The organism is Acrocarpospora sp. B8E8, assembly GCF_039871605.1.
GTDB lineage: Bacteria > Actinomycetota > Actinomycetes > Streptosporangiales > Streptosporangiaceae > Acrocarpospora > Acrocarpospora macrocephala.
Map to the genome: position 1 here is coordinate 1 of NZ_JBDPLV010000078.1, position 48,155 is coordinate 48,155.

The 48,155-nt window shown below is 65.7% G+C and carries 49 protein-coding genes and 4 tRNA genes; 25 read left to right on the forward strand and 28 right to left on the reverse strand.

Annotation, left to right across the window (positions count from 1 at the left end; genetic code table 11):
- Positions 1-166 precede the first annotated feature (166 nt).
- The 9 genes from ABGB08_RS45170 to ABGB08_RS45210 all read left to right on the forward strand — a co-directional run bounded on the left by ABGB08_RS45170 (position 167) and on the right by ABGB08_RS45210 (position 6,711).
- The gene (locus ABGB08_RS45170; protein WP_347603863.1) at positions 167-376 is read left to right on the forward strand and encodes a hypothetical protein; all 210 of its coding nucleotides are present in this window, start codon (positions 167-169) and stop codon (positions 374-376) included.
- A gap of 406 nt (positions 377-782) precedes the next feature.
- On the forward strand, positions 783-998 hold the full coding sequence (locus ABGB08_RS45175; RefSeq protein ID WP_347603865.1) for a hypothetical protein: 216 nt from the start codon (positions 783-785) through the stop codon (positions 996-998).
- Between the two features lie 174 nt (positions 999-1,172).
- Entirely contained in the window at positions 1,173-2,012 is an 840-nt protein-coding gene (locus tag ABGB08_RS45180) for a hypothetical protein (RefSeq protein WP_347603867.1), read from the forward strand.
- Positions 2,013-2,322: 310 nt separating this feature from the next.
- Entirely contained in the window at positions 2,323-3,066 is a 744-nt protein-coding gene (locus tag ABGB08_RS45185; RefSeq protein WP_347603869.1) for an HAD family hydrolase, read from the forward strand.
- A 46-nt stretch (positions 3,067-3,112) separates the two neighbouring features.
- Positions 3,113-3,286 (forward strand): hypothetical protein, encoded by a 174-nt coding sequence (locus ABGB08_RS45190; RefSeq protein ID WP_347603871.1) that lies wholly within the window; start codon positions 3,113-3,115, stop codon positions 3,284-3,286.
- 333 nt (positions 3,287-3,619) lie between these two features.
- Positions 3,620-4,180: a winged helix-turn-helix domain-containing protein gene (locus ABGB08_RS45195; RefSeq protein ID WP_347603873.1), complete on the forward strand. Its 561-nt coding sequence runs from the start codon at positions 3,620-3,622 to the stop codon at positions 4,178-4,180.
- Between the two features lie 19 nt (positions 4,181-4,199).
- Positions 4,200-5,303 carry a radical SAM protein gene (locus ABGB08_RS45200; protein WP_347603875.1) on the forward strand — a complete coding sequence of 368 codons (1,104 nt, stop codon included), beginning with the start codon at positions 4,200-4,202 and terminating at the stop codon, positions 5,301-5,303.
- Entirely contained in the window at positions 5,300-5,902 is a 603-nt protein-coding gene (gene tmk, locus ABGB08_RS45205) for a dTMP kinase (protein ID WP_347603877.1), read from the forward strand. The genes ABGB08_RS45200 and tmk overlap by 4 nt, the downstream gene beginning before the upstream one ends.
- 20 nt (positions 5,903-5,922) lie before the next feature.
- Positions 5,923-6,711: an endonuclease/exonuclease/phosphatase family protein gene (locus tag ABGB08_RS45210; RefSeq protein ID WP_347603879.1), complete on the forward strand. Its 789-nt coding sequence runs from the start codon at positions 5,923-5,925 to the stop codon at positions 6,709-6,711.
- Here the strand turns inward: ABGB08_RS45210 and cyaB are convergent.
- The 4 genes from cyaB to ABGB08_RS45230 form a co-directional block, all read right to left on the reverse strand.
- The gene (gene cyaB, locus ABGB08_RS45215) at positions 6,708-7,250 is read right to left on the reverse strand and encodes a class IV adenylate cyclase (protein ID WP_347603881.1); all 543 of its coding nucleotides are present in this window, start codon (positions 7,248-7,250) and stop codon (positions 6,708-6,710) included. The two genes, ABGB08_RS45210 and cyaB, sit on opposite strands and share 4 nt — an antisense overlap.
- A 573-nt stretch (positions 7,251-7,823) precedes the next feature.
- Positions 7,824-8,225: a DUF6527 family protein gene (locus ABGB08_RS45220; RefSeq protein WP_347603883.1), complete on the reverse strand. Its 402-nt coding sequence runs from the start codon at positions 8,223-8,225 to the stop codon at positions 7,824-7,826.
- Positions 8,222-9,391, reverse strand: coding sequence for a ThiF family adenylyltransferase (locus ABGB08_RS45225; protein WP_347603885.1), 1,170 nt, complete (start codon positions 9,389-9,391; stop codon positions 8,222-8,224). The genes ABGB08_RS45220 and ABGB08_RS45225 overlap by 4 nt, the downstream gene beginning before the upstream one ends.
- Positions 9,366-9,626 (reverse strand): multiubiquitin domain-containing protein, encoded by a 261-nt coding sequence (locus ABGB08_RS45230; protein ID WP_347603887.1) that lies wholly within the window; start codon positions 9,624-9,626, stop codon positions 9,366-9,368. Before ABGB08_RS45230 ends, ABGB08_RS45225 begins: the two co-directional genes overlap by 26 nt.
- A 135-nt stretch (positions 9,627-9,761) precedes the next feature.
- Between ABGB08_RS45230 and ABGB08_RS45235 the strand changes: the two genes are divergently transcribed.
- Both ABGB08_RS45235 and ABGB08_RS45240 read left to right on the forward strand, forming a co-directional pair.
- Positions 9,762-10,142, forward strand: a complete 381-nt coding sequence (locus ABGB08_RS45235; RefSeq protein ID WP_347603889.1) for a helix-turn-helix transcriptional regulator — start codon at positions 9,762-9,764, stop codon at positions 10,140-10,142.
- Position 10,143: 1 nt separating this feature from the next.
- Entirely contained in the window at positions 10,144-10,734 is a 591-nt protein-coding gene (locus ABGB08_RS45240) for an ImmA/IrrE family metallo-endopeptidase (protein ID WP_347603891.1), read from the forward strand.
- A 420-nt stretch (positions 10,735-11,154) separates the two neighbouring features.
- On the opposite strand, the gene tcmP is transcribed toward ABGB08_RS45240, so the two are convergent.
- Both tcmP and ABGB08_RS45250 read right to left on the reverse strand, forming a co-directional pair.
- Positions 11,155-12,141 (reverse strand): three-Cys-motif partner protein TcmP, encoded by a 987-nt coding sequence (gene tcmP, locus ABGB08_RS45245; protein WP_347603893.1) that lies wholly within the window; start codon positions 12,139-12,141, stop codon positions 11,155-11,157.
- A gap of 87 nt (positions 12,142-12,228) precedes the next feature.
- Positions 12,229-12,984 (reverse strand): phage Gp37/Gp68 family protein, encoded by a 756-nt coding sequence (locus ABGB08_RS45250; RefSeq protein ID WP_347603895.1) that lies wholly within the window; start codon positions 12,982-12,984, stop codon positions 12,229-12,231.
- A gap of 87 nt (positions 12,985-13,071) precedes the next feature.
- Here ABGB08_RS45250 and ABGB08_RS45255 point away from each other — a divergent pair, with 87 nt between their 5' ends.
- Positions 13,072-13,326, forward strand: a complete 255-nt coding sequence (locus tag ABGB08_RS45255) for a helix-turn-helix transcriptional regulator (protein WP_347603897.1) — start codon at positions 13,072-13,074, stop codon at positions 13,324-13,326.
- A 416-nt stretch (positions 13,327-13,742) separates the two neighbouring features.
- Here the strand turns inward: ABGB08_RS45255 and ABGB08_RS45260 are convergent, their stop codons facing one another.
- The 3 genes from ABGB08_RS45260 to ABGB08_RS45270 form a co-directional block, all read right to left on the reverse strand.
- Positions 13,743-15,677 carry a hypothetical protein gene (locus ABGB08_RS45260; RefSeq protein ID WP_347603899.1) on the reverse strand — a complete coding sequence of 645 codons (1,935 nt, stop codon included), beginning with the start codon at positions 15,675-15,677 and terminating at the stop codon, positions 13,743-13,745.
- A 456-nt stretch (positions 15,678-16,133) separates the two neighbouring features.
- A tRNA-Lys gene (locus tag ABGB08_RS45265) sits at positions 16,134-16,208 on the reverse strand.
- 74 nt (positions 16,209-16,282) lie between these two features.
- On the reverse strand, positions 16,283-17,437 hold the full coding sequence (locus ABGB08_RS45270; RefSeq protein ID WP_347603901.1) for an acyl-CoA dehydrogenase family protein: 1,155 nt from the start codon (positions 17,435-17,437) through the stop codon (positions 16,283-16,285).
- 86 nt (positions 17,438-17,523) lie between these two features.
- On the opposite strand from ABGB08_RS45270, the gene ABGB08_RS45275 reads away from it, so the two are divergent.
- Entirely contained in the window at positions 17,524-17,919 is a 396-nt protein-coding gene (locus ABGB08_RS45275) for a PspC domain-containing protein (protein WP_155357428.1), read from the forward strand.
- On the opposite strand, the gene ABGB08_RS45280 is transcribed toward ABGB08_RS45275, so the two are convergent.
- Positions 17,916-19,202 (reverse strand): MFS transporter, encoded by a 1,287-nt coding sequence (locus ABGB08_RS45280; protein ID WP_347603903.1) that lies wholly within the window; start codon positions 19,200-19,202, stop codon positions 17,916-17,918. The genes ABGB08_RS45275 and ABGB08_RS45280 overlap by 4 nt on opposite strands.
- Positions 19,203-19,296: 94 nt before the next feature.
- A complete protein-coding gene (locus tag ABGB08_RS45285) occupies positions 19,297-19,638 on the reverse strand; it encodes a metallopeptidase family protein (RefSeq protein WP_347603905.1) in 342 nt (113 codons plus the stop codon).
- 38 nt (positions 19,639-19,676) lie between these two features.
- Here ABGB08_RS45285 and ABGB08_RS45290 point away from each other — a divergent pair, with 38 nt between their 5' ends.
- The 4 genes from ABGB08_RS45290 to ABGB08_RS45305 all read left to right on the forward strand — a co-directional run bounded on the left by ABGB08_RS45290 (position 19,677) and on the right by ABGB08_RS45305 (position 21,643).
- Positions 19,677-21,308: a metallophosphoesterase gene (locus ABGB08_RS45290; protein WP_347603907.1), complete on the forward strand. Its 1,632-nt coding sequence runs from the start codon at positions 19,677-19,679 to the stop codon at positions 21,306-21,308.
- Positions 21,309-21,381: transfer RNA gene (locus tag ABGB08_RS45295), tRNA-Glu, on the forward strand. It begins immediately after the preceding gene.
- A gap of 93 nt (positions 21,382-21,474) precedes the next feature.
- Positions 21,475-21,549, forward strand: a tRNA-Asp gene (locus ABGB08_RS45300).
- Positions 21,550-21,569: 20 nt separating this feature from the next.
- Positions 21,570-21,643 (forward strand) — tRNA-Phe (locus ABGB08_RS45305).
- Between the two features lie 183 nt (positions 21,644-21,826).
- Here the strand turns inward: ABGB08_RS45305 and ABGB08_RS45310 are convergent.
- Entirely contained in the window at positions 21,827-22,333 is a 507-nt protein-coding gene (locus tag ABGB08_RS45310; protein ID WP_347603909.1) for a DUF4188 domain-containing protein, read from the reverse strand.
- A gap of 454 nt (positions 22,334-22,787) precedes the next feature.
- Between ABGB08_RS45310 and ABGB08_RS45315 the strand changes: the two genes are divergently transcribed.
- Positions 22,788-25,967 (forward strand): AAA family ATPase, encoded by a 3,180-nt coding sequence (locus ABGB08_RS45315; RefSeq protein ID WP_347603911.1) that lies wholly within the window; start codon positions 22,788-22,790, stop codon positions 25,965-25,967.
- 9 nt (positions 25,968-25,976) lie between these two features.
- On the opposite strand, the gene ABGB08_RS45320 is transcribed toward ABGB08_RS45315, so the two are convergent.
- Together ABGB08_RS45320 and ABGB08_RS45325 are read right to left on the reverse strand one after the other, a co-directional pair.
- A complete protein-coding gene (locus tag ABGB08_RS45320; protein ID WP_347603913.1) occupies positions 25,977-26,861 on the reverse strand; it encodes a bile acid:sodium symporter family protein in 885 nt (294 codons plus the stop codon).
- Positions 26,862-27,099: 238 nt separating this feature from the next.
- On the reverse strand, positions 27,100-27,315 hold the full coding sequence (locus tag ABGB08_RS45325) for a 2TM domain-containing protein (RefSeq protein ID WP_347603915.1): 216 nt from the start codon (positions 27,313-27,315) through the stop codon (positions 27,100-27,102).
- Between the two features lie 111 nt (positions 27,316-27,426).
- Between ABGB08_RS45325 and ABGB08_RS45330 the strand changes: the two genes are divergently transcribed.
- Positions 27,427-28,215 (forward strand): alpha/beta hydrolase, encoded by a 789-nt coding sequence (locus ABGB08_RS45330; protein WP_347603916.1) that lies wholly within the window; start codon positions 27,427-27,429, stop codon positions 28,213-28,215.
- Between the two features lie 254 nt (positions 28,216-28,469).
- Here ABGB08_RS45330 and ABGB08_RS45335 read toward each other — a convergent pair whose 3' ends face one another.
- A complete protein-coding gene (locus ABGB08_RS45335) occupies positions 28,470-28,910 on the reverse strand; it encodes a hypothetical protein (protein ID WP_347603918.1) in 441 nt (146 codons plus the stop codon).
- Between ABGB08_RS45335 and ABGB08_RS45340 the strand changes: the two genes are divergently transcribed.
- Positions 28,909-29,766, forward strand: a complete 858-nt coding sequence (locus ABGB08_RS45340) for an isocitrate lyase/phosphoenolpyruvate mutase family protein (RefSeq protein WP_347603920.1) — start codon at positions 28,909-28,911, stop codon at positions 29,764-29,766. The genes ABGB08_RS45335 and ABGB08_RS45340 overlap by 2 nt on opposite strands.
- A gap of 41 nt (positions 29,767-29,807) precedes the next feature.
- Here ABGB08_RS45340 and ABGB08_RS45345 read toward each other — a convergent pair whose 3' ends face one another.
- The 4 genes from ABGB08_RS45345 to ABGB08_RS45360 all read right to left on the reverse strand — a co-directional run bounded on the left by ABGB08_RS45345 (position 29,808) and on the right by ABGB08_RS45360 (position 33,930).
- The gene (locus ABGB08_RS45345) at positions 29,808-30,266 is read right to left on the reverse strand and encodes an amidase family protein (RefSeq protein ID WP_347603922.1); all 459 of its coding nucleotides are present in this window, start codon (positions 30,264-30,266) and stop codon (positions 29,808-29,810) included.
- The gene (locus ABGB08_RS45350; protein WP_347603924.1) at positions 30,241-31,098 is read right to left on the reverse strand and encodes an amidase; all 858 of its coding nucleotides are present in this window, start codon (positions 31,096-31,098) and stop codon (positions 30,241-30,243) included. Before ABGB08_RS45350 ends, ABGB08_RS45345 begins: the two co-directional genes overlap by 26 nt.
- Before the next feature lie 87 nt (positions 31,099-31,185).
- Positions 31,186-31,557, reverse strand: a complete 372-nt coding sequence (locus tag ABGB08_RS45355) for a PH domain-containing protein (RefSeq protein ID WP_347603926.1) — start codon at positions 31,555-31,557, stop codon at positions 31,186-31,188.
- Between the two features lie 312 nt (positions 31,558-31,869).
- Positions 31,870-33,930 (reverse strand): WD40 repeat domain-containing protein, encoded by a 2,061-nt coding sequence (locus tag ABGB08_RS45360; protein ID WP_347603928.1) that lies wholly within the window; start codon positions 33,928-33,930, stop codon positions 31,870-31,872.
- A gap of 458 nt (positions 33,931-34,388) precedes the next feature.
- Between ABGB08_RS45360 and ABGB08_RS45365 the strand changes: the two genes are divergently transcribed.
- Entirely contained in the window at positions 34,389-34,946 is a 558-nt protein-coding gene (locus tag ABGB08_RS45365; RefSeq protein WP_347603930.1) for a hypothetical protein, read from the forward strand.
- 66 nt (positions 34,947-35,012) lie between these two features.
- Here ABGB08_RS45365 and ABGB08_RS45370 read toward each other — a convergent pair whose 3' ends face one another.
- From ABGB08_RS45370 to ABGB08_RS45390, 5 genes are all read right to left on the reverse strand, one after another.
- Complete coding sequence (locus tag ABGB08_RS45370; RefSeq protein ID WP_347603932.1) at positions 35,013-35,579, reverse strand: GrpB family protein; 567 nt, start codon at positions 35,577-35,579, stop codon at positions 35,013-35,015.
- Between the two features lie 15 nt (positions 35,580-35,594).
- Positions 35,595-35,789 carry a hypothetical protein gene (locus ABGB08_RS45375; protein WP_347603934.1) on the reverse strand — a complete coding sequence of 65 codons (195 nt, stop codon included), beginning with the start codon at positions 35,787-35,789 and terminating at the stop codon, positions 35,595-35,597.
- 17 nt (positions 35,790-35,806) lie between these two features.
- Positions 35,807-36,475, reverse strand: coding sequence for an adenylate/guanylate cyclase domain-containing protein (locus ABGB08_RS45380; protein ID WP_347603936.1), 669 nt, complete (start codon positions 36,473-36,475; stop codon positions 35,807-35,809).
- Positions 36,476-36,543: 68 nt separating this feature from the next.
- Entirely contained in the window at positions 36,544-37,311 is a 768-nt protein-coding gene (locus ABGB08_RS45385; RefSeq protein ID WP_347603938.1) for a Crp/Fnr family transcriptional regulator, read from the reverse strand.
- 33 nt (positions 37,312-37,344) lie between these two features.
- Positions 37,345-38,013, reverse strand: a complete 669-nt coding sequence (locus tag ABGB08_RS45390; RefSeq protein ID WP_347603940.1) for a helix-turn-helix domain-containing protein — start codon at positions 38,011-38,013, stop codon at positions 37,345-37,347.
- A 934-nt stretch (positions 38,014-38,947) separates the two neighbouring features.
- Between ABGB08_RS45390 and ABGB08_RS45395 the strand changes: the two genes are divergently transcribed.
- From ABGB08_RS45395 to ABGB08_RS45405, 3 genes are all read left to right on the forward strand, one after another.
- Positions 38,948-39,295, forward strand: a complete 348-nt coding sequence (locus tag ABGB08_RS45395; RefSeq protein ID WP_347603942.1) for a hypothetical protein — start codon at positions 38,948-38,950, stop codon at positions 39,293-39,295.
- 227 nt (positions 39,296-39,522) lie between these two features.
- Positions 39,523-40,143 carry a pentapeptide repeat-containing protein gene (locus ABGB08_RS45400; RefSeq protein ID WP_347603944.1) on the forward strand — a complete coding sequence of 207 codons (621 nt, stop codon included), beginning with the start codon at positions 39,523-39,525 and terminating at the stop codon, positions 40,141-40,143.
- A gap of 51 nt (positions 40,144-40,194) precedes the next feature.
- Positions 40,195-41,247, forward strand: a complete 1,053-nt coding sequence (locus ABGB08_RS45405) for a quinone-dependent dihydroorotate dehydrogenase (RefSeq protein ID WP_347603946.1) — start codon at positions 40,195-40,197, stop codon at positions 41,245-41,247.
- On the opposite strand, the gene ABGB08_RS45410 is transcribed toward ABGB08_RS45405, so the two are convergent.
- The 4 genes from ABGB08_RS45410 to ABGB08_RS45425 form a co-directional block, all read right to left on the reverse strand.
- A complete protein-coding gene (locus ABGB08_RS45410) occupies positions 41,244-42,095 on the reverse strand; it encodes a carbohydrate ABC transporter permease (RefSeq protein ID WP_347603948.1) in 852 nt (283 codons plus the stop codon). The two genes, ABGB08_RS45405 and ABGB08_RS45410, sit on opposite strands and share 4 nt — an antisense overlap.
- Position 42,096: 1 nt before the next feature.
- Positions 42,097-43,143, reverse strand: a complete 1,047-nt coding sequence (locus tag ABGB08_RS45415) for a sugar ABC transporter permease (protein WP_347603950.1) — start codon at positions 43,141-43,143, stop codon at positions 42,097-42,099.
- 72 nt (positions 43,144-43,215) lie between these two features.
- Positions 43,216-44,472: an extracellular solute-binding protein gene (locus tag ABGB08_RS45420; RefSeq protein WP_347603952.1), complete on the reverse strand. Its 1,257-nt coding sequence runs from the start codon at positions 44,470-44,472 to the stop codon at positions 43,216-43,218.
- Between the two features lie 44 nt (positions 44,473-44,516).
- On the reverse strand, positions 44,517-45,533 hold the full coding sequence (locus ABGB08_RS45425) for a LacI family DNA-binding transcriptional regulator (protein ID WP_347603954.1): 1,017 nt from the start codon (positions 45,531-45,533) through the stop codon (positions 44,517-44,519).
- Positions 45,534-45,794: 261 nt separating this feature from the next.
- Here ABGB08_RS45425 and ABGB08_RS45430 point away from each other — a divergent pair, with 261 nt between their 5' ends.
- The gene (locus ABGB08_RS45430; protein ID WP_347603956.1) at positions 45,795-47,864 is read left to right on the forward strand and encodes a glycogen debranching N-terminal domain-containing protein; all 2,070 of its coding nucleotides are present in this window, start codon (positions 45,795-45,797) and stop codon (positions 47,862-47,864) included.
- The last annotated feature ends 291 nt before the right edge of the window (positions 47,865-48,155 follow it).

Sequence of the window (48,155 nt, forward strand, 5' to 3'; positions counted from 1 at the left end):
TGGGGTACGGCTTGCGCTCGGTCACCCGGCCATCCCAGCACATCCGAGCCCACCGACCGGCGGTAACGCTACAAATCCATACGATCACACTGCGACATCACAGGCATATGCTCGCGGAACGCACTCTGAGAAACGCCTGGCCGAGGCTGGAGTCTCCGCGCGGATCGTGGAGGGGGAGGAGATCCGGCTGGAGGTGGAGGGCCCGGAGACGGCGGTGGTGCCGGTGAGGGTGGCCGTGGGCGGCCGGGGTGGGGCTTATCTGGTGTACATCGGATCGGGTGAGGACGTGCGGACGCTGATGGCCAGAGAACCCGGTGGGGCGGCCGTGTTCGTGATGCGTGGCCTGAATCGGGGGCATGATGCGCCCTCTGATTGAAGTGCATCCGGTCTTCGGGCGGATGGTCCCCTACGTGGTCGCGGGTAGCGCGGAATCCCTTCGTCAGCTTCACGATCTACAGCCTGCACCGGACCCGGTGGTCTAAAAGCTCACGGCTGGCCGGTGGTCTGGCTTCCTGTCGAAAACCGCCGGCCAGCTGTGATCCCACTCGGCAACCCGAATCCCCCAAGTGGTCTGGGCGGTGATGCAGTGATGAACGGCCTCGAAAACCGATCGAGGGGAAAGGTGGCGGAATATGTGCCGATCGGCTATCACTGCCATGTCGGCGACTGCATCAAATGTAATGGCTGTGGCCATTCATGCCATTCGTCAAATACTTCTTCACTGATTCCGTACTCATCATCTCGGCGGATCGCAGCGAGAAACGAAAAGAAAAGAGGATTTCATGATTGTTCGCGGGCTGGCCCTGGCGGCGTGTCTGGCCGTGCTGCTGGCGGTGGTGGCCGCTCCTGCGGGTGACCTCGGGGCGGCGCTGTATGAGTTCGCTTATGCGGTGCGGACGCTGGTGGGGATGGCGGCGCTGCTGCTGGCCGTGCTGTACGGGGATCGGCTGATGGGCCGAGCGTGGCGGCGAGTGACCCGCCGAGGAACGACGGCCTAGCGCCACGAAAGCTCGCAGCTGGCCGGTTTGCCTTCCTCGTTACCACACCCACCCCGGCCAGCTGCGATCCCCCCAACCCCCAATCCGCTGCTCCCAGCTTTGCTTTCATCCTTAGGCGGGACCATGGATCTCGGATCGAACGTCACAGGCGGTAACACGCTGACGGTTCTCATCGTGAATCTGGAAGACGGCGGCTGGGACGGCTACCACGGGCAGCACCAGCGACTGGACTTTCTTCCGGAGTTGGTCGGCGACGCCGACTTGGTTCTTTTCCAGGAAGGCAAGGAGTACGGCTTCCACGGGCAGGAGCTTCGATACCTGGCCGAAGGCATGCTGGCCGAGTTCGGGTTGCGCAGCTTTATGACCCGCAGCGTCATTGGAGAACTGCACGAGCTGGTGTTCGCCCGCTGGCCCAGGTTGCGGCTGGTCCGCCATTACACGCCGGACCTGCCCGGCGTCTTCCATGATCAGATCGGGTGGTTGGGTTTCGAGGTCACGGGCTTGGACCGGCTCTTGTGGGTCCGATCCGTTCAGTGGGCGAGCTGGAACGGCGACGTCCGCCTTGATCTCGCGCAGAAGCTCACCCGATACGCGGCTCCGGACAAGGCGGCGATCATCGGCGGGGATCTCAACACGATATGGCCGGATTGCCCCGGCCATGTCGAGTTCGAGCCGGACTGGTTGGCGATGCCGCCGCACAAACGCACCCACAAGACGCTTCCGCCGGGCCTGCGGCCGGACGGGAAGCTGGTCTCCGACCGGCGCGCAACCCAGATCCTGCACGAGGTCGGGTTCGTCAACGCCGGCTGCCTGGCGGGCGATATGACGCCCACCGTCAACCCCGGAATCGACTCCGGGCAAGGCGCCCGGATCGACCATCTGGTGTTCAGCCCGTTGCTCGCCCCGGCGATCATCCCGGAGTCGTATCAGGTCCGGTGTGATGCGGTGAGTGAGAAGGCCAGCGACCACCGCGGGGTGTCGGTGCGTCTGGATTTGGGGCGTTTGCGGCTGTGACCATGACGAATCAGCCGACGTGGGAATGGGAGGTAGAGGGGAATATAGCGACCCGGACGCATAACGGGCGCCAAGTCGTCGTGACAGCCGAGAGTCCGAAAGGGATCGGGACGGGGATCGGCGAGTGGAGACCGCGGAGAAGCAGCGGGTCGAAGAATCGCTGAAGAATCTGGGCGCTCTTGTGGATACAGTTATGGATCGCCGCATCGCTGCGCCTGAAATCGCCAATTCAAACAAGGAGTGAGACGTCTACGTGCTTGTGGGAATAACGAACCCGAACCGGAGATTACCCAGCCCGAAGGCAGTCGCCTTGGATTTTGGCGGCATCGTCGCCGATATCACGCGCCTGCCCACCGCTTCCTGGGCCCCCCTGCTGGCGGCCGAGCTGCACCCGATGCTGGCCCGGGTCGGCGTACAGATGCCGCTCATCGATATCGCGGCTGACATCCTGGCCGGTGCGGGCGGCGAGAAAGCCTGGAAACACACGGCCAATCTCCAGGACGATCCTGCGGAGCTGAGCCCGCGGGAGCTGTGGCGGATGACCTCGGTGCACTGGCCGGACGCGGCCCGCGCTTTGGTGGAGGCCGAGGCCATCCCGTTGTGCACGCGAATAGACAGCCTGCGATTCCAGCGCACCCTCAGGCCGGGGATCTCGGAGTTCCTGCTCTACTGCCAGGAGAACGGACTCCCTGTGGCGGTGGTCAGCAATGTGATCGACGGCATGGCCCACCGCACCTTTCTGGACCACCATGGCCTGGCCCCCCTGGTCGCCGCGCAGCTCTACAGCGGTGAACTCGGTATCAGGAAACCCAACCCGGAAATGGGCCGCCTGGCGTGCCGGGCGCTGAACCGCGCCCCCCGGCAGGTGTGGTACGTGGGCGACCGATATGACACCGACGTCGTCTTCGGCAAGCGCGCGGAATTCGCCGCCACGATCTTGATGCGGTCCGGGAGTACCGAAGACGCCAACAAGGTACGCCGGACCCAAGGCGACCCTGCCGCCACTGTCGAGGACCCGAATGGTCTGCTCAAGCTGCTGGAACAGGTGCGGTAATACGCGCCCGGTTGTTCGGTGAGGTGCTGGTGGGGGAGGGCGGGATATGAGCGCGGCTGATGGGAAGACGCTGGCCCGCATGTACCAGGAGGAGGGCCTTTCCATCCGGGACGTGGCACGCGCCCTTCAGGTTTCGTACGGGACGGCGCGGAATCGCCTGCTGGGGGCGGGGGTGAAGCTTCGCGAACCAGGCGCGCCAGTTCGCAAACCCGTTAAGTAGCCGGGTGCCAAAGCTTGGCACTGCGGGTCGCACCATCCACTACACATGAGGAGCCGAATGTCCGTGTCCCGCATCATGTGCGCCAACGCCGCCGCTCAGGTTCCCCCTCACCGGATCGTGTGGGTGGGCGACAACATGCAGACCGACGCTCTGGGGCCTGTCCGGCGTGGCATGCAGGCTGTGCTCCTTCGGCCGGCCGGTCTCGGAGTCGGCGAATTTCAGCCGTTCGGGGTCCACCTCGCCAGGGATATGGCGTCAGCTGCCCAATTAATCGTTTCCAGCCCGAGTGTATTTATGGAGCAAGCAAACGATGGAAGGAGGTGAGCGCCTGCCATGGATTGGCATGAAGCAAAAATAGATCCGACGAGCAAGACCCGGGTTCATATCCAGATCGCTGACATTTTTGAAAAATCCATCGCTAACGGCTTCTTGGCACCGGGTGCAGCGATACCGAGCGAGAACGAATTAATGGACGTGTTCGCTGTCTCGCGGACGACCGCCCGCCGCGTCGCCGCCGTACTGCGCGAGCGTGAAGTGATCCACACGGTGCCTGGTAAGGGCTCGTTCGCCGGTCGCGAGGGCGGCCCGAATCCCCCCGATGTGCGACCGCTTCCACGCAGGGTTGCTGATCAGATCGGAGTGGCGATCCTGTCGGGCAAGTACCCGGCAGGCTCACGCCTGCCAGCGGAACGCGACCTGACCTGTGAGCATGGCGTTGCCCGGCCGACTCTGCGGAAAGCCCTGGTAATTCTTCGTACGGAAGGCTGGGCGTTCACTGTCCCCTTTGCGGGGACCTTCATCGCCTCTCCCAGGTGCTGGCCTAAGAAGGAGGCGGGTGTGAATACCCAATGCGGCGAAGCGGCCTTCGAGGCCGCGGAAATCACCGATCCGTGAATCCTCTGGGAGGTTAATCGTGCGGAAGTCCCTGATCGTCGAAACCTCAGCTAACTCGTGCTATTTCAGGACCTCGGTCGGCGGCCAGGGCCGCAAGGCCCTCATACAGATCAGCGAGCGTTGCAATCTTCACTGCGCGCACTGCTTCGTGTCCTCCGTCAAAGAGGGCCGCGACATCTCCTACACCGACCTGGTCGAAAAGGTCATCCCTCGTCTGCGGCGTGCCCGAGTCGAGCGGATCACCCTCACCGGCGGCGAGCCGTTCGTACATCCCGACATCATGGAAATCTGCCGCCACATCGCCGCCCTCGGGATACCGGTAGGGATCTGCACCAACGCCACCCGCACCTCTGATGAGCAGATCGCCGAGCTGGCGGCCATGGGCAACGTTCACGTCAACGTGAGCCTGGACGGATTCCGGCCGCAAAGCCACGGCAAGTTCCGGGGTGACGTCGCCTCCTTCGACCTCACGGTGGCAACCGTCCGCAAGTTCGCCGAGGCCGGACTGCTGCAAGGGCTGCTGTCCACCCCGAATGTGCTCACCGACGTCGAGGAGTTCACGGTGCTGTGCGAGTTCGCCGTCGAAGTGGGCGCCGCCTACGTGCTGATGAACCCGCTGTCGTCGATGGGCCGGGGAGTGAAGAGTCAAGGCCGGATGGCCGCGGCCGACGGCAAGATGCGGGCCATCCGTGAGACCACCGAGCAGTTCCGGGAACGCGGCGTGGACCTGGTCCACATCCGTTTCCCCAACGACGACCGTCCCCTCGCCGGGTGCGACGCGGGCAAACTCGTGTACGTCTTCGCCGATGGTGCCACGGCGGTGTGCCCCTACTTGGTCTTCGCCGCTCGAACCCCGCAATCGCGCTACTCCGATGATGACTTCCTGGTGGGCAACATCCTGGACGGTGATGTCTGCGGGCCGCTGGACGACTACGACCTGGCCGGGACACTCCAGATGGGCACCAACGCCACCTGTGGGTCGTGCTCCCTCAACGGCTCCTGCGGTAAGGGCTGCCCTGCTGCGGTGATCTCGCGGGGGTTGGCGATCGGGGACGTGGATGCCGAGCAGTGCCCCATGCCTGATGACCGGCCGCTGCTCCAGATCGGCCGGCGATCGGCATGAGCGCCCCGCTGTTCATCGCCGTGGAAGGCCCGAACGGGGTCGGTAAATCAACCTCGGCGGCGCTGCTGGCCAAACGGCTCACCGAACGGGGAGCAGCCGTCCATCTGACCACCGAACCGTCCGACACCCCCCTGGGGCGGCTCGTGCGCTCCAGCGAATCGGGGTTGGCCGGGCGGGCGCTGGCCCTGGCCATCGCGGCTGACCGGGCCGCCCACCTCGATGCCGAAATTCTGCCCGCCTTGCAGAGCGGCCGAGTGGTGATCAGCGATCGCTACGTCCAGTCCTCCCTGGTCCTGCAACGGCTCGACGGGGTGGAAGTGGCCGAGATCTGGCGCTACAACGCCTTCGCCCGGCCACCGGACATGTCGTTCTACCTCCAACACGACCCGGCGATCATTCGGACCCGGTTGAATGAACGCCACGTCAACTCCCGGCTTGAACGTGTCGGGACGCCGGAGCGGGAGCTGGAACTGTACGAGGCGGCGTTCCGATCCCTCGGACGGCGCGGATGGCGGCAGTTCCGCATCGACTGCCGCGACCTGGACCCTGACGGCGTCGTCACCGCGATGATCAACCGGCTCGACCTGCTGGCCACCTGAAAGGGCGAACCATGTTCTCCATGCTCACGGTCAACATCGGCGCGGCATCACGTGACCGCGCTGAGCGTATGCTCGGCTGGCTCGCATCCCGGCCCGAACACGTCTTCCTGCTGACCGAAACCAGCGCGGGAACCGGCACCACCTACCTGCTCGACCAGTTCCGGCAGGCCGGATGGGCAGTGATCAACACTCCCGATGTCGGCGACCGAGGCGCCGCCCTGGTCAGCCGGATACCGGTCGTAGACCAGGCACCGCCACTGCGCGAGGTGGCCATTCCCGGCCGAGTCGCCGCCGCCCTGCTGGACACCCAGCCCGCCACCTATGTCGTCGCGCTGTATGTGCCATCCCGGGATCGCAGCCAAGCCAAAACCGAACGCAAACAGAGATTCATCGGCTCTGTGGTGGACGCCCTCGCCGAACTACCCGCCGACTACCGCGACCATCTGGTGCTCGGTGGCGACTACAACGTGATCACCCGCACCCACCGGCCCCTTCACCCGGGCTTCCTGCCGTTCGAGTTCGCGTTCCTGGACACCCTCCAGGAGCACGGGCTGGCCGACGCCCACGCCCAATGCCAGCCCGACTCCCAGCCCTACAGCTGGATCGGCCGGACCGGAGACGGCTACCGCTACGACTACCTCCACGTAGGCAAGGCCCTGGCCGACCGCATCAGCTCCTGCGCCTACCTACACGAAACACGCGACCAGTCCTTGACCGACCACGCGGCCCAAACCCTGACACTGCACATCGACGCCACCATCCTGGACACCGGGGAGATAGCCGAGCCCAGGGATATCCCGTTGTTCTAGGCCGGGGCCAGCGCCGCGCGCACCAGCGAATCGTAGGTATCGGCGGTCCGTTCCAGCTCCACGCCAAGAGATCGGGCAAAGGCGTCCAACCGCTCTTGAGCAACGGCGCCGGACTCGCCCGCGTCGAGAACCTTTTCGATCTCCAAGAACAATCCGGCGTGCTCGACCTCGTCCACGCACAACTCCATCCCGGCCATCTGGACGGTCCGCCGGGTCTTCACGATCCGTACGGTCGGACGAAAACCCATCTGAATGATCGCCTGGTGCATCTGGTCGCGATCAGCGACCTCCGATTCATGCTCCAGACAGGCCAGCTCGTTGGCCAGCGGCGTCTTCACCGTGAACAGATGCCGGCCGTCCTGGGTACGGAGACGAGCGAACGGCACACCGATCTTGGATTGGCCGTAAGACCAATCCGCGCGCGCGTACGCTTGATCGTCCTGGGTTATCGGAGCGGAGAGAACCAGTCCGCGTTCAGCGAGGGATTGTTCCAAGGCGGGCAGGTCACGCAACCGGTACTTGACCTCGATCTCCTGCACTCCCGGCCACCCCTTCATCACCACCCACTCCTGTCACGGGAGCTTAGCGGGGCTGGACTCTCGACACGGAAGAATCCCTGGCACGAGCCGGAGGATATTGCTGTTGCTGCCCGTGGGGTTAAGGAATGTCCCCAATTGGGGAGAAGATCTCATCTCCACCGATCTCAAACGATCGATGCCAGGAAACCGTTCACGTCTGCCAGCAACGCCGTGATCACCGCATCCCGCTCCACAAGCGAGGCCCGAAGCTCGTCAACGGCAGCCAGCAGCTCCTCACGGCTGAGCTACTGGGGGCCGGACACAAGCTCAAACTACGAGCCTTGCCACACCATCCACGATCCCTGCGAAACCGGCGCGTCTACCCCAAACCCGACACGATCAGTAATGGGCGTGAATGGATGCAAGTATTTCCTTGGGACTCGAAGTGATGGGCTTATCTCGTCGGAGTTGGTCTCCGCTCGCTCATCAACCCCGAGGGTCTCCGGGCAACTCGGCAGCTGATCACATCAGTGAGTAGTTCGGTGCCTTGCGACAGGATCTGGTCCAAGTTGCGAGTGTGGACGTCCCGGTAACTCATCGCCACAAGGCCCTCAAACCGCGACGTGCCCTGGCCAGCGGGCCGAGGTTGGTTCCGCCGGAATACCGTTCGATCCGCTGTTGGTCGCGTTCACGGTTGTCGGCGATCTCGCCTGGCGAGTAGCGGCGGCTCCAGTGCACCTTGCTCTTGTGGATCCAGTAGTGCGATTGACAGGACAACCCCCAATTGCCGATCGAGGGGGCCAACGACGCCTTCTCGCCGTCGTAGGTCAGCGACCACTGCGCCGGTGACAGCGGGGTGATGACCTCCTGCCCGCAACCGCAGCAGCACAGGTGGCCGCAGGTGCGGTAGGGGATCGAGATGTACAGCACCCCTTGGCTCATCGCCGCAGGGAAGCTCTCGGTGAATTCCGGACGAAGAGACTCGACTACAGTCACGGCAGGTCCTCGCTGGCGATTTCGTTGGTGATCACCGAGTAGGTGGCGAAGCCCTCATCGGTCACGTCCGCGTAGATTCCGATGTGGCGCTTCCAGCGGCTGACCGCGAGGACCGCGTTGAGCGCGTTCAGGTCGGCGGTCTGGATGTTGCGGCCGTAGTCGTCGCGTTCGGGTGCCGGGGCAGGGATCCGCTGGCGCGCTTGTGTGCGGCGCCCCGGCAGGCTAGTCGAGACTCGCAGGAGTCCCGTGAGTCGGCCGTCGATCTCCTCGATGCCCATGCCGACATCGATGAATGGCACGTCACGGTCCTCCAGCCAGTCCATAACGGCCGGCTTGCCCGCGGCGTCGTCCGATGCGAGGAACACGAAGGTCGCTCCGGACAGGACAGCAAGGTTGTCCTCGTCGAGGTACTGCTCGCAGGCGGTGATACCACGGTGCATGTTCGAGTAGATCGAGGCGAAGTAGGCGGCCTTGTTCGGGCGGCCGCGCAACGTGTCAAGAGTCGCCGCACCCGGTGCCCGGAATGCGTTGTGGTTGTCGAAGGTGTCGCCATCGATAAGGAGAATCGCGTCGACCTCGGTCTTGGCGACCTGGTCGAGGATGTAGCTCCCGGTCCCTCCGAGGCCGACGATTACGATGCGGTGGCCGCGGTATCGCCGGTTGACGGCGGCGAGCCCGGCACGCGAGGTGGCGGTGTCCCGGTAGACGAACGGAGTGTCGTCGTCGACATCCTGCCAGGCCGCACCCGGGGTGGGCGTGACCGAACGGTCGATCGCCTGTGCCTGGTCGGCGATGATGCGCGAGTAGGCCGTGACCTTTGAGTACTCGTCGGGGTACCCGGCCGGCCCAGGCTTGCTGGAGAGCATGAAGTCCGCCTGGAGTCCATCGGCGATCGCGCGAACCTCGGGGTTGGCCATCGGGAGCTTGCGGCCATGCTCGTCGCACGGCACCGACCCTCCGAACCAGATGCGGTGGTCGGTGCCGGAGACGACGCGGTCTCCGCTGACGGTCACCGGATAGGCGAGGAACCCGTACTCGATGGTCCGCGTCTCGCTGATGTACGGGATGTGTCGGACGATCAGATGCCCCGCCTGCTCGACGACGTCGTAGCCGTCGTCGAGCAGGCGGGACAGGTCGGGATCACGACTGAGAGGTGCGGATGACATCGAAGACCATTCCGTTTTTCACGTTCACGCTGCGACCTGCCGTCAGGCTGCCCGACCCGTGGCCGTCGTGGCCCCGGCTGTACCGGACCGTGTAGGTGTTCTGCTCGGTCGGCGGCTGGCCGGGGTAGGCGAGCTCGACGACCTGCTCGAAGGTGATGGCCTTCGACTCCCAGGGGCGCGAGCGGGTGTTGACGATGATCGTGACGGGCCGGGGCCCGCGGTCGTCCTGCGGCATCGGAATCCTCACTATGGCGTGCGACGAGGCTGGCCACACCTACGCCAGATGTCGACCAGTGCTCGAAATTTCGAGCACTGCTACCCTAGCAGGGGTGACCGACATTTTGAGCAGCACGGGAAGTTAGGGGCGGCGATGAGCGGAAGCCCGAGCGTGGACGTCAAGGTCCTGCACGCGGCAATGGACGCCGCACGGGCGGAGAAGGGCCTGTCGTGGCGGCAACTGGCCAAGGAGATCGGGGTGAGTGCGTCCACGATCTCTCGCATGGCCAACGGGTTGAAGCCCGATGTCACGGCGTTCGCGGCGATGACGACGTGGCTGCGCATGCCGGCGGAGGCCTTCTATGTGACCTCGACACCACAGAACCAGGAGGAGGAGCCGGAACTCGTGGCGTCGCTGGTGCCGTTGTTGCGGGCGCGCCGCGACCTTACTGAGAACGACGTGGCCTATCTCGAGGAGGTCCTCGCCGCCGCCGCCAGGCGATTCCGCGCGGAGCGCGGCGCTCGGAGCCGCTGAAATGCGCTGGACACAGGCATTGATGCGGGAAGCCGCCCAGGAGGAACGAGCCGAACTCCGCCTGCGTCCGACCGATCCGTTCGACCCGTACGCGCTCGCCGACGCTCATGGCATCGACGTCTACACCCTCAGCGAACTGCGCGGCTTCGGAATCGGCATCAGAGCCTTCAGCCACTTCACGGTGGACGACTCGTCAGCTTGGTCCGCAGCGTTGGTGCCCTTTGGAACGGCGCGGGTCATCATCGAGAACGAGTCGCATGCCCTGGTACGCCGCCGCTCGAACATTGCGCACGAACTAGGCCACCATCTGCTGGAACACCCCTTCGACGATGTGATCTTTGGAGAAGATCATAAGCGGCAGTTCAACGAGCAGCAGGAGAAGGAGGCGAAGTTCATGGCCGGTGAACTGCTGATCCCGCTCGCCGCGGCCGCGCGCATGGCGTTCGACGGCTGGGACAACGCGCGTGTCGCGGCAACGTTCGGGGTGAGCACGCAGTTCGCGCAGATGCAGATGAAGGGGCAGCGCGTGCGAGCTCAACGAGCCGCGAGCAAGTACGGGTTCCGGGCGCCAGCGGCTCGCTCACAGAGCTGAGGGGTATACCCGGCACGCGGCGGGCAGAGAACGGCGCCGGGACCGGCTCCAGACGCCAGGTTAACGGAGCTCGTGATCAAATACCCGCACGCGAAGCGATGATCAAATTAGCCGGCCTTGTGCTACCTGTAGTGCTCCAACTCACGCATAGTGCTTGAGCTGCAACGACACGACAGTTCGAGTCCAGCCGCTAAGCATCCGCTCAAAACTTAGTTGAGCGCTTGCTCAGAAGAGAGTGATCAGCACTTGAATAACTCCAGCTCAGCGTAGGTGGACGAATTTTGGCACTCACACGGCCGGGTGGGCACGTACCGAGAGGCATCCCGCATGTGGAGGGCCTATGGCAGGATCTTCACGGCGGGCGGAGCTGACATCTGTAGGCTCGGGGTGCCGACATAGATATCTCTCGCGTCGCCTGTTTCATGAAGTGCGGCTTGCTCGATACGGAGGATGGGCTGGTTCATCCGCAGCGTGGACATCGAAGCCGGTCGGCATCACAGGCAGGGCATCTTCGGCGTTGAACAGACCGAACTTTCCTTGTTCCTCCTCGCGCTTCTGCTGGCGCTGGCGGCGAGCTCGGTCCTGCAGGGCTCCCTGTTGTTTCTGGGCCTTGCTGTACATCCATTTCATGATCTTGTCGCCGACCTCATGATCCGTCGCGAAGATCATGTCGAAGATCTCGCTGCCCGAAGTGTTCTTGACCTTGAAAACCCGGGTGACTTTGTAGCCGAGATCCTTCTGCAAACGCCACCTCATCAAGTTGGTGAGTTCGGCCCGGAACTCGGTCGCGGACAGACGGCCGGAGCGGGTGGCGGACAGGGCTTCCTGCCATTGGTCGGTACCGAACATCAAGCTCATCTGACAGGCGACGTTGTCGTCGATCAGTTCCTGGCGGAGTCGTAAGCCGCGGGGGAGTAGTCCGCTGGCGCATAGCAACCACAGTTCAGCCTTCGGCTTGCCCTGCCGCTTGAACCTGGCTAGGTGCTCCAAGGTCGCCCACTTCACTTCAGTGGACTGCTGGTCGAGGAAGGCGAAGGTCGGTGCCCAGTTGAGAGGGCGCAATCCCTGCAGCACGCTCTCGACTTCGTCGTTACAGTCACCCGGAATCACCCGAAAGTCTCTGCCTGGATACTCCGCCTGTAGGTTTTTCTCAAGTGCAGTGGCATGACCGGGCATCTCGAAGAATTTCAGCACACTAAACGGTGGTGAGGTGTCCAATGCGCGGCGGGCGGATCCTCGGATCATGTGTCGGGTCGGTTCGCGGCTCACGTTGTCGGGCTGACCAGCAAAGAGATCGAGGTAGACGGTAGTTCCGGCCTTCCTCGTCGCGTTAGCGAAGCCAGTCAGGTATCCGGAAAGAATGTCGAGTTTCTGTTCGGTCCACCAGCCCCACTCGCGCGCCATCATGTCTCCTCGCTGTTGGCGATCTAGACATGAAATATCTCAGGAACGGTCCAGTGTCCAGAGATTACGACTTAACGTGCCAAAGGTGATCTATCCCTGTGTGGCCATGGCAAGTACGGGCATTTGGTCCCAGTTGCGTCCTTCCAGGTGCCGCCCCCCCTGCTTTGGTGTCCGCCCTCCCCATTGCTTGAAAAAGAATGGAACATCATTTCGAATGCACTGGTCGCGGATATCGAGCACCCAGTTTGGATCCAGCGGGCGATGACCATGCCCCGACTCGCCTCCTGCGATGACCCATCCGATCCCGTCTAGCTTGAGACTAGTGAGCGGGCCTAGGAGCGGCTCGCAGGACAGGAATCGGACTGCCGCAGGGACGGCCCGAAGGTCAGCTACTCGGTAGAGCGCCTTGCTGTCCTCCACCGAGACCCCCATCCAGAGGTTCGGGGGCCAGTCGAGTTTGCCGGCGAGCTTCCGCAGCCGGGATGACCGCTTGGTGAGCACTTGATAGGTGTGATGGGGTGTATCGGCCATTACCGCGAACACGTCTTTGATGAAATCCAGCGGTACTTTCGCGTGGAACAGGTCGCTCATCGAGTTCACGAAGACCACCCGCGGTGTTCGCCATGTGTACGGCTGGCGGAGCGCGGGAGGGTGCACTGTCAGGCCGAATCCCGGACCTGACGTCCGCGGATCGCCGTCGTTTTGGTACTTCTCAGCACCCATGGCCTTCAGTCGTTTGGCCAGCGTCAGGGCGTAGCAGTTGTCACAGCCTGCCGAGATGCGGTCGCAGCCGGTCGTGGGATTCCACGTGGCTTCGGTCCACTCGATGCTCGTTCGCTCAGCCATGGTTGCCTCCCTGCACTTCAGCCTCTCCCAGTTTCACGATCTACACCAGGCAGGTGATAAAATTTTATCGGTATTAATTTATCACTCATGGTGGTCTTGGTGCGTCCTGGACGAAGAAAGCGTGAGGCCAGTCGCTATATCGACCAGGCCGCGCGACTGTCGATGCGACTACGCGAACTGCGCGAGCAAGCACAAATGACACAGGCGGACCTGGCCGTACAGGCGCAGGTCTCAGAGGCGACCGTCCGGAAGATCGAGCAAGGCAAGGTCATCGAGCCCGGATTCTTCCTCGTGATGGCCCTTCTCAAGGCGCTTGGTGCCACGCCTGCCGCTCTGGATTGACAACTGGTGGGGCTCAAGAACACGAATCGTCTCCAGCGCTGAACCGCATGAATGATCTTTTCGGCAGGCACAGGACGCCCAGGTCAGCGTGGTGGGGCGCCAGGGATCGAGCCCTGAGCCTACGGATCAAAAGTGCGCGGTGTTGTGCCCTAACGCGTGCACACGAGCAACCATTAGCCGCCCCGCCTGGCATTACCGGACCGCGATGACGCGCTTTGACCATCGATCCTACGCTGAACAGACGCTTTCACCCCGGCTTCGCTTCGGCGACCCATAAGCTCCGATCGGGATATGGACCATGGTGAATCACGTAACTCGGCATCCGCCAACACGATCTACTCGACAGTCTCCGCAGGGGTACAGATCGACATGGTGGCTGACCTGGCCGGATTAGTCGGCACCTGAAGAGCTCGACGTCACGAGGACGATCGTGGCGGCAGCGCGGACTCATGTATCACATCTCCGGGCTTGACCACGTGGCACATCTTGTCCAGCAGGTCGCTGTGCTCCTTGCAGAAGTCGGTGTGGGCTGGTTCAAGGCCGACGTTCGTTAACGCCGATTCCAGCGCAAGCTGTATCTCCCAGGCACTTAGCCGACTGCTCAAGAAGACGATGGACTGCACCGCATCGGGCGTTGCAGGCCCTCCGTGGGTGATCGAATCTCTGATCCGTTCCAACCGATCGGTCAGGCAGGTCCATTGGTGGTCGAGATGGGCACGCCACCTTTTGAAGGCCTCAGGGTTGTCCAACCGCGTACTCAGTGCGCGCAGGCGCCGTCTGACGTGGTGGCGTTCGGGATAGATGTCGATCAACTCGGTCAGCGCGGCCCGGGTGGTCCCGGGAATCATGCCTATCCATCCGAAGTTGCTTTTGTCCAGCGTGGAGACGGCGACGGCCTGGCGCCGCTTGTACGCTTGCTGATCCAGCCCGTCGGGTTCGCAGCCGACGGCGTGCCTGATGGTGTCGAGCAGATTTTCGTGGATAGATCGCACGATCCAGGCGGATTTCAGGAACGCGGACAGGTGCTCGTGCCACTTTGCAGTGCCGACGCGCGAAGCAACGGTTTCGATCGCCCGTACGTTTGCGATCACCTGCGTAAGCGGCGCCTGCAGTTGGGCGGCCTGCCACCAGTGCAGGAGGTCGACGGCTTCGGCGAGGCGAGCGTCGTCGATTGAGGTGGCGCTGTCGATGCGCTGCCAGAAGGCTTTCATCTGCATGAAGACCGCTGACTGGCGCGGATGATCCAGAGGCCGATTTACAGTACCGGCGTCGAGCTCGATGAACTCTTCGGCACCGTGCGTCTCGCTGATGTGCTTGTGCCCAGGGGCCAGCCGCCAGTAGCTGCTGTCGATGCCGGCGTGGAATCTCCCGACCGCCACCAGCGCTTCGACCCGGACGCGGGCCACGGAGACCGGATCGGCGTAGACGCCCTTGTGAAGAAGGACTCGGACGGTGACGACGCCTATCTTGTGAGGCATGGTGGCTAGGAATTCGCCGTCATTCCTGGTCCAGTTCGTGGCGTGGGAGCTGCACTTGGCTGAAGCAGCTTCGGCTTCGTCGGGCACATACTGGCTGGAGTAGAACGTAATGTCCCCTAGCGAAGCGAATAGGACGGGCATGCTCGCCTTCTCGTAGGCCAGCCACACCGCGTGCTGGCTCGGCGTTGCGGGAAGCGCAAGGAACCGCTCGCACAAGGTCTTGCGCTCGTCTAGCGTCAGGCCGACCGGTGCCAGCGGGCTTTCATCCTTCCCGACGACGGGCGGGGCAGGGTCGCCCAGGCAGGCCCTCATCTCGGTCACAGCCCATGCGTCGTCGGCCAGGGCACTCGACAGGATGCGGATGAACGCGCTCCCCCATTTGAGGTTGTGGCCAGCCAGTTGTGCAAGCGCGAGGAATAGGTCCCGGGGCACCGCGATCGCCTCTGCCGAGGTTCTCCGGGTGCTGATCTTGGCCCACAGGTCCCGCCACGCCGCCTGGAGTACGCGGTGGTCGAGGAGTCTGTCGGCGAGGTTCTGCAGTGCAGATCTCGCGGGTTGTTTGTCGCCCGACCCGTCGCGGCGAAGCGGCATAAGGCGAGCGTCGACGGTCTTCAACTCGACGGTCAGCGTGGCCGTGACATGGGTTCCCATGCCATGGTTGACCGCGTGGTCGTAATCCCGCATTGCCGACTGCAATGCCGCCGCGTGGAGAGGGTCGAAGTTCCGAGCGTCGTTCAACCACGACGTGAGTTCGGCGACGGCCGCAGGGAAGGTGAGCAACGCTGGTTCTGACCAGCGGTTCTGCGGAGCCTTCAGGGCCATCCGTACTTCATGTGCGGTGTCGGACGGTACATCTTCGCCCCATACCGGCACATGTCCTCCTTAGGTTGCGGATGTTGCACCTAGAGTGACAGAGGCAGGGGGTGCCCAGCGACCGAATTGCCCTTGCGATCTGGTGGACGCCGACATGTTGCTGTCAGCCGGTTTGATCGCCAAAGGGCCGCCTGGGCCGACACTGCGCCTGCCAATAATTCCATCCGCCCAGGGCATGGCCTTGCAGGGCTTCGCTTTGGCGTACGTCAGCTTCGACTTCCGAAGAAGAGTGAGTGCGGCAGGATGACCGGGCGCGTTCCTTCGCCTGGCCTATCTGACCGTCACGACCCTTTGCTGCAACCCGGCAAAAGGGGGCAAACGCGACCGCTACCAAACATGAATGATCTTCATGTGCCCAAGATCTGGCGTACGATCGCTCTTCGAGCACCCCGGAGATCAAATACCACTCGGCCGAGCTGATCGTCTACGAGTATCCGCAGGTCAAAGGGCTAGAAATGGTGGGGCGCCAGGGATTCGAACCCTGAACCTACGGATTAAAAGTCCGGAGCTCTGCCGTTGAGCTAGCACCCCTTGTCGTTGCAGGGTACAGCGAGTCGTACCCGCGACGCGACGCGCTTTCCCTGTGATCAGAGTACCGGCAACCCTCACCGATAGGCAGGCAGACCCGTCAGTGCCTCACCGAGGACCAACGTGTGGATCTCCTGCGTGCCTTCGTAGGTCAGTACGGACTCCAGGTTGTTCATGTGCCTGATGACCGGATACTCCAAGGTCACGCCGTTCGCCCCCAGAATCGATCGCGCCTGCCGAGCGATGTCCAGCGCGGCTCGTACGTTGGCGAGCTTGCCGAAGCTGACCTGCCGCGGCGAGAGTTCCCCCGCGTCCTTCAAGCGTCCGAGATGCAGGGCGGTGAGCCCGGCCTGGCCGAGGCTGACGGCCATCCAGGCGAGCTTCTCCTGGGTGAGTTGGAACCCCCCGATGGGCTTGCCGAACTGGACGCGGGTCTTCGCGTAGTCGATGGCGGCTTCCAAGCAGGCACGCCCAGCGCCCACAACCCCCCACAGGATGCCGAACCGGGCTTCGGAGAGGCAGGACAGCGGCCCCTTCAGACCGGTGACTCCAGGCAGAACCGCGGAAGCGGGCAGGCGCACATCGTCGAAGTAGAGCGACGACGTCACCGAGGCTCTCAGGGACAGCTTGCGGTGGATCTCGGGGGCGCTGAAGCCGGGCGTGGACGTCGGAACCACGAACCCCCGGACTCCTGAATCCGTCTGAGCCCACACGATCGCGACATCCGCGATCGAACCATTAGTGATCCACATCTTCGAGCCGTTGAGCAGCCAGTCGCCCGAAACATCCTGTTTCGCGTGAGTACGCATCCCCGCCGGATCCGACCCATGATCCGGCTCGGTCAACCCGAAACACCCGATCGCTTCCCCGGAAGCCATCCGCGGCAACCACTCCGCTTTCTGCTCCTCCGACCCATATCTCCAGATCGGAAACATCGCCAGGGACCCCTGAACCGATACGAACGACCGCAACCCGGAGTCGCCGGCTTCGAGTTCACGGCACGCCACCCCGTACGAAACCGCGTCAAGCCCGGCGCAGCCGTACCCGGACAAATGCATCCCGAGCATCCCCAGCGATCCCAGCATCGGCGCAAGTGAGGAAGCGGGAAATGTCCCCTCCTCGAACCAGTCGCCAACCCCGGGTAGCACGTGTTCCCTGACGAAACCCTGAGCCGTGTCCCGGACCATTCGCTGTTCGGGGGTGAGCTGGTCGTCCAGGTTCAGCAGGTCCATGGGCCCAGGGTATCCGGGGATCATCGGGGTTGTACCAGGGGCAATCCCGATGTGCGTATGCCCACAAGAAGGGCAGAGTAAAGGGCATGAACGAGATGACGACCAACGGTTCGGTCAAACAGCTCCGTCGTCGTAAGGACGGCAAAGTCATCGCCGGGGTTTGCTCCGGCGTTGGCCACTACGTCGGGATCGACCCCAATATCCTCCGGGTCGGCCTCGCCATCGCGTCGCTCTTCGGCGGTCTGGGTGTCGGCATCTACGCGGTGGCGTGGCTGCTCATCCCGGACCAGGGCAAGGACGCCTCGATCGTCCAGGACCTGATCGAGAACAACAAGGACAAGCCGGTCTGGCAGGACACTCGCTCCAAGGTTCAGGAAACCTGGTCAAAGGCCATGAACCAGCAGAGCAAGCCGGCCGCGCCGCCCCACGACCCCTACGCCCACCACCCCTACAACCACCCCAAGGCGGACGACAAGCTCTAAGCTGCCCGGACCTTGGCGATGATCTCTGTACGGGACTCGGTCCAGGTCATGGCCAGCACGGCCGCGACGGACAGACCGGCTGCTCCGGCCAGCGCGACCACCGGCTCGGGGCCGAGTTCCTGGGCGAGCGCGCCTCCGATCAGGATGCCGACGCCTTGCGCGGCCAGCAGGCCGGACTGGACGAGACCGAACGCCTGCCCCCGCCGTTCCGGGGGCACGCATTGGACGAACGCGGCATTCGCCGCAAGCTGGTACGCCCCACCAATCCCCGACAGAATCCATAGCAGGAGCACGATCTCCAGCGGCGGCCGCATCGCGCACAGGATCAGCGGCGCGCAGGTCAGCATCGACATCCACCCCATCGCCCGGAGCCGTCCCGATGGTGTGACAAATCGGCTGAAAAGGAACGCTCCAAGCACGGTTCCGGTCGGCATCGCGGCCATCAGCAGCCCGCTGATCACGGGCACCGGTAAACGCCCGTCGTCCAGTTCCGCCGCGTACGGCACCGCAATCCCCTCCGGAAGCACGTAAAAGCCGCACAGCCAGGCGAACAGCACCAACGTTCGCAATCGTCGGTCGCCGAAGACCAGACGGGCGCCGGCCCGGGTCATCGTCCACATCGACGGCAGGTTCCCGTCCGCGACGGCGGGCGCGACGCGGCGCCGTACCCCCGCGACCAGGATCAGCGCCGAGGCCAGGAAGGTGGCGCAGTCCAGCGCCAGCGCCCGGTACGGCCCCAGCCCGGCGATCACCGCCCCGCCGGCGGCGAAGCCGAGCATCTGGACCGCCTGGTTCGTCATGTTCTGCAGGGCCGAACCCATGACATAACGATCGCCTTCTAAGATCTCCGGCAGCAGGGCGGCCCGCGCGGCCGAGAACGGCGCGCTGAGCAGCACGACCAGGAACACCAGCGCGCAGAGCACCCCGAACGGGGTGCCCGGAATCGCCATGATCGCGACAAGACCGGCACGGAGCAGGTCGCACAGGAGCATGACGCGGCGGCGCGGGAAACGGTCGGCGAGACCGGCCAGCAGCGGGCCGCCGATGATCGGCGGCAGGTAGGTCAGCGCGTAGACGGCCGCGGTGGCCAGCGGCGACTGGGTACGGTTGTACACAAGCACGGCCAATGCCACTTGGGCCAGCTGGTCGCCCAGAAGCGACATGGCCTGCCCAAGCCACAAGGCCCGGAACTCGCCGATCCTGAGGACTTCGCCGTAGGTTGCCTGGCGTTCGGGCGGACGGCGGTGCCGACCCGGTAGCCGGTCGGGCTTGGTGGCCGCCATTTCTCTCCGCTGAGCTTGCAGGACTGCACCTGACAGACCGTGTTCAGTATGTCACCTACAGTGCCTACCGCGCTCGCGAATTGCAACCCCGCGACTACCATCCGAGTTCGTGCAGCCGCTTGTCGTCGATGCCGAAGTGATGGGCGATCTCGTGGACGACGGTGATCTGCACCTCTTCGACCACGTCATCCTCGGTTTCGCAGATCTCCAGGGTCGGATTTCGGTAGATCTCAATTCGGTCGGGCAGCACGCCCGAATACCAGTCGCCGCGTTCGGTCAGCGGAATGCCGGTGTACAGGCCGAGAAGGCCCTGTTCTGGCGGATCATCCACAACCACCACAACGACGTTGTCCATCACCTTTGCGAGCTCTGGCGGGATCGTGTCCAGCGCTTCGGACACGAGCTCTTCGAATCTGTTCCGCGAGACCTCGATCACAGTGTCAAATCTACTTGGCCGCGCATTTCAGGGTAGACATGAAGGACGTGGAGCTCACCAACATCGCCCGCCGCCTTGCCAAGGGCCGGACGGCACGGATCCTGGCGATAATCATGGTCGCCCTGGCCGGCGCCTGGCTGGGGCTGTCCTTCGGCGCGTCCGCCCAGACCGCCGTCGGCCCCGCAGACATCGGCATGACCCTGCAACCCGCCTGGGGCGGCGAAACCGTGATCGACGTACGCCCCCTTGGCACGCTCCGATTCGCCACCCATAGCGGTCCGGTACGGCTAGGCATCAGTATCGATGCCGTCCATCCGGATGTGGCCCAGCAGATCCTGCAGAATCCCAAATGGGCCGATCGCCTGCCTCAGACCATCGAGACCGATCTGGTCAAGGGCCTCCGCCAGCTGATCATCCGAGCGGTGGTCTGCGCCGTCCTGGCCGGATTCCTGGCCGGGCTGATCGTCTTCCGCAGGCTCTCCCGGGCCGCCTGGACCAGCGGCGTCGCGTTCCTCGCGGTCGCGGCCCTGGGCGCCACCTCGGCACTCACCCTCAACCCGCGCTCGATCTCCGAACCGAAATACACCGGTTTGCTGACCGGCGTGCCCTCGCTGGTCGGCAACGCCCAATCGATTGTCACGAAATTCTCCGAATATCGCGGACAGCTCGCCAAGCTTGTGACGAACGTCTCCCAGCTCTACGAAGCGGGCTCAACCCTGCCGATCTACGAGCCCGACCCTGACACCATCCGCGTGCTGCACGTCTCCGACCTGCACATCAACCCCGTGTCCTGGAACGTGATCCACTCCCTCAAGGATCAGTTCAAGGTCAACATGATCATCGACACCGGGGACATCAGCGATCATGGCACCGCCGCCGAGAACCGCTTCGTCGAGGAGATCGGCCGCTTGGGCGTGCCCTATGTCTACGTACGCGGCAATCACGACTCCCGCGAAACCGAAGAAGCCGTCGCCAAGCAGAAGAACTCCATCGTCCTCGACGGAACCTCCGCGGAAGTCAAGGGCCTGCGCATCTACGGCGTAGGCGACCCACGCTTCACACCCGACAAATCCGTAGAGGTCGACTCCGATCCGGCCAGTCTCACCAACCTTGGCCGCTCCCATGCGGTACGGCTTGCGCCCCCCGAATGGCCACGAAGCTCCTCAACCTCCGCGCCCGACAACATTCCCGCCGACATCGTCGCCGTCCACGACCCCACCGTCGGCCGCGGTTTCAGCGGCTCCGTCGCGCTTGTCCTCGCCGGCCACACCCATGCTCGCGCCACCGAACTGCTCTCCACCGGAACCCGGGTCATCGTCCAGGGGTCGACCGGCGCGGCCGGCCTGCGGGGCCTCGAACACGCCGAGCCGACTCCCCATCAGGCGTCAGTTCTGTACTTCAGCAAAGACACCCATCGGCTTCAGGCCTGGGACGACATCACCGTGGGCGGCCTCGGCGAGCAGTGGATCCAGTGTGAGCGTCATATCGAGCCCGACCCAGGTCGTACAATTTTCCCAGAGCCAGGGAACGTCCCGTCGCCATCGGGAACGATCAGTGGCACGCCGTCGCCGATCGCTTTGGCATCGAGGGCTAACGTCCCCTATGCTTCAGAGGTCTCCGACGGAAGACGGCACGGAACAGGGACGATCCCCCCGGGGACAATCCCCTGAGCCCCCATCGTCTAGCGGCCTAGGACACCGCCCTTTCAAGGCGGCGGCACGGGTTCGAATCCCGTTGGGGGCACGGGCTCACCGGAAAAAGGCAGGTCGAAGACCTCGCAGAAACTGGTAAGCTAGGCAAGCCGCACAACACGGAAGAAAAACTTCCGGACATAGAGGTCCTGTAGAGCAGTTTGGAGTGCTCGCCACCCTGTCAAGGTGGAGGTCGCGGGTTCAAGTCCCGTCAGGACCGCTCCCGGCGCAAGTCGTCGAGGTCAGGTAGCTCAGTTGGTACGAGCGACCGCCTGAAAAGCGGTAGGTCGGCGGTTCGACCCCGCCCCTGACCACATTAGTTGACCTGCAAAAACACCCCGGACAGTTTCTGTTCCGGGGTGTTTCATCTTCATTGACAGCAACGTCGGCCTGAAATGCCTCGGCTATCTCGGCGTGTTGATGTCCTCCCTGAGCTGGGTCCGCATGGACGCCCCCGAGGAACAACGTCGTGGCGTCATCGACGATGGCCCGAGCGGCTAGGACTCGTAGAGGTCCTTCTCGGTCAGGGCCGGACTGCCGTGGTCGGAGCGTCCCAGGCGGGCCGCGGAACCGAACATGGGTCCACGAGCGCGCTGGATTCCAGCGAACCGTGCAAACCCGAGCGGCTTGGGCACGTCGTCGTAGACGGCCTCCATACCACCCTTGACCGAATACGTCTCGTGCCAGAAACCGGTGCCGCCCGAGTCCCGCAGGAAGTCCAGCCACCACTCCCGATGCGGCTCGGACCGGGCGAAGGCGAGCAGCGACGGCAGGTCCCGCCAGTACTGGCGCATCCCCATGTTCATCGGGAAGAACGAGTAGTACACGGGCTCGTGCAGTAGCAGCCCGTCCGGCTTGCCCGCGACCGACTCACTGATCTTCCGGCCGAAGCTGAAGAAGGTCCGGATCCCGTACAGACGATTCACACGCATGCCGAGGTACAGGACCATGAGATCTGGATAGGCGGACAGATCGACGGTCTGCCGGTTCACGCGAGTGGGCATCCAACGCTCCTTATGGCTCGGGTTATGCATGGGCTGGGTCGGCCGGCAATGTTCGGCGGGTGGTCGTCATCGTGGTGGCCATCCGGCTCGAGTTCGTTACCCAGCAGCCTCAACGTACAAATGCGAACTTGACTAGCACTGAACGAAAACCCAAAAGCAGTGAACAGCGACTTCCTTGTCGGCTGGCGTCTGCGCGTGGGCAGCCGGACCGAACTAGTCGTTTACCGGATTCTCTGCGAGATCCAACGGACAGGCCGCTCCATCACTCGATCGCCACTCTGACCACGGCAAAGCGCTCGATCGCGCCTGCCCGGCGTTCCGCTCTTCCGTTCGGTACGGCCTGTCTGCCGACCCTTCTACGACCAATCCTGGACCAGTAGACTCGGTGCACGTTGCGGTCTAAAACGGGTCGCAAGCGGACAAATCTACAATGCCCATCCGGGAGTCGACAGACGTGACTGGGCGAGCTCATCCCAATCCGCCCGACGGTCCGCTGCGCCTGCAGATCCTCGGTCCCTTGCGGCTGTGGCGCGATGGCGTCGAGCTGGACGCCGGCCCCCGGCAGCAGGCGCAGCTGTTGGCCCTGCTCCTGGCGCGAGCGGGTCACCCGGTCAGCACGAGAGAACTGATCGACCTGATCTGGGCCGATGATGCCCCCGCCAGCGCGCTCAACATCATCCACAAGTACATCGGGGCATTGCGGCGGGTGCTCGAACCCACGGTCCCCGCCCGGGCAGCCGGTACATACCTGCACCGCCGCGGCAACGCGTACGTGTTCAGCGCCGGCCCCGCCACGCTGGACCTCCTCACCTTCCGGGAACTCCTCGAAGCCGCTCAGGTCGCCCTCGCCCGGCAAACGCGCGACGTGGCACTCGACCACTACGTCAAAGCGCTCGGCCTCTGGCAGGGCCCCGCGGGTGACGGACTTTCTTATGAATCGCCCGCGATGCCGATCTTGGCCGCTCTCGACGACGAGTTTCACGTCACCTGCGTGGCAGCGGCCGAACTGGCCGTGTCGTTACATCGACCGGAGCGGGTGATCCCGCCGTTGCAGTTGGCCGCGTCGATGGCACTGTTCCACGAACCCGTACATGCCAGCCTTATCGCCACCCTCGGTGCCGCTGGACGGCAGGCGGAGGCGCTATCAGCGTTCCACGCGGTCCGTGACCGCCTCGCCGAGGAGCTCGGCATCGACCCCGGCCCGGCGCTGCAGGCCGCGCACCTACGCGTGCTGACGCAGACCCCGAGGCCGCCGGTGGTAGCGAGCACGGAGAGTGAGGGTGACCGCGCACCGGCGAGGCAGACAGCGGGACTGGTCGGCCGGGGCGAGGAACTGGGCGTGCTGTGGCAAGCCATCGAGGCGGCGCTCACGGGCCGCTCCGGGCTCGGCATCGTCGAAGGCGAACCGGGCGCGGGCAAGACGCGCCTGCTGGAAGAAGCCGCCGCCGCCGCGGACCAGCGTGGCGCCCTCGTCGTCTGGGCCTCCTGTTTGGAAGGCGACGGAACACCGTCGATGTGGCCATGGGAGCAGGCGCTCACCATTGTCCTCGACAGCCTGCCCGGGTTGGCGCGCGAGAAATGGCTGGCGAGCGAACTCGGTCGCCTCCTCGAATCTCGAGACGATGACGCCGCGCCGCCGCTTTCCGGCAGCCGCGCCCAGTTCCGCTTGTTCGAGCAGGTCGTCACCTTTATCGGCCAGGCCTCGGCGGAACGGCCGATGCTGCTCGTTATGGACGATCTCCAATGGATTGATGCCGCCTCGCTCCAGCTGTTCGGCCACCTGGCGGGTCGGCTACCCACCGGCACCGCGATCATCGGCGCCCTTCGCGACCGTGCACCCACGCCCGGCTCCGACCTTTCGCGGGTACTGGCCGCCGCCAGCCGGCTGCCCAGCCACCGCAGGATCCACCTCGGCCCGCTAAGCCTGACCGACGTGGCCGAACTCATCCGCCGCGAGACCGGTCACGAACCCAGTGCGGACATCGCCCGCAACATCCATGTTCGTACCGCCGGCAATCCTTTCTTCGTCCGCGAACTATCGCGGCTCCTCAGCGACCGTGGCGCGCTCGGCGACGGCGACGCATCGGCCCGAGCCGGGGTGCCATCCACTGTGCGAGACGTCGTCCGCGATCGGATGGCGGGCCTCGACGACAGTGCTCGCCACCTGCTGCGGGTCGCCGCGCTGATCGGCCGCGACGTCGACCTCGGCCTGCTCGCCCGCGCCGCCGACGTCGATATCGCAGAATGCCTCGAATGCCTCGAACCGCTGCGCGCGCTCGGCCTGCTCGAAACAGGGCCGGAGGACCCGTTCTCGTGGCGTTTCGCGCACGACCTGGTTCGCGAATCGATCACGGAGACAACGGCGCAGCTGCGAGCCATCCGGCTGCACCTGCGTGTCGCGGACGCGCTCGAAGAAAGCCAAGCGGACGACGAGTCCATTACCGAACGCCTCGCCTTCCACCTGTGTGCCGCCGGCCCTCTCGCCGACCCGATTCGTACCGTGGAGGCGCTGAAGCGCGCCGGTCGTCGCGCGACGACCAAGCTCGCGTTCGCTGCAGCCGATCGGCACCTGGAAACAGCCGCCCAGATCGCGCGGACCGCCGGGCTCCCGGAACTCGAGCTCTCCGCCCTCTCGCTCCTCGCCATCGCCCCGCGTCGGCAAGCCGGGTTCGGCGGCACAACGTTCGATCTGCTGGAGCGTGCGGAACAGCTGGCCCGCCAACTCGGCCGGGAGGTTGAGGCCGCCGGCCTCCTCTTCGCTCGCCTGTTCGGGGCCTACACCTTCCTGGAGTGGGACCGCTTGCGTCTGGTCCGCCGGCTGTATGAGCAAGGGGAGGCGTCCTCCGATCCGGTCCTCCGCGTGTACGGCCGGCAAGCCTGGGGCCTGCACCAGTGGGACATCGGCAACATCGGCGCGGCATACCGGTTCTTCAATGGGAACAACCCCGCCCTTCTCGAAGGGGTTGTCTCCTCGCATAGCGAGACCCCGATCCGGCGTGATGTCTCGGGTGAGTGGCCCGGCTGGCAGGCCGTCCTGACAGCTCTACACGGTGACGTCGAGAGGGCGGAAGCCATAATCGACAAGTGGAACGGCCCCGACGACTCGTATGCGGTCGCGACCTGGGCCTACTACACCACGATCATCGCTTCGATGGCCGGTGACGCGGACTGGGTGATACGCACGATCGATCGGTGGATGGCCGCGGGCACCGGCCGCGCCGCCGTTCAGCAGGAGCACTACATACGACTGAACTGGTACTGGGCCCGTGCCCTCGCCGGCGATGACCCGGCCGGTATCGCGAGGGAGGCCGAACAGCTCCTGGCCGGGACGCTGGTCGACCCGCCGCGGTGGGGCGTCGCGTACCACCACGGACTGATCGCCGAGATGTGGTTGGCCGCCGGGATGCCGGACGAGGCGGGCATCGCCCTAGACAAAGCGGAGCACGCCCTGGAGGCCTACGGCCAGCGCTACGCCGAAGGACTTGTCCTGCTGCTGCGGGCGCGCCTGCTCCACGCCCGCGGCGAACCCGACGAAGTCGTACGAGCCGCTGCCGAAAAGGCCCGCGACCGGTCCAGCGAATGCGAGTCTCACCTCTTCGCCCGCCGCGCCGAGAGGTTCCTCGCCGAGATCTGATCGCGCTGCTCAGCCTTCGGCGTGTCGGATCAGGACTTGAGTTCGACGGGTGATCAACCAGCCGAACGCGGTCGCCGTGAAGAACATGATGATGCCGTACACCGCGCCCGGGATGGCGATCTCGGCACTGTTCAACAGGGCCGGGCTCAGCGCGATTGTGATGGCGAGCGCGGTGTTGTGGATGCCGATCTCAAACCCGGCCGCGGTGGCCGCGCGGTGGTCGACACCGGTCAGGCGCGGTACGCCATACCCGGCCAGCAGGCTCACGATGTTGAAAACCAGCGCGGCCAGTCCGACCGAGACGAAGTAGTCGACGAGGTTCTCCCGCTCTCCGTACAGCACGGCGGAGATGACCACGACCAGGACCACGGCTGACAGCACCCGGACGGGGAGGTTGAGCCGCCGCGCCACCTGCGGCGTCCACGCGCGCAGGAGCATCCCGATCGCGACCGGCACGAGCACCATCACGAAGATCTGCTGGATCTTGTCGAACTGCAGCCCGAGGGAGGCTCCACCGGGGAGGAAGTATCCGGTAGAGAGGTTCACCACGATCGGCAGGGTGGCCACGGCCAGCACCGAGTTGATCGCGGTGAGCGTGACATTCAGCGCGACGTTCCCGCCGAACAGGTGGCTGAACAGGTTGGCAGTGGGGCCACCGGGCGACGCCGCGACCACCATCAGCCCGATCGCCAGCTCCGGCGGGAGCCGGAAGGCGAGCACCAGGCCGAAGCAGATCGCCGGCAGCAGCACGACCTGGCACAGCAGCGCGACCACGACTACCTTCGGATACTGGCCCACTCGTCGGAAGTCGTCCAAGGTCAGGCTGAGGCCCAGGCCCAGCATGACGATTCCGAGGGCATAGGGCAGACTGGCAAGGACCAGCGGGGAATCCATGGCGGACATTCTCGGACATTCTGCCAGTTTCTGGCAGCCCTGCTGGTAGCAAGCTGTCGTTGTTCCAGGGCTGGCACCGCGCCGAGCGACTGCTCGCGGTCAGGTCGGCCGCGTCCGTGTTCACGATGCCGACCGCCGGATGGAGTGTGGACAACCGCGAGCGAGCTGTGGATTGATTCGGCGCGGTCGCGCCGGCCGTCCTGGGGACGCGCACGAACTCGAGGACGAACGACACGGCTTAATGCTCAGTATTCGATTTGGGCGGTGAATAGACACCCCAGTAGTGGAAGACCAGCCCGATGCCCCAGAAGACTATGGACCACATTGGCCAGAAGAAGTGTTCCGGGTCGTAGAGCCACCACACGATGACCTGGGCCACATTGGCCAGGACGTAGGCGAGCAGGTGGGCCCGCAAGCCCCATTTCTTGGCGCTCTCGCTTTTCGTAGACCTCATGCCTTCAAGCTAAATCGGCATACTGGACAGGGAGTGAATCCGCTCGTTCAGTGATCGTCAAGTGCCCGGGTTGAACAATGGCGTGAAACAACACGTTGAAAGGCGCACATCATGACGACTCGCCGAGTGGTGCTGGCCGGATCTGCCGCGGTCGTGGCCGGCACCCTTTTGGGAACGTCCGAGGCACAAGCGCATCCCCGGCCGGGAGCCAAGCCCACTGTGGTACTCGTGCACGGCGCGTTCGCCGATGCCTCCGGCTGGAACGACGTCGCCGCCAAACTCATCCGCGACGATTATCCGATCATCACCCCCGCGAACCCACTCCGCAGTGTGGCCTCCGACTCCGCCTACCTGGCGAGCATTCTCGCCACACTGAACGGTCCGATCATCGTGGCCGCGCACTCCTATGGCGGAATCGTCGCCACCAACGCCGCGGCCGGCAACCCGAACGTGAAAGCGCTGGTATACGTGGCCGCTTTCGCCCCCGACGAGGGAGAGTCTCTACTGGAACTTCAAACGAAGTTTCCGGGCAGCAGGCTCAACGAGGCGGCGCTGGACTTCCGCCCCTACGGTGCGGGTCTCGTCGACGGATACATCAAGAAGGAGTTCTTCCGCGACGTCTTCGCGGGCGACGTGCCGAAGCCGACCACGGACCTGATGCACGCCGGTCAGCGGCCCGCCGACGCGCGCACGCTCGGCGAGCCGTCCGGTGCCCCGGCGTGGCAGACCATTCCCTCCTACTATTTGGTCGCCAAGCACGACCAAGTGCTGCCCGCCGCGGCGCAACGATTCATGGCGCAGCGGGCCGGGTCGCAGATTCGCGAGATCGCCGCCTCGCATGTCGCGATGATCTCGCAGCCCACCGTGACGGCCGACCTCATCAAACGCGCCGCGCGCTGACGCCGCGGAGACAACGGCAATGCGTACGCGCTTATAAAGGCCAGCGCATCGCCGCCTCCACGCCGCCCGGCGGCAACCCGAAGATGAGCCGGCTCCTTTCGATGGTCATTCGCCGCCTCCGCGTGCTCTACGCGATGCTGATGACGACGTCCCGGCTTATGGGTCGCATTGGCTGATGCCACTTGCGGCATCGCCAGATGGGGCGTGGTCTGACGTGGTCGGAGAATTGCGCTACCTGCGGGCCGGGGACACCTTCACGTGTGCGCGGTGAGCAGGGCGTCGGCGAGTCCCGTACGGGCGTAGAGCACCGAGCGGCCCACCCGGTGGGCGCTGGTGAGCCCGGCCATCCGCAATGCGGTGAGATGCTGGGACACGCCCGCCGCGGAAAGGCCCGACCTGGTGATGTCGCAGTACCGCTGCACCAGCTGAAGGCTGCCGCCGTCCCAGCGCACCGTGTGGTGCAGTTCTTGGAGCACCTGGGCTGTACCCCGCTCAGCCATCTGGCGGCCCCGGTGGAAGATGTCCGCCTCCAGCACCGAGCGGATCCGGTCCCAGTACGGCGCCATCGCGAGCCGCCAGTAAGTCTCGATCTCCGCGACGATCCTGGGCAGGTGAGCCGAAGGGGTCCGGTGCAGGCTCCGCAGCCGAGGAGACAACCGGTCGTCGCGCTCCGCGGCCAGGCGGTCATCCATCATGTCTGTTGACATCTCCTCCCCTTCAGCCGATGCCGCGACCGTGGCCAAGGCCCTACTGTTTCGCACCCTGAGCAGCGAATCCGTACTGGTGCTGCCCAATGCCTGGGACGCCGCCAGCGCGGCCGTGATCGCCGCGGCCGGAGCCACGGCGGTCGCGACCACCAGCGGCGGCGTCTCGTGGTCGCTGGGCCGCGGGGACGGGCAGCGGGTCAGCCGGGGTGAAATGGTGGCGGCCGCGCGGCGCATCGTGGACTGCGTCGAGTTGCCGGTGACGGTCGACGCGGAGGGAGGGTACGGCCCTGCCCCGGCGGATGTCGCCGCGACCGTGCGGGCGGTGGTCGAGGTCGGTGCGGTGGGCGTCAACCTGGAGGATTCCACGGCCGTCGGCGGTCCACTGTTCGACGTCGCCGGACAGAGCGCCAGGCTGCGCGCCGCCAGGGAGGCTGCGGTCGCGGCGGGACTGCCGGAATTGTTCATCAACGCGCGTACCGACGTCTTCCTGTTCGCGATCGGCGCACCCTCCGGCCGGCTGGGCGAGACGCTGACGCGTACGGCGGCGTACGCCGATGCGGGAGCCGATGGCATCTTCGTCCCAGGCCTGCTCGACCTGGACCTGCTGAGCACTCTCTGCGCCGAATCCCCGCTGCCGGTCAACGCGATGGCCGTCGCGGGCGGACCGACCGTCACCGAACTCGCGGACGCCGGAGTGCGCAGGATCAGCCTGGGCACCGGCCTGGCCCAGGCCGCCTACACCGCGGCCCGCCGAGCCGCCGCGGAACTGCTAGGCACAGGAGGTCTCACAACGCTGAACGACTCCATGGACTTCACCGAGCTCGACGCCCTGTTCCGCCGTTGACGGAAAAGCTTCCGACGCGGACCTGGGGCTGACCCCACCTCTCAACCGGACAATGCCGCCCGCAGCCGGTCCGCGTACGCGAGGAGCATCTCCTCGCGCCCGGGGGCACAGATGAGCTGGGCACCGACTGGCAGGCCGCCGATGATTCCGGCCGGGACGCTCAGCGCGGGCAGCCCCGCGAGGTTCCAGAGGCTGGTGAGTGTGAGCAGGGCGTCGCGGACCGGGACGCGGGCGCCGCCGATGTCGAGGTTGCGCACGCCTATCGGCGGAGCCAGGACGGCGACGGCCGGAAGTGCCAGCAGGTCGTACCGGTCGAGCAGCGCGGCCGCCTGCCGCCGGAAGGACTCGCGGGCCTCAACCGCGCGGACGTAGCGCCAGCCGCGGATCTCGCCGGCGTGGTGCAGCCGGTCGAGCACCTCGGGGTTGAACAGCTGCGGTGACCGTGCGACCCGATCGGCGTGCACCGCGTACGCCTCACTGCCCTGGATCGCCGAGTACACCCGGTACAGCTCGGCGACACCAGGAAGGACGATCTCCTCGCTGTCGGGAAACGCGGGCTCTGACCAGGGCGGCGACGGCTGGGTCCGTGATGGCCCGGTCTGCGAGGGTCGGCGAGTCAGTGACCAGCCAGCCGACCCGGAGCGAGGTCGCGTCGGCGGCGGTGGGAGCCGGCGCCCGGCCTGCCAGCACGCGATAAGCCACCCCGCAGTCCTCGGCCGTGCCGGCGAGCACTCCCACGTGGTCGAGAGAGGACGCGAGTGGGAAGACCCCGTCGGCCGGGATGGCGCCGTACGCGGGCTTGAAACCGACCACGCCGCAGAGCGCCGCCGGGATGCGAACCGAGCCACCGGTATCGGTGCCGACCGCGAGGGGAACCATGCCCGCCGCCACAGCCGCCGCACTGCCGCCGCTGGATCCACCTGTCATCAGCGCCGCGTCGCATGGGTTGCGCGAGGGGCCGTTATGGGACAGGTCCCCGGTGGGGCCGTACGCGAACTCATGGGTGGTGGTCTTGCCTACGATGATCGCGCCGGCCTCGCGAAGCAGGCGCACGCAGGTGGCGTCTCGGTCGGGGATGTGGTCGGCGAAGTGAGCGGAGCCCATCCGGGTCGCCATCCCCGCGGTCTCGATGATGTCCTTGACCGCGACCGGGATCCCGTGCAGCGGTCCCCGGTAGACCCCAGCCGCGCGTTCGGCGTCCGCCTGCCGTGCGGCCAGGCGAGCGCCTTCGGCGTCGACGGTCACGAAGGCGTTGAGCGGCGGGTCGAGCGAGGCTATCGAGTCGAGGGCATGATCGACCAGGTCGGCGGCGGACAGGAGGCCGGCGCTCATGTCACGTCCGAGGCCGACGACGGTACGGCCGGCAAAGAACCCGCGGGGGCGGAGGCTGGCCACGTCGCCGTTCACAGCGCCTGGCGGTTACGGTCGGCTGATGTAGTGCAGGATGACGCTGTGGACGTGGTGGGCCTTCTGTTCGCCGCGGAAGTCCATTTCGTAGACGTGGGTGCCGACGTTGATGGCGATCGAGCCGGAGGAGAAGAAGGAGCCGGCGAGGGACTTGTTGCTGACCACGCTGACGCTGGTGATCTTTGAGTACGGGATACTGGTGATCGCGATCTTCTTCCCGACGAAGGACTTGTCCTGGACTATCACTCGGCGGTCGGTCAGCCCCAGGAAGCCCGTGCCCACGCCGCTGGCGTCGTAGACGGCGATAATCTGCTCACCCTGCATCAGCCCGCTCTGAATCTGCTGCAACTGTTCTGGTCGATCATGGGGGATGCTCGGGTGCACATGTACTCCTGAGGAACTCGCATCTCGACGACGCCCGGGAGGACCTTGCTGGCCTTCGCCGCCTCCGCGGGGGCGATACAGCAGGTGAGCATACTCCGGCAAAGGGTTAGTTGGGGTGCGTGATGTGGATGAATGCGTACACCTAACGGCGAATCGCATTTAAGGCGGCAGTTCATTCGACAACTCGACCCCGTCCCTGACCGCATTAGTTGACCTGCGAAAACGCCCCGGACAGTTCCTGTTCCGGGGCTTTGGTCTTCATTGACAGCAACGTCCATCACGTGGAGCCTCGCGTGCGGACATTCGGTCAGCTCACCGGCACGGATCCTGGTAGGGCAGGTCGGGGAGGTAGTGGTGCCACTCGGCGGGAGTGAGAGTGCGCCCGGCACGGGCGCAGACGGTGGCGGCCAAACGTGCCGGATCGACAGGGATGTCCCGCAGGGCGCCCGAGTCGTCGACGGTGTGGACGACCGTGCCTCCGGAGCCGAAGGCGGCTGACAGCAGTTGCGTGTCTCCGCCGGAGAACGGCGGGCCCAGCTTGCGCGGAGTGGACACATCGAGCAGTTGTACCGAGAATTCGCGGTTCACCGACGCCGCCACATCGCCCTTTGGAGAGAAGATGACGGCGGACGACGGCAGCGGGAGGTTCGGGCCGTGTCTCTGCCCAGTGCGGACGTCGCAGAAGGCCAATCCCTTGGAAGAGCTGATGGCGATGGTGTTCCCGTCTGGACTGAACGCGAACGACACGCGCGGATCGGTGACGCGTTGCGGGCCGAGGGCGGGGCCGGTCTCCCGCCCCGTGGCGACGTCGAGCAGCCGGTTGGACGGTCCCTCGACCTCGGCGACCGTCGTGCCGCCGGGACGGAAGGCCACCGCAACGTCGCCAGGGATGTCGATCGACCTGATCCAGCGCCCGCCTCTCATGTCCCACACGAGAAGCCGCCCGCGCGACTCCTCGTCGTCGCCGGTAGTGGCGCTGGTGCCGGCGACGAGTAGAGAGCCGTCGGCGTTCATGGCGAGAGAATGGAGATACCAGTCCTTCGGCAGTTCGATCTTCACGGTCCGGATTTGCCGCTGGGTGTCCCAGACGCTTACGAACTCGCCGTACAGGCCGTCGATGGCCGCGAGGAGCCGCCCGCCGCCGCTGAACACGGGCAGGGGATCCGGGGTGTTGCCGGACGCCAGCACGGCCGGGCGCCCCAGCGCCCGGCCGTGCTGGGCGTCGCGGAGGACCAGCGAACGAGCTCCCTCGTTGTAGGTCAGCAAGAATCTGCCATCCGGGCTGAACACCGCGTACGCGGGCGGCGGCCCCGGAATCCGCACCGGGTTCAGCAGGTCGGAGACGTCGACGCCCACCACCGTGGCGTCGATGAGAAGGCGCAACGTCGTACCGTCGAAGCCGACCGCTTCGGTGGCGCCGTGATAGGTCAGCAGCGTGCTGCCGTCGGCGACCCGGATGAGCCGCAGGTCGCTGTTTCCGGCGGCCACGAGGAACCGCCCGTCCGGGCTGAAGCGGACCCGGCCGCCGTTGGAATCCCATCCGTCGGCGCGGGGCTGGTTCGGGAGCGACTTGCCGGTGCCTACGTCGATGAGAGAAATGTCGGAGGTGGTCGCGCAGGCGAGGGTACGCCCGTCAGGGCTGAACGCCACGGAGCTCGACTTGCTGAGGCACGTGTCCGAGGCGTGCCATCCCGCGACCGGCTTGCCGCTCGGAAGCCGGAGAAGGCCGAAGTGTTCCGTCTCGCCCAGGAGGGTGACGGCGGCCAGGTCACCGGCCGAGCTGAGTGCCGTGTCCGCGATCGGCTCCGGGCCGCCGACCATGGCTCCGGTGCGGGTGTCCCACAGCTGGGCGCCCTGGCCTTCGCTGATGGTCAGCCAGCGGTCGCTGAGGCCGTAGGAGACCCCGTTGAAGTGCTGTTGCGCCACCAGTTTGTGCTGAGCTGTCGGGCGCTGGGTGGTCAGGTCCCACACCTGTACGGTTTCACCGGCCACCACGGCGAGGTACCGGCCGTCAGCGCTCAGGGCGATCCCACGGAACGCGCGGTCGCCGATTCCCACGTCGTCCCACCCGCCGATCCTCTTCCCGGTGCGCAGGTCGTAAACGCGCACGCCTTGCGGGGAGACGCTCACCAGCCTGCGCCCGTCGAGGGTGATCTGCCGCAGCGTCTCGCCGCCGGTGTCGGGATCGATGAAGGCGGTGCGTTCGCGTTGTGCCCAGGCGTTCTGCAGGGTGGCGCGGGTGGTGGGGAGCTGGGCGAGCCGCCAGGCGGCGACGCTGAGCAGCATGGCGCGTGCCGGGTCGGTGGTGCGCATGGTGTCGGCCTCGGCGGCGAGCTTGCCCGCTGTCGTCTCCGCCAGCTGGAGCGCCAGCATCTCCCGCTGCGTCGGCGGCCGTGTCGGGGTGCAGCACCTTGATCGAGACCCGGGTGCCTTGGGCGTCGTAGGCCTCGTACACGACGCCTTGGCCTCCGGCGCCCAGGCGTCCGGCCAGCCAGAAGTCCCCTAACCGCGAGGGATCCTCAGCCAGCATTGCCGACGCCGCCATGTCACTCACCCCGTCATCTCCGATGGGCTACCTCCGTATGACGCCGACCACGCACCCGAAGTTCTCCCCAGCGACAAGCTGTACGGGCGCGCAAGGACAGCACCAGCCCCACGTAGGCGGCGTGGCGGTCTCGGCTGCACGTGTCGTCGCTTGCATCCGTATGCCGAGTCATGTGGACGCCTCGCCGATATTCGGATGCATTCGTAGTAATCCTCACCGGACAATTCCTAGGTGGCTGACCTGGATTTCTTTGCCGATCTGATGATCACGGGCACGGTGCTGGGCCTTGATCACACCAGCAAACTATGCTAATCACCTGTTGATCTTGCCCGAACCGGCACTGGTTACCTGGTTGGACGGGCGCGAACCCCGCGAGGAGCCCGAACGAACCGACTGGTGGCACTATCTTCGAAGCGTGGTTGCTCGCCGCACCGGAGGAACTCCCGCAGAAAATGCACAGTGGCGGCTACTCGGCTTCGCTCTCGACCGCCACGCGGCACTACGGGGGATCGACACCGCTGACGAGGCGGCCGCCACCCTGATCGTCTCGCTCACCGAGGCCCGTGACCTGAGCGTGGCTGCCGAGTTGCCAACGATTGATGAGGCAGTGGAGCGCTGGCTGGCAGCCACGCCAACCATGGCGAATGTCACGCGCCTATGCACCGAACGGCCCCTCGAGCCAGCCGACATCCGGCTGTCCCGCCGACTGCGAAACCAGATTCACATCATTCAACCTTGCTTGCCCTATATCGCGTCCGCTGTCCTGGCTGATGAACTGCGGGCCTGGATCGAACTCAAGTACTCGCTGCTTCGGCAGACGAATGCGGACGCGCGCCATAGATAGCCCAGTTATTTCTGTTTATATTTCGGTCGCATTGTGGTGCGGATCGGGGATCGGATCCAAGCGTCCTTAGGGTCGCCAGCCCGTACGGCGGGCCCACTCCTCGGCCATGACGATGACCAGGTCCACCACGGGGTTCTTCACCTCGGTGTACGTCGCCGAGTCGGCCACGATGGTGGCGAGGGAACGTTTGAACTCGACATAGGCCGGTACGGCGGCCGGATGGGCGCGGAACCAATCCCGGAACAGGAGGGCGAAGCGTTCGCCGGGGGAGCCGGCCTGGCGGATGTGGAGGTTGACGTCGGGGTGCACGGAGTCGCGTCGCATCCACAGGCGTTTGCGCCACGCGTCGGGGGCGTCGCCGTAGCCGGCGGGGACGTGGTCGTGGAAGTAGGTCGTGTCGGAGAAACCCAGCTCGGGCAGGACGGCGGACAGCGGCTGTTCAGCGGTGTCGAGGTCCCTGACGCTGACCTGCAGGTCGAAGATGGGCTTGGCGTCCATGCCGGGAATCGACGTGCTGCCAATGTGCTCGACACGAAGGGCGGTCGGCCCTAAAGCAGCTTGAAGATCGGCGGCGAGAGCCTTCCCGGCGGATTCCCATTTCGGACTGTGCGTCGCGATAACCACTACCGTCACTCGTGGATTCTACCGTCAGCGGGACTGGCGGGTCATGCGGTGCAGAATCTCCAGCGTGGCCAGGGCGACTCCCACGGGCGCGGCGGCCGGCGGGAAGATGAACACGACCAGCGCCAGCAATGTCGCACCGCTGACGAGGATGGCCCATCGTTTTATCGGCGAACGTTTCTGGAGTTGGCCCGTCTCGGGTCCTGCTAATGGGTCGTTCATGACGCATCTCCTGGAGTTCAAGGTTGCGGGCAGGTTCTGATGAGGAGCGACTCGCCGCCGATCAGGATTTCTACCGGGTCGCTCCAGATGTTCTTCTCCCGGATCTCCGGGCTGAGGAGATCGAAGGCACGCTGGCTCACCGCGATCCCCATCGACGGTTCCATAGCCTGGGATATCTTGTTGCCAATGTTTCCGCCGACCCAGAAAGTCCGGGCCGGGCCACTCAGGTCGGTCACGATCCCCGAGCACATCGGGCCGTCGTCGATTCCGATCCTGAATCTCAGTTTGATCTGGCCGCACGTGGCCGATGCCAAACCAGGTTGAAATTCTGTCACGATACTTCGCTGAACCATCATGGCGGTGGCGAAAGCACGATCCACTCGATTGTCACCGCGAAATGCCACCAAAGCGCCATCGCCATGCATGTCGTATATTTTCCCGCCCTCTGCTTCGGCCAGCAGGGCGACCGGCGAAAAGATGATTTGAAGGAGATCTCGCATCACCTGGACCCCGAGCATCGAGGTGAGGTCGGTGGACTGCCGGAGATCGATGTACGCGCTGGCCGTGGGAATCGGATCCGGCCGGACCGGTTGGGGAAACGCGGCCAGGAACTGGGAGACGGAATGTCGCAATGTACGGCCACTCATGAGCGCTCCGAAGGAGTCGTTGAAGTGGCCAAGCGCCACCTGACCTCAATGTAAGTCGGGAGTTGTATTTTTACAATATGTGAGTTGCAATCTGGCATATAGCCAGGTCAGGGCGCTTTGGGTGGAGGATTGCCCTGGCGACGCAGCGCATCAATGTCAGTGATCGTGAGGCGAAGCCGACCCCTGCCCATGACGCCCTCGGTGCGCAACGTGTGCAGGGCCTTGTGCACGGCGGACTCGCTCACTCCCGAGAGCGGCGCCAGGTCCGTCTGGGCGATGATCGGGTCGAGGTCGATGCCGTGCTCGGTGCTCGTCCCGTGCCGGTCGGCCAGCTCGATCAGGGTCCTGGTGACGAGCGTGAGCGCGTCGTACTGATTGGTGTCCAGGCGGTATGTCTTCCGGCGCTCGTCGCGGGCCAGCATCACCTGGGTGAGGGCGAAGTGGGCGGGCGGATTGTCCATCAGGAACTTGATGAAGTCCTCGCCGGGAATCTCGATCGCGACGAATTCCCCGGTCGCCCGCACGGTCGCCGATCGTGGCGAGTGCCGCATGGCCGCCGCTACGCCGATGGTGTCGCCGCGAACCTGAAAGTCCACGACCTGCAGTCGCCCCTGGGCGTCCGGAGATTCCACGCGAGCGACCCCGTGCAGAATCACGAAGACTTCCTGTGACTCGTCGCCCATGGTGATGAAGATCTGGCCATCGGAAATGACGCGACGGCGACCGAGCGCCAGCAGCATGGCGCGACTCTCCGGTGCCAACGACCCCAGATAGGTGGTCGACGGCCATTCCTGGAGAGCCTCGTCCGAGGTGGTGTTCACGGCGTCCTCGCTATTCGCCCACAGCGCGGGTCGCCCAGGGCGCAACTCCGTCATGATAGTCCCTGGTCAACGACCGCAGACGAACGCTCACACGTCGTCGGCGGACTGCGTCTGCAGGTGTGGGTTGATTTCGAAGGTGCGCCAGATCCGCCCGATGGTGGACTTCGACAGGCCACTGTGTTGTGCCATGGTCGCCCGCGACCACCGAGAACCCCTCTTGGGCGACTCCTGAATGGTGGCCATGACGACCTGTTCGATCTGTTCCGCGGTGATGGTCGCGGGACGGCCGCGAGGCTGTCGGTTGGCCAGCCCTTCCAGGCGGTGCCGTACGAAACGGTTGCGCCACTTGGACACCGTGTCCGCGTGCACGTTCAGCTCGGCGGCGACCGCCTCATTGCTCATGCCCTGCGCGCAGGCGAGGACGATCGCCGAACGCAGGGCGAGACCCGAGGAGGTGGCGGCCCATTCAAGCAGCTGCGCGCGTTCCTGGTCGGTGAGTTCGACGCCGGCTTTGGGGCGGCCGGGGCGGCCATTATCGGTCAGGCCGTCCAGGCGGGACTTGAGGAATCGGGTGCGCCACTTGCCGACGGTTATCGACGTGACGCCGAGGTCGGCGGCGACCCGCTCGTTGACGGCTCCGGGCGCCGCGCAGCGGAGGACGATCTCGGCCCGCATCGCCCGGGCGGGCGCGGCGTCGTCCAGAGACCAGCTGATCAGCTGTTCGCGCTCCTCGTCGGTCAGGACCAGTTTGATCACCGGAAAGCTCCCCAGTCGCATCCACATTCCGTACGCACACGACAAACCCGCCGGCAAATTCGCGACGGACAGGTGAGTCGGCGTACTTAATGGACGCACCAAACGACGGAGCCGACCAGAGCCATTGCGTGCCCAGAAAATCCGAATACTGGTCCTGGGGGCACGGAATGCCGTCCGGCGGCGATCGAATGGGGGATCGGCGAGCGTGATTCGCGTCGCCGCCGACCGACAAGCGCTGCTATCTGGACGGTCAGCGAATCTATCCGGCCTCGATTCGTTTCACACGCATTCCCCTTCACCAAGGTCGCCGCCAAGCTCCGTCGGCTCGTCGTGGCTGGCCAGGTACACGGGATCCGGATGTGCCCCGGGTTCCAGCAATCAGCAGGGCGAGCCCTGCCGCATTTTCCGGTCGATATTAGACGCGCTTCCGACGCCCCAGCCTGTCACCGGTTTTAATGTGATTTACGTCATAGCCCAGACGAATAGACGTCGGTTAAGCCCATTATGCCGTCCAGTCTCATCTGCGGAAATATCGCGAATCAGAGACTCATAGCCCATCACGGCTAATCACCCGACCCTATCTACGCATATGAATGCGTGCTATACCGTCTCTTTCTTCCTTTACTGACGCATGGGGCGCAAGTGACGTCTCACGACAGGCCCGCGGTTACACCATGAAGCGCACTTTCATTGTAGGTGGCATTAGCGCGGGCCTGCTGGCCTCCGCTCTTGTCACCGCTCCGGCCCAAGCGACCGACGAAGTCCCGTCGGTCATCCTCGCCAATACGAACATGGCCGCCCGCCAGATCGCCGCGTTCTGGTACGGCGAGCGCAAAGCCAACCTGATCGGCGCCACGCCGTACAACGTGGAGACCAAGGTCGTCGCCAAGCACGTCTCGACCGGCGCAACCTGGTCGCCACCGCGGGCCACTGCGTGTACGACACCGAGTCGAACAAGGCCACGCTCGACAAGTGGGTCTTCATCCCCGGTTACTACGAGGGCAAGACCCCGTGGGGCATCTACGTCGGCAAGCAGGCGTTCACGCACTACGACTACGACGTCTACGAGGACGGCGACCGCGACTACGCGTTCGTGAACGTGTACAACGGCGTCATCCCCACCTCGGCCGACTTCGACCGGCACTACGACAGCAAACGTTTCGAGACCAAGGCCGAGGCGGAGAAGGAGAAGGCCAGGCTGCTGGCCGACCCCGCCTCCGCGCGGGCCGAACTGACCGTGGTCCCGGTCCGCGACTACCGGCACGTCGCCTCGGTTTCCTGAACGGTGTCACGATCGGCGTCGCCGATCGCGACGGCAACAACCGTTACGACACCAGCGTCTCGCCGTACTTCGACGGGGAGACCTACGGGGTCTACAAGGTCGCCGCGAACCTGTGGTCAGGCAAGATCGTCTAACAATTTCCGGAGGTGCCCCCGGGTGCTCGGGGCCCGGTCGGCCAGCGGCCGGGCCCTTCTGGAATTGTCGGTGGGGGTGCGTAGGGTGGCCTGGTGGTTGAGCGAGGGCGCAGGGGCCTCCCGCCGGAGGCGGGCACGACGATCCGTTCGGTGAGCTGGGATGGGGATGACCTGTCCGGCCAGGAGCATCATCGGGTCGAGTTCGTCGATGTGGACATGACCGAGGCCACCAGCAGCCGCGCGGTCTTCTCCGAATGCACCTTCCGCGGCGTGCGCTTCAACGTCTCCACTCACACCGAGTCGGCGTTCCTCAACTGCACGTTCGTCCGCTGCTCGTTCTTCGACGCCACCTTCACCGGCTGCAAGCTGGTCGGCAGCACCTTCGACGACTGCGCGTTCGCGCTGCTCAAGGTCGACGGCGGCGACTGGTCCTTCGCCGCCCTGCCCTACGCCGACCTCACCGGCACAACCTTCGACGGCGTCCGGCTCCGCGAGGCCGACCTGCGAAACACCATCTGCGCGCGTGCCACTTTCCGCGGCGTCGATCTCTCCGGGGCTTCGTTACGCCAGACGAATTTCACCGAATGCGACCTGCGCGGCAGCGACCTCTCCGCGCTGGATCCCCGCACGGCCACCGTCACGGGAGCGAAGATCGACTTTTCCCAGGCGATCACCATCGCCGCCGCGCTGGGTATGGACGTCGGCCCTGGCTGAGGACGAGTCGGTTTCTCGTCGTGGTGGAGTGGGGCGATACCCTGATCGGTGATGTATCGAATCCTGCTCACGCGAGTTCTGAGCCGTACTGACGCCGAGACGGTTCATCATCTGACGATCCGGTTGCTCCGGATCCTGGCCATCCTGCCGCTGGCGAAGCAGATCATCCACGGCTGGCTGGCCCCGCGTGACGAGGCTCTGCGCGTCCAGGCCTTCGGCGTGCACTTCCCCAGCCCGTTCGGGCTGGCCGCCGGTTTCGACAAGAACGCGGAATGCGTGGAGCCGCTGGCCGCGCTGGGCTTCGGCCACGTCGAGGTGGGCACGATCACCGCGCACGCGCAGCCGGGCAACGCCCGCCCCCGCCTGTTCCGCCTCATCGGCGACCGGGCGATCATCAACCGGATGGGCTTCAACAACAACGGCGCGACAGCGGCCGCGAAACGCCTCAGAAAGCCCCGCAGCCTCCCGGTCGTCGTCGGCGTCAACATCGGCAAGACCAAGGTTGTGCCCGAGGACGAGGCCGCGCGCGACTACGTGACCAGCGCCAGGACGCTGGCACCGCTGGCCGACTACCTGGTGGTCAACGTCAGCTCGCCCAACACCCCGGGCCTGCGCGACCTGCAGGCCGTGGAGCTGCTGCGCCCCCTGCTCACCCAGGTCAAAGCCGTCGCGGGCCGTACGCCCCTGCTGGTGAAGATCGCGCCCGACCTGGCCGACGAGGACGTGGACGAAGTCGCCCAGCTCGCGGTGGAACTCGGCCTCGCCGGAATCATCGCCACGAACACCACGATCAGCCGAAAAAACGTCTCATCCACGGAACAAGGCGGACTGTCCGGGCGGCCGTTGAAGGAGCGCTCGCTGGAAGTGCTCCGCAGGCTGCACGCCAAGGTGGGGGACCGGCTCGCGCTCGTCTCGGTCGGCGGCGTGGAGAGCGTGGACGACGTCTGGGAACGTCTTCTCGCCGGCGCCACCCTGGTCCAGGGCTACACCGGGCTGATCTACGCGGGACCGCTGTGGCCGTCCCGCATGAATCGCCAGCTCTCCCGCCGCCTGCGCCGACATGGGTACACCTCGATCGCCCAGATCATTGGGCGGGTCGACTAACCCTTGTCGGAGCCCTCGTTGGCTCCCCGCACGAAGTAGCGCTGGAAGACAACGAACATTATGGCCACCGGAATGGTGGCCAGCAGAGCCGCGCCCAGTTTGAGCGGATACTGGGTGCCGACCCCCAGCGACCCCGACACCAGGTCGGCCAGACCCCGGGGCAGCGTGAACAGCGCCGGATCCTGCACGGACACCAGGCTGTGCGGGAACTCGTTCCAGGTGCCCTGGAAGGAGATGATCGTCAGCGTGATCAGCGCCGGTCGGGCCATCGGTAGCACGACCGACCAGAACGTCCGGAACACCCCGGCTCCGTCGATCCGCGCGGCCTCCTCGACACTGACTGGGATGGACTCGAAGAACTGTTTCATGATGAACACGCCCGCCGCGTCCGCGATCACCGGCAGTATCAGCGCGGTGTAGCTGTTGTAGATCCCAATCTGATTCAAAACCAGAAATTTTGGGATAAAGAGCACAACGCCCGGGACCGCCATGATGGCGAGGATCGCCGAGAATAGCCCGGCGCGGCCACGGAACCGGAGGCGGGCGAGAGCGTAGCCCGCCATCGAGTCGAGCAGCAGCCGCCCGAGCGTCACCACGATCGTGATCACGATCGAGTTGCCCAGCCAGAGCGGCAGGTCGGTGCCGAGGAACACCCGCTCGTACCCGCCCGTGGACACCGGGTCGGGGAACGGTGACAGCGGGTTGGCCGCGGCGTCCGATTCGGTCTTGAACGAGTTGCCGATCTGGATCACGAACGGGTAGAGGAAGACCAGCGCGAAGAAGATCAGGACGCAGTAACCGACGAAGGTTGAGGCGAACGTTCGCCCGCCGGTGGTGTCGCGAGCCACCTCACACCTTCCGATCCCGCATGACCCATCGCTGGATCAGCGTCAGCACCACGATGATGGCGAACAGCACGAACGAGATCGCCGTCCCGGAGCCGTACTCGAAGCTGCGGAAGGCTGTCTGGTACGACAAGAACGCCGGAGTAAGGGTGGTCTTGGCGGGATTGCCCTGGCTCATCACGTAGATCTGGTCGAACACCTGCCACGTGGAGATCAGCCCCAGCGTCAGCACCAGGAACAGCGTCGGCTTGAGCATCGGCAGCGTCACGTAACGGAAGACGCCCCTGTTGCCTGCTCCGTCCAGCTTGGCGGCCTCCTCCAGGGTCACCGGGATGTCCTGCAGGGCGGCCAGGAACATCAGCATGAACGTGCCCGAGGTGGTCCAGATGACGAGCATGATGATGGTCGTCATGGCCACGCTCGGCCCCGACAGCCAGTCCCACCAGGACAGGCCGAACGGACCCGACTCCAGCAGCGCCGCCGGGGGAGCGTCCAGATCCACCAGACCCACCCCGCTCAGCAGCAGGTGCAGGGTCCCCCGGGAATCGGAGAACCACTGCGGCCCGTCGATGCCGAAGACGCTCAGCAGGTTGTTGACCGCGCCCGAGTTGGCGAACACGAACAGGAAGACCACGCTGATGGCCACCGAGCTGGTGACCGAGGGGAAGAAGAACGCCGCGCGGAAGAACGACTTGCCGCGCAGCAGCCGGTTGTTGACGATCATGGCCAGACCGAGCGCGAGCACGGTCTGGCAGGGCACCACGATCAGCACGTAGTAGACGTTGTTCCGCAGGCTCGTCATGAAATCCTGCCGGGTGAGCCCGTCCTCGGTGAACAGCCGGGTGTAGTTCTCGGTCCCGACGAAAGGCACGCTCGATTTGAACGGGCTGCCCTGCCCGTTCCAGTCGGTCACGCTGACCCACAGCGCCATCAGAATCGGCAACAGCATGAACAGGCTGAGGATGACGACAACTGGGGCCACGAACAGCCAGCCCGCGAGATTCTCCCTGGCGGCGGCGGAGAACCCTCGACGCCGCGCGGCAACAGCCACGACGGCCTCCTTTCGGGCCGCCCGGTACGGCACCCGCCCCCGAGGCGAGTGCCGTACCGGCGCGGAATGGGGTTAGTTGCCGAGGGCTGCCGTGGTGTTCTTCTGCACCCGCTCCAGCAGGGTCTTCGGCTCGATCGAGTCGAGCTGCTGGATACCGGTGTCGAAGTCGGCCAGCACGCTGTCCATCTTGGGCGCGTTGACCGGGCCGTGCGCGTAGTCGGCGCCGTTCACGAAGGGGGCGTCGTTCGGGAAGGCCGCGGTGTAAGCGTCCTTGGCGGACTGGCGGGAGGGCATGACGCCGAACGCCGTGGCGAACGCCATCTGCTGCTCGACGGTGGTCATCGCCTCGACGAAGCTGATGGCCTGCTCCTTGTACTTGCTCTTGGCGGAGATGCCCCAGCAGTTGGTGAAGGAGAGCGTGCCCTTGCCCTTGGGACCGGCGGGCATCTCGTGGACCGAGTACTTCACGTCGGGGAAGTCGTTGGTCATGGCGCCCTTGATCCAGTTGCCCTCGACCGTCATCGCGGCCTTGCCCTTGCCGAAGGCCTCACCGGCCCAGCCGGCGTCCAGCTGCTTGGGCGTCTGGGCGTACTTGTCCTTCATCAGGCCCTGGACGTAGGTCAGCGCCGTCAGGTTCTCGGGCGTGTCGGCGGTCGCGGTCTTGCCGTCCGGGCTGATGATCCAGCCGCCCGCGCCGACCATGAACGCGCCCACCCGGTCGCGGGTGTCGCCGAGCGCCAGCGGGGTGATGTCCTTGGCCTTCAGCTTCTCGCTGGTGGCGGTGAGCTGGTCCCAGGTGGTCGGCACGTCGGCGTCGGTCAGCCCGGCCTTGGCCCACAGGTCGGTGTTGATCACCAGGGCCAGGGTGGAGAAGTCCTTGGGCGCGCAGTAGTACTTGCCGTCGTAGGTGAAGGTGTCGCGCAGGCTCTGGTAGAAGTCGGTCGGGTTGGAGATCTTGTCGCCGTACGGCTCCAGCGCCCCCACGCTGGCGTAGTCGGCGAACCGGGACGCGTCCACGTAGAACACGTCCGGCGGGCTGTCACCCGCGAAGGCCTGGCCGAGCTGCTGGCCGAGGTCCTGGGCGGGCGTCACCGTGGCCTTGTTGCCCGTCTTGGTGGCCCACGCGGCGGCGGCGTCGTTGACCGCCTTGGTCTCGGCCTCGCCGGACGAGCCGATCATGATCTGCAGGTCGGCCGGTCCGGCGGAGGCCGGGGCCTGGGTGGGAGCGGCGCCCGGCTCCTCGAAACCGCTGCCGCAGGCGGCTGCCGAGAGCAGGGCGGCGGACGCGGCGGACAGGACGGCCGCCTTCCGAAGGGTGCTGCGCTTCATCGCGATATTCCTTGTCTTTCCGGGGGTTGTGCGCTGATCTCTGGTCAGGCGGACTGCCGTACCACCAGGAAGGGCGGGAGCAGGAGGTGGCTGGGCGGTGTTCCTTCGAGGGCCCGGCTGAGCAGGCTCATGCAGCGGGCCGCGGCTTCGGTCAGGGGCTGGTGCACGCTGGTCAGCCCGATCGCCTTGGCCACCGGGGTGTCGTCGAAGCCGATCACGGCGATACGCCGGTAGGCCTCGGCGTGCCAGGCGAGGTTGGGGGAGCGGGCCACCTGCAGGGCGCCGAGCGCGAGCGAGTCGCTGGCGCAGACCAGGGCGGTGATGTCGGGGTCGCCGGCCAGCAGGTCGCGGGCCACGGCCTCGCCCTCGACGCTGCCGTCGTCGGTCTCCCGGCTCAGGCCGGTGGGGTCGAGCCCGGCCCCGGCCAGGGCCCGGGACCAGCCGAGCCGGCGGTCGTCGCCGACGCCGGACCCGGGCGGCCAGCCGATGAAGGCGATCCGGCGGTGCCCGGCGGCGAGCAGGTGCTCGGTGGCCGCCTCGGTGCCGGCCGCGCCGTCCACGTCCACCCACGGGTGCCTCACGTCGGGGAGCTCGCTCCACGGGCGGCCGAACGTGACGAACGGCAACTGCCGCTCGAGCAGCCAGGAGGTGCGGAGATCCTTGTGGTGGGTGCTGGTCAGCACGAACGCGTCCGGCTCGTGCGCGCCGAGCAGGTCCTCGAAGGCGGCGATCTCCTTGTGGTCGTCGGCGGCGGTGTACAGCAGCAGCCGGTGGCCTGCTTCGGCGGCCGCCTCGGTCAGGCCGTGCAGGAACCGGTCGAAGACCGAGCCGTTGATGCCGTCGCCGACCGGGTCGACCCTGATGGCGATCAGCCCGGACCGGCCGGTGCGCATCTGCCGGGCCGCGAGGTTCACTCGGTATCCGAGCTCCTCGACGACTTCCAGCACCCGCTGCCGTGTCTCCGGGCGTACGACCTCGGGGGTGTTCAGAGCGTTGGAAACGGTCTGCCGGGAGACGCCCGCGACACGGGCGACGTCGGCGATCGTCACCTTTTCGGCCATGAACACACCTTTCGGGGGGTTGAACGTTCAAATATAAGTAAGGCATGATTTGATCGTTCAAAGTTAGAGAATTGTTTCGCAATCTGCACCTCCCGCGACCGTCTGTCAAGACCCTGCTTGGCCGCGCCTGTGTCTGGACTGAGGAACGCAGGTCGCGGAGCGGCCGGAGTGACGAGGGAAGACGCAGGCGCGGCCAAGCCCGCCGATCCGAAGGATCGGCCATGACACAGCTGCTGGATGGAGATAACGAAAGGACTACGTGTGCTTGCCGAACCGCACAGCGGTCTGGGCGATCATCGCCTGCAACCGCTGCTGCACGACCTGATCAGCACGGTCATGGCGCCTACCAGCGCGCTCAGTGGCGCCGACGGGCAGATCCGTCCGGCGGGGGTGCAGGGGCTCTTCCACGCCGACACCCGTGCGCTGTCCCAGGCCACCCTGCTGGTCGACGGCCACGAACCGGAGGCCATCGGCTACGCCCCGGCCGGTCCGGGTCGCAGCCGCTTCACCTCACTGGCCCGCCGGCTCGGTGACCGCATGCCGGATCCGACCGTACGGATCGACCGGGTGCGCGAGATCGGCCCGACCGGTATGAGCGAGAGCGTGGAGATCACTTCTACCGCCTCCATGACCGTGACGGCCACCGTGAGCATCGAGTTGGCCTGCGATTTCGCGCCGATCAGCGTGGTCAAGTCCGGCGGTGACACCGAGACCAGCGAGCCGGTCCGCACCGGGCCCGGGCGACTGTCGTGGCGTTCCGGTCGGATTCGGGTGGTGGCGACCGGGGCGGGAGCCTCGATTGTGGACGAGTCCCGGCTGGTGTGGCAGATCACGCTGGCGCCGCGCAGCCGGGTGATCCTTTTCTGGGACACCCTGATTGAGGATCCGGACGCGGTCGTGGTCGCGCCGCCGGGCGAGCTGGAGTGGAGCGTGCCGGGGGTGACCGTCGCGGACCGGCGGTTGACCCGGATGCTCGACCAGGCGCTGGACGACCTCGCGTCGCTGCGGTTGACCGAGGCCGACACGCCGGAGGACACCTTTCTGGGCGCGGGAGTGCCCTGGTTCCTGACGTTGTTCGGCCGGGACAGCCTGTGGGCGGCGTCGATGATGCTTCCGCTGGGGACCGACCTGGCCGGGGGCACGTTGCGTACGCTGGCCCGGCGGCAGGGGGTTCGGATCGATCCCAGGACCGGCGAGGCTCCCGGGAAGATCATGCACGAGCTGCGCCGGGACGAGTTCGTCGAGCCGGCGCACAACGTGCGGCTGCCCGCCGCGTACTACGGCACCATCGACGCCACCCCGCTCTGGATCAGCCTGCTGCATGACGCCTGGCGGTGGGGGCTGCCGGAGGACGAGGTCGCGGCGCTGGTGCCCAACCTGGAGGCGGCGCTCGGCTGGCTGCGCGACCACGCCGATCCGGATGGGGATGGCTTCATCGAATACATCGACTCCAGCGGGCGTGGCCTGGCCAATCAGGGCTGGAAGGATTCCGGTGACTCCATCCGGTTCCAGCACGGCGGCACGGCCGAGCCGCCGATCGCGCTGGTGGAGGTGCAGGGATACGCCTACCAAGCAGCCCGGCAGGGGGCGTCGCTGCTTGAGGCGTTCGGTCGTCCGGGGGCCGAGGAGTGGCGCGAGTACGCCGCGGCGCTGGCCGAACGGTTCCGCGCCAAGTTCTGGGTGGACGGGCCGCATGGGAGGTTCCCGGCCCTCGCGCTCGATCACGACAAGCGGCCGGTGGACGCGTTGACCAGCAACATCGGGCATCTGCTCGGCACCGGGCTGCTGTCGGAGGAGGAAACCGCGCAGGTGGCCGCGCTGCTCGCCTCGCCCGCGATGGCGGAAGGGTTCGGGTTGCGGACGATGTCGGCGGAGGAGGGTGGGTACAGCACGCTGTCCTACCACTGCGGGTCCATCTGGCCGCACGACACGGCCATCGTGATCGCCGGACTGGCCCGCGAGGGCTTCGGCGACCAGGCCGCGGTACTGGCGGAAGGCCTGCTGGCGGCGGCGGAGTCGTTCGGGTATCGGCTGCCTGAGTTGTATGCGGGGGATAGCCGGGGGAGCGTGATCCGGCCGGTGCCGTATCCGGCGGCATGCCGGCCGCAGGCCTGGTCGGCGGCTGCGGCGGTGACGATCGCGCATGCGGCGGTGGGCTTCTATCCGGATGTGCCCGGCGGGCGCGCGGTGCTGCGCCCCCTGGCCGGGGCGCCGCTTGGGGCGGTGTCGGTACGGGGCCTGCGGGTGGGGGATGCCCACGTCGACGTGCACGTGGACTATGACGGCAAGGCCACAGCGACCGGGCTTCCAGCGGGGATGTCACTGAGCTGACAACTGGTCCTTGGTGATTTCTGGGTGGGGTTCTACTGCGACCGATCGCGTGCCGTGTGGTGGTCGGGGTCCGTGGCGGGTAGGTGGCGCAAGCCACGGTGATGGCGGGGCGGGCGGAGTCCGGACAGGCACAAAGGGTGGGTGGGAGTTCCACGGTAAGCGTTCGGGTGGGGTGTGAGGGCTGGGGTCCGTAGCGGGTGGGCAGGGCGGACACTCCGGCCGACCGTGATAGTGGGCCTCTGGTGAGCCGCTGGTCAGCGGCCATCGCGGGCGCGGTGGTCTCGGGCACGG

Bases quoted from the DNA above. Each gene is read 5' to 3' on its own strand.
- ABGB08_RS45175 (WP_347603865.1), top strand. From the start codon at position 783: ATGATTGTTCGCGGGCTGGCCCTGGCGGCGTGTCTGGCCGTGCTGCTG.
- ABGB08_RS45405 (WP_347603946.1), top strand. From the start codon at position 40,195: ATGTATCGAATCCTGCTCACGCGAGTTCTGAGCCGTACTGACGCCGAG.
- ABGB08_RS45425 (WP_347603954.1), bottom strand. From the start codon at position 45,533: ATGGCCGAAAAGGTGACGATCGCCGACGTCGCCCGTGTCGCGGGCGTC.
- ABGB08_RS45290 (WP_347603907.1), top strand. From the start codon at position 19,677: ATGAAGGACGTGGAGCTCACCAACATCGCCCGCCGCCTTGCCAAGGGC.
- ABGB08_RS45350 (WP_347603924.1), bottom strand. From the start codon at position 31,098: ATGAGCGCCGGCCTCCTGTCCGCCGCCGACCTGGTCGATCATGCCCTC.
- ABGB08_RS45330 (WP_347603916.1), top strand. From the start codon at position 27,427: ATGACGACTCGCCGAGTGGTGCTGGCCGGATCTGCCGCGGTCGTGGCC.
- ABGB08_RS45310 (WP_347603909.1), bottom strand. From the start codon at position 22,333: ATGCCCACTCGCGTGAACCGGCAGACCGTCGATCTGTCCGCCTATCCA.
- ABGB08_RS45240 (WP_347603891.1), top strand. From the start codon at position 10,144: ATGCGCTGGACACAGGCATTGATGCGGGAAGCCGCCCAGGAGGAACGA.
- ABGB08_RS45210 (WP_347603879.1), top strand. From the start codon at position 5,923: ATGCTCACGGTCAACATCGGCGCGGCATCACGTGACCGCGCTGAGCGT.
- ABGB08_RS45235 (WP_347603889.1), top strand. From the start codon at position 9,762: ATGAGCGGAAGCCCGAGCGTGGACGTCAAGGTCCTGCACGCGGCAATG.
- ABGB08_RS45340 (WP_347603920.1), top strand. From the start codon at position 28,909: ATGTCTGTTGACATCTCCTCCCCTTCAGCCGATGCCGCGACCGTGGCC.
- ABGB08_RS45385 (WP_347603938.1), bottom strand. From the start codon at position 37,311: ATGACGGAGTTGCGCCCTGGGCGACCCGCGCTGTGGGCGAATAGCGAG.
- ABGB08_RS45280 (WP_347603903.1), bottom strand. From the start codon at position 19,202: ATGGCGGCCACCAAGCCCGACCGGCTACCGGGTCGGCACCGCCGTCCG.
- ABGB08_RS45195 (WP_347603873.1), top strand. From the start codon at position 3,620: ATGGATTGGCATGAAGCAAAAATAGATCCGACGAGCAAGACCCGGGTT.
- ABGB08_RS45375 (WP_347603934.1), bottom strand. From the start codon at position 35,789: ATGAACGACCCATTAGCAGGACCCGAGACGGGCCAACTCCAGAAACGT.
- ABGB08_RS45360 (WP_347603928.1), bottom strand. From the start codon at position 33,930: ATGCTGGCGCTCCAGCTGGCGGAGACGACAGCGGGCAAGCTCGCCGCC.
- ABGB08_RS45255 (WP_347603897.1), top strand. From the start codon at position 13,072: ATGGTGGTCTTGGTGCGTCCTGGACGAAGAAAGCGTGAGGCCAGTCGC.
- ABGB08_RS45190 (WP_347603871.1), top strand. From the start codon at position 3,113: ATGAGCGCGGCTGATGGGAAGACGCTGGCCCGCATGTACCAGGAGGAG.
- ABGB08_RS45275 (WP_155357428.1), top strand. From the start codon at position 17,524: ATGAACGAGATGACGACCAACGGTTCGGTCAAACAGCTCCGTCGTCGT.
- tmk (WP_347603877.1), top strand. From the start codon at position 5,300: ATGAGCGCCCCGCTGTTCATCGCCGTGGAAGGCCCGAACGGGGTCGGT.
- ABGB08_RS45230 (WP_347603887.1), bottom strand. From the start codon at position 9,626: ATGCCGCAGGACGACCGCGGGCCCCGGCCCGTCACGATCATCGTCAAC.
- ABGB08_RS45320 (WP_347603913.1), bottom strand. From the start codon at position 26,861: ATGGATTCCCCGCTGGTCCTTGCCAGTCTGCCCTATGCCCTCGGAATC.
- tcmP (WP_347603893.1), bottom strand. From the start codon at position 12,141: ATGATGGCGCGCGAGTGGGGCTGGTGGACCGAACAGAAACTCGACATT.
- ABGB08_RS45250 (WP_347603895.1), bottom strand. From the start codon at position 12,984: ATGGCTGAGCGAACGAGCATCGAGTGGACCGAAGCCACGTGGAATCCC.
- ABGB08_RS45420 (WP_347603952.1), bottom strand. From the start codon at position 44,472: ATGAAGCGCAGCACCCTTCGGAAGGCGGCCGTCCTGTCCGCCGCGTCC.
- ABGB08_RS45225 (WP_347603885.1), bottom strand. From the start codon at position 9,391: ATGTCATCCGCACCTCTCAGTCGTGATCCCGACCTGTCCCGCCTGCTC.
- ABGB08_RS45270 (WP_347603901.1), bottom strand. From the start codon at position 17,437: ATGGACCTGCTGAACCTGGACGACCAGCTCACCCCCGAACAGCGAATG.
- ABGB08_RS45325 (WP_347603915.1), bottom strand. From the start codon at position 27,315: ATGAGGTCTACGAAAAGCGAGAGCGCCAAGAAATGGGGCTTGCGGGCC.
- ABGB08_RS45335 (WP_347603918.1), bottom strand. From the start codon at position 28,910: ATGATGGATGACCGCCTGGCCGCGGAGCGCGACGACCGGTTGTCTCCT.